At 70.0% G+C, this 57501-nt stretch carries 47 protein-coding genes (1 of these 47 only partly in view); 21 read left to right on the forward strand and 26 right to left on the reverse strand.

Annotated features, from left to right (window positions below):
- Window positions 1-226: 226 nt before the first annotated feature.
- The 3 genes from HG543_RS08815 to fusA all read right to left on the reverse strand — a co-directional run bounded on the left by HG543_RS08815 (window position 227) and on the right by fusA (window position 5889).
- Window positions 227-1615 (reverse strand): fibrinogen-like YCDxxxxGGGW domain-containing protein, encoded by a 1389-nt coding sequence (locus HG543_RS08815; protein WP_169344250.1) that lies wholly within the window; start codon window positions 1613-1615, stop codon window positions 227-229.
- 145 nt (window positions 1616-1760) lie between these two features.
- The gene (locus tag HG543_RS08820; RefSeq protein ID WP_169344251.1) at window positions 1761-3692 is read right to left on the reverse strand and encodes an ATP-binding cassette domain-containing protein; all 1932 of its coding nucleotides are present in this window, start codon (window positions 3690-3692) and stop codon (window positions 1761-1763) included.
- A gap of 82 nt (window positions 3693-3774) precedes the next feature.
- Window positions 3775-5889, reverse strand: coding sequence for an elongation factor G (fusA, locus tag HG543_RS08825; RefSeq protein ID WP_169344252.1), 2115 nt, complete (start codon window positions 5887-5889; stop codon window positions 3775-3777).
- 209 nt (window positions 5890-6098) lie between these two features.
- On the opposite strand from fusA, the gene HG543_RS08830 reads away from it, so the two are divergent.
- Window positions 6099-6461, forward strand: a complete 363-nt coding sequence (locus HG543_RS08830) for a nuclear transport factor 2 family protein (RefSeq protein ID WP_169344253.1) — start codon at window positions 6099-6101, stop codon at window positions 6459-6461.
- Window positions 6462-6515: 54 nt separating this feature from the next.
- A complete protein-coding gene (gene encD, locus HG543_RS08835; protein WP_343073304.1) occupies window positions 6516-6869 on the forward strand; it encodes an encapsulin nanocompartment cargo ferric reductase EncD in 354 nt (117 codons plus the stop codon).
- Window positions 6870-6872: 3 nt separating this feature from the next.
- Here encD and sthA read toward each other — a convergent pair whose 3' ends face one another.
- Both sthA and HG543_RS08845 read right to left on the reverse strand, forming a co-directional pair.
- Entirely contained in the window at window positions 6873-8279 is a 1407-nt protein-coding gene (gene sthA / locus HG543_RS08840) for a Si-specific NAD(P)(+) transhydrogenase (RefSeq protein WP_169344254.1), read from the reverse strand.
- Between the two features lie 37 nt (window positions 8280-8316).
- Entirely contained in the window at window positions 8317-10116 is a 1800-nt protein-coding gene (locus tag HG543_RS08845; RefSeq protein ID WP_169344255.1) for a prolyl oligopeptidase family serine peptidase, read from the reverse strand.
- Window positions 10117-10307: 191 nt separating this feature from the next.
- Between HG543_RS08845 and HG543_RS08850 the strand changes: the two genes are divergently transcribed.
- Together HG543_RS08850 and HG543_RS08855 are read left to right on the forward strand one after the other, a co-directional pair.
- Complete coding sequence (locus HG543_RS08850; protein ID WP_169344256.1) at window positions 10308-11738, forward strand: AAA family ATPase; 1431 nt, start codon at window positions 10308-10310, stop codon at window positions 11736-11738.
- Complete coding sequence (locus tag HG543_RS08855) at window positions 11735-12553, forward strand: HNH endonuclease family protein (protein ID WP_169344257.1); 819 nt, start codon at window positions 11735-11737, stop codon at window positions 12551-12553. The genes HG543_RS08850 and HG543_RS08855 overlap by 4 nt, the downstream gene beginning before the upstream one ends.
- Before the next feature lie 86 nt (window positions 12554-12639).
- Here HG543_RS08855 and HG543_RS08860 read toward each other — a convergent pair whose 3' ends face one another.
- From HG543_RS08860 to HG543_RS08875, 4 genes are all read right to left on the reverse strand, one after another.
- Window positions 12640-13437, reverse strand: coding sequence for a pseudouridine synthase (locus HG543_RS08860; RefSeq protein WP_169344258.1), 798 nt, complete (start codon window positions 13435-13437; stop codon window positions 12640-12642).
- A 20-nt stretch (window positions 13438-13457) separates the two neighbouring features.
- Complete coding sequence (locus tag HG543_RS08865) at window positions 13458-14387, reverse strand: response regulator (protein ID WP_169344259.1); 930 nt, start codon at window positions 14385-14387, stop codon at window positions 13458-13460.
- Window positions 14384-16015, reverse strand: a complete 1632-nt coding sequence (locus HG543_RS08870) for a sensor histidine kinase (RefSeq protein WP_169344260.1) — start codon at window positions 16013-16015, stop codon at window positions 14384-14386. The genes HG543_RS08865 and HG543_RS08870 overlap by 4 nt, the downstream gene beginning before the upstream one ends.
- A 157-nt stretch (window positions 16016-16172) precedes the next feature.
- Window positions 16173-16394: a hypothetical protein gene (locus HG543_RS08875; protein ID WP_246356862.1), complete on the reverse strand. Its 222-nt coding sequence runs from the start codon at window positions 16392-16394 to the stop codon at window positions 16173-16175.
- A 147-nt stretch (window positions 16395-16541) separates the two neighbouring features.
- Here HG543_RS08875 and HG543_RS08880 point away from each other — a divergent pair, with 147 nt between their 5' ends.
- On the forward strand, window positions 16542-17534 hold the full coding sequence (locus HG543_RS08880; RefSeq protein WP_169344261.1) for a DUF1028 domain-containing protein: 993 nt from the start codon (window positions 16542-16544) through the stop codon (window positions 17532-17534).
- 129 nt (window positions 17535-17663) lie between these two features.
- A complete protein-coding gene (locus tag HG543_RS08885; protein ID WP_169344262.1) occupies window positions 17664-17918 on the forward strand; it encodes a hypothetical protein in 255 nt (84 codons plus the stop codon).
- On the opposite strand, the gene HG543_RS08890 is transcribed toward HG543_RS08885, so the two are convergent.
- Complete coding sequence (locus HG543_RS08890; RefSeq protein WP_169344263.1) at window positions 17915-18637, reverse strand: RNA methyltransferase; 723 nt, start codon at window positions 18635-18637, stop codon at window positions 17915-17917. The two genes, HG543_RS08885 and HG543_RS08890, sit on opposite strands and share 4 nt — an antisense overlap.
- 262 nt (window positions 18638-18899) lie before the next feature.
- On the opposite strand from HG543_RS08890, the gene HG543_RS08895 reads away from it, so the two are divergent.
- A complete protein-coding gene (locus HG543_RS08895; RefSeq protein WP_169344264.1) occupies window positions 18900-24659 on the forward strand; it encodes an alpha-2-macroglobulin family protein in 5760 nt (1919 codons plus the stop codon).
- Here the strand turns inward: HG543_RS08895 and HG543_RS08900 are convergent.
- Entirely contained in the window at window positions 24656-25339 is a 684-nt protein-coding gene (locus HG543_RS08900; protein WP_169344265.1) for a phospholipase D-like domain-containing protein, read from the reverse strand. The genes HG543_RS08895 and HG543_RS08900 overlap by 4 nt on opposite strands.
- A gap of 277 nt (window positions 25340-25616) precedes the next feature.
- On the opposite strand from HG543_RS08900, the gene pbpC reads away from it, so the two are divergent.
- Entirely contained in the window at window positions 25617-27986 is a 2370-nt protein-coding gene (gene pbpC / locus HG543_RS08905) for a penicillin-binding protein 1C (protein WP_169344266.1), read from the forward strand.
- Window position 27987: 1 nt separating this feature from the next.
- Here the strand turns inward: pbpC and HG543_RS08910 are convergent, their stop codons facing one another.
- The 5 genes from HG543_RS08910 to HG543_RS08930 are packed head-to-tail and all read right to left on the reverse strand — an operon-like array spanning window position 27988 to window position 32322.
- Window positions 27988-28407, reverse strand: a complete 420-nt coding sequence (locus tag HG543_RS08910; protein ID WP_169344267.1) for a thiol-disulfide oxidoreductase DCC family protein — start codon at window positions 28405-28407, stop codon at window positions 27988-27990.
- Between the two features lie 59 nt (window positions 28408-28466).
- Entirely contained in the window at window positions 28467-28973 is a 507-nt protein-coding gene (locus tag HG543_RS08915; protein ID WP_343073306.1) for an Imm8 family immunity protein, read from the reverse strand.
- On the reverse strand, window positions 28891-29868 hold the full coding sequence (locus HG543_RS08920) for an NAD(P)/FAD-dependent oxidoreductase (protein ID WP_169344268.1): 978 nt from the start codon (window positions 29866-29868) through the stop codon (window positions 28891-28893). Before HG543_RS08920 ends, HG543_RS08915 begins: the two co-directional genes overlap by 83 nt.
- Window positions 29869-29906: 38 nt before the next feature.
- Entirely contained in the window at window positions 29907-30452 is a 546-nt protein-coding gene (locus HG543_RS08925; protein WP_169344269.1) for a GNAT family N-acetyltransferase, read from the reverse strand.
- Between the two features lie 43 nt (window positions 30453-30495).
- Window positions 30496-32322, reverse strand: coding sequence for a CotH kinase family protein (locus HG543_RS08930; RefSeq protein WP_169344270.1), 1827 nt, complete (start codon window positions 32320-32322; stop codon window positions 30496-30498).
- Between the two features lie 313 nt (window positions 32323-32635).
- Between HG543_RS08930 and HG543_RS08935 the strand changes: the two genes are divergently transcribed.
- Window positions 32636-33103 (forward strand): hypothetical protein, encoded by a 468-nt coding sequence (locus tag HG543_RS08935; protein ID WP_169344271.1) that lies wholly within the window; start codon window positions 32636-32638, stop codon window positions 33101-33103.
- 96 nt (window positions 33104-33199) lie between these two features.
- Here the strand turns inward: HG543_RS08935 and HG543_RS08940 are convergent, their stop codons facing one another.
- Window positions 33200-36700, reverse strand: coding sequence for a PD40 domain-containing protein (locus tag HG543_RS08940; RefSeq protein WP_169344298.1), 3501 nt, complete (start codon window positions 36698-36700; stop codon window positions 33200-33202).
- Window positions 36701-36948: 248 nt separating this feature from the next.
- Here HG543_RS08940 and HG543_RS08945 point away from each other — a divergent pair, with 248 nt between their 5' ends.
- Together HG543_RS08945 and HG543_RS08950 are read left to right on the forward strand one after the other, a co-directional pair.
- Window positions 36949-38406 carry an LVIVD repeat-containing protein gene (locus tag HG543_RS08945; protein ID WP_246356863.1) on the forward strand — a complete coding sequence of 486 codons (1458 nt, stop codon included), beginning with the start codon at window positions 36949-36951 and terminating at the stop codon, window positions 38404-38406.
- A gap of 11 nt (window positions 38407-38417) precedes the next feature.
- Window positions 38418-39512, forward strand: coding sequence for an EAL domain-containing protein (locus HG543_RS08950; RefSeq protein ID WP_169344273.1), 1095 nt, complete (start codon window positions 38418-38420; stop codon window positions 39510-39512).
- Here HG543_RS08950 and HG543_RS08955 read toward each other — a convergent pair.
- From HG543_RS08955 to HG543_RS08995, 9 genes are all read right to left on the reverse strand, one after another.
- Window positions 39502-40680, reverse strand: coding sequence for a hypothetical protein (locus HG543_RS08955; RefSeq protein WP_169344274.1), 1179 nt, complete (start codon window positions 40678-40680; stop codon window positions 39502-39504). The genes HG543_RS08950 and HG543_RS08955 overlap by 11 nt on opposite strands.
- 145 nt (window positions 40681-40825) lie before the next feature.
- Complete coding sequence (locus HG543_RS08960; protein ID WP_169344275.1) at window positions 40826-42169, reverse strand: flavin monoamine oxidase family protein; 1344 nt, start codon at window positions 42167-42169, stop codon at window positions 40826-40828.
- A gap of 113 nt (window positions 42170-42282) precedes the next feature.
- On the reverse strand, window positions 42283-43902 hold the full coding sequence (locus HG543_RS08965) for a hypothetical protein (protein WP_169344276.1): 1620 nt from the start codon (window positions 43900-43902) through the stop codon (window positions 42283-42285).
- The gene (locus tag HG543_RS08970; protein WP_169344277.1) at window positions 43899-44681 is read right to left on the reverse strand and encodes an outer membrane lipoprotein-sorting protein; all 783 of its coding nucleotides are present in this window, start codon (window positions 44679-44681) and stop codon (window positions 43899-43901) included. The genes HG543_RS08965 and HG543_RS08970 overlap by 4 nt, the downstream gene beginning before the upstream one ends.
- 8 nt (window positions 44682-44689) lie before the next feature.
- Window positions 44690-45991: an ABC transporter permease gene (locus HG543_RS08975; RefSeq protein ID WP_169344278.1), complete on the reverse strand. Its 1302-nt coding sequence runs from the start codon at window positions 45989-45991 to the stop codon at window positions 44690-44692.
- 4 nt (window positions 45992-45995) lie between these two features.
- On the reverse strand, window positions 45996-48107 hold the full coding sequence (locus HG543_RS08980) for an ABC transporter permease (RefSeq protein WP_169344279.1): 2112 nt from the start codon (window positions 48105-48107) through the stop codon (window positions 45996-45998).
- A 1-nt stretch (window position 48108) separates the two neighbouring features.
- Window positions 48109-48849, reverse strand: a complete 741-nt coding sequence (locus HG543_RS08985) for an ABC transporter ATP-binding protein (RefSeq protein WP_169344280.1) — start codon at window positions 48847-48849, stop codon at window positions 48109-48111.
- Window positions 48846-49343: a GbsR/MarR family transcriptional regulator gene (locus tag HG543_RS08990; RefSeq protein WP_169344281.1), complete on the reverse strand. Its 498-nt coding sequence runs from the start codon at window positions 49341-49343 to the stop codon at window positions 48846-48848. The genes HG543_RS08985 and HG543_RS08990 overlap by 4 nt, the downstream gene beginning before the upstream one ends.
- A 230-nt stretch (window positions 49344-49573) precedes the next feature.
- A complete protein-coding gene (locus tag HG543_RS08995) occupies window positions 49574-50215 on the reverse strand; it encodes an RNA-binding protein (protein ID WP_169344282.1) in 642 nt (213 codons plus the stop codon).
- Between the two features lie 258 nt (window positions 50216-50473).
- Here HG543_RS08995 and HG543_RS09000 point away from each other — a divergent pair, with 258 nt between their 5' ends.
- The 10 genes from HG543_RS09000 to sctN form a co-directional block, all read left to right on the forward strand.
- Window positions 50474-50755: a hypothetical protein gene (locus HG543_RS09000; protein ID WP_169344283.1), complete on the forward strand. Its 282-nt coding sequence runs from the start codon at window positions 50474-50476 to the stop codon at window positions 50753-50755.
- A 138-nt stretch (window positions 50756-50893) separates the two neighbouring features.
- Entirely contained in the window at window positions 50894-51457 is a 564-nt protein-coding gene (locus HG543_RS09005) for a hypothetical protein (RefSeq protein ID WP_169344284.1), read from the forward strand.
- A gap of 82 nt (window positions 51458-51539) precedes the next feature.
- Entirely contained in the window at window positions 51540-51971 is a 432-nt protein-coding gene (locus HG543_RS09010) for a tetratricopeptide repeat protein (RefSeq protein WP_169344285.1), read from the forward strand.
- Window positions 51972-51984: 13 nt separating this feature from the next.
- Window positions 51985-52380 (forward strand): hypothetical protein, encoded by a 396-nt coding sequence (locus HG543_RS09015; protein ID WP_169344286.1) that lies wholly within the window; start codon window positions 51985-51987, stop codon window positions 52378-52380.
- 7 nt (window positions 52381-52387) lie between these two features.
- Window positions 52388-53224: a sigma-70 family RNA polymerase sigma factor gene (locus HG543_RS09020; protein WP_169344287.1), complete on the forward strand. Its 837-nt coding sequence runs from the start codon at window positions 52388-52390 to the stop codon at window positions 53222-53224.
- A complete protein-coding gene (locus HG543_RS09025) occupies window positions 53142-53657 on the forward strand; it encodes an EscF/YscF/HrpA family type III secretion system needle major subunit (protein ID WP_246356864.1) in 516 nt (171 codons plus the stop codon). The genes HG543_RS09020 and HG543_RS09025 overlap by 83 nt, the downstream gene beginning before the upstream one ends.
- A gap of 104 nt (window positions 53658-53761) precedes the next feature.
- On the forward strand, window positions 53762-54580 hold the full coding sequence (locus tag HG543_RS09030) for a type III secretion protein (protein WP_169344288.1): 819 nt from the start codon (window positions 53762-53764) through the stop codon (window positions 54578-54580).
- A 71-nt stretch (window positions 54581-54651) separates the two neighbouring features.
- Window positions 54652-56490, forward strand: coding sequence for a hypothetical protein (locus HG543_RS09035; protein WP_169344289.1), 1839 nt, complete (start codon window positions 54652-54654; stop codon window positions 56488-56490).
- 24 nt (window positions 56491-56514) lie between these two features.
- Window positions 56515-57201: a FliH/SctL family protein gene (locus HG543_RS09040; protein ID WP_169344290.1), complete on the forward strand. Its 687-nt coding sequence runs from the start codon at window positions 56515-56517 to the stop codon at window positions 57199-57201.
- A 22-nt stretch (window positions 57202-57223) separates the two neighbouring features.
- A protein-coding gene (gene sctN, locus HG543_RS09045; RefSeq protein ID WP_169344291.1) for a type III secretion system ATPase SctN crosses the window boundary here: on the forward strand, window positions 57224-57501 show its 5' portion. 1039 nt of this gene lie beyond the right edge of the window; only the first 278 of its 1317 coding nucleotides appear in the window; it begins with the start codon at window positions 57224-57226; the stop codon falls past the right edge of the window.

The following is a 57501-nucleotide window of genomic DNA, read 5'->3' on the forward strand; positions in this document are numbered from 1 at the left end:
CGTGGGGGCTGACGCGGGTGGTGGAGGGCATGGTGCACGGGGTGAGCGCGTTGGACCCGCTGGCCTTCTGTGCCGCGCCGCTGCTGCTGCTGGCCGTGGGCCTGGTGGCCACGTGGGTCCCCGCGCTGCGCGCCTCGCGCGTGGACCCCATCATCGCCCTCAAGTACGACTGAGCGCGCCCGGGCCCGGCCCACGTCTCCGCCACGTGGGCCGGCGCCGGCCCTGTTCAGCGGATGGCGAAGCCCCAGGTGTACGGCACACCCCGGTACTGGCACATGCTGCCGTTGCTCCACGCCCACGTGTAGTCGAGCCGCCCTCCGGCGCAGTACTCGCCCGCGTAGTCCGCGAGGTGCCCGCGGGCCGTGGGCTGCCAGTCGCTGTCACACGCCGACCCAACCGACGTGCCGCCGTTGTAGCTGTAGTTGACGCAGCCCATCATGATTTGCGAGCTGGCGGGCCCATACGTGCCCTGCTTGAAGGCCGTGCCGGCGGTGCCAATCGACATGTTGGTGCTGGTGTGGTTCCAGGTCGATGCCGGGTAGGTCGCGCTGAAGCCTTCGCCGTACGTGCGGTTGAAGACGCGAATCTGGGTGTACTGCACGCAGGCGAGGCTCCTGGACCAGTTGTCGCTCCCCACGGTGCCGCGGTTGGCGAGGCCCAGGCTCGTCTTGGCCGAGGCGGGCTGCCAGCCGGCCACCGTCCATCCGCCGCCCTCGGACGTCATGTCGCAGTAGTGCTGGCTCGCCCCGGTACCGCACGGGTCCAGGGTGTAGAGGCCGCTGCCCAGCGACGGGCAGAACTGCTGCAACTGACGGCAGGACTGGGGCGCCGCGGAGGGGGCCTCGGGGCAGGGCTTCGCGGGAATGGAAGGCCCGCTCGAGTCCGTCCCCGTCGAGGGGGTGCTGCTCAAGGTGAAGATGATGTCGTTGAAGTCGTCGTTCGTCTGCTCGTGCATGCGGTCGGAGTCCTCGAACGACAGGACGCGACGCTGCTCGCCCAGGTGGAACAGGGAGACGATGTGCCTGCGCTTCGACGCGTTCGACTCCGGATTGAGCGCGTCGAGGGTGTAGTAGGTGGGCCGGCTGAAGTCGACCTCGGTCCAGTTCCAGCCATTGGACACCAGGAAGAACCCGATGCGCGTCCCGGCGGGGAACTGGCCCAGGTACATCCGGTCTCCCGTCTGGAGGCCCCCGCCCGAGCCCCAGGCCGAGGCATTCTCGAAGATGACGTGCTTCTCGATGGCGGCGGTGCTCGTCGGCGGACTGCCATCCGGGTAGGTGAAGTAGCCGAGGGTGTTCAGGAAGGTGGCGCCCTCGGAGATGAAGGTGACCCAGACCTCCGACGTCGCCGTCACCAGGACATTGGGGTCGAACGTGGGGGCCACGAAGTCCGGGTGATGGAGGGGCACGGACTGGTCCTCGGGCAGCGCGTTGGCGATGTCCTGGAGGAACGCCGCCGGAAGCACCTCGGGCGTGTCCACGCTCACCGCGCCGCGGTGGCGGCCCAGCGCACCCGTCTCTTGGGGTGTTTCCGCCTGCTGCTCACAGCCCGCGGCAGTGAGCAGACAAAGAGAAGCCAGAACCCTGGTCAGGGGAGGGCACGGCAATGCAGTCATGGGCAGTCTCCGCAAGGGAATGCTCCGGTCGGGAGCAGCCGGATTGGATGAGAATCCGGTGGACCGCGTCAATGTCGTGCCGTCTGCCTTTACCTGGTGTCAGTATTTACTCGGTTGCACCAGCAGCCCGGTTCACGCGGCGTGACTACGCCGCGCCGCCCGCCGCCAGGTCCTGCAGCTCCTGCCAGCGCGCGTACAGCCGGTCCACCTCGGCGGCGGTGGCCTCCAGCTCCTTGTTGACCTCCGCCACCTTGGGGCCGTTGCTGTACACGGCCGGGTCGGCGAGCTGGGCCTCCAGCGCCGCCTTCTTCGTCTCGGCCGCCTCAATCGCGGCCTCCATGCCGTCCAGCTCGCGCTGCTCCTTGTAGGAGAGCTTGCCCGGCTTGCGCGCCGCCTTGGGGGCGGGGGGCGGCTCCTCCTTCTTCGGCGCCGGCTTCGCGGCCGGAGCCGCCGAGGCCGACTGCGCCTCCGCCTGCTCCTTCAGCCGCCGGTACATGGCGTAGTTGCCCTCGTACCGGGTGACGCGGCCGTTGCCCTCGAAGGTGAGGATGCTGGTGGCCACCTTGTCGAGGAAGTACCGGTCGTGCGTGACGAGCAGCGTGCTGCCGCCGAAGTCCAGCAGCAGCCGCTCCAGGATGTTGAGGGTGACGATGTCGAGGTCGTTCGTGGGCTCGTCCAGCACCAGCACGTTGGCGCCCTCCAGGAACAGGCGCGCCAGCAGCAGCCGGTTGCGCTCGCCACCCGACAGCGCCTTCACCTTCATGCGCTGCATGGGCACCGGGAAGAGCAGGTCGTCCAGGTAGTCGCGCATGGCGACCTTGTTGTCGCCCAGCATGACCCAGTCCTCGCCCTGCGAGGCCGCGTCGTACACCGTGGACTCCAGGTCCAGCTGCGCGCGCTGCTGGTCGTAGTAGGCGACCTTGGTGTTCTTCCCGATGACGAGCTTGCCGCCGTCCGGCGGCGTCTCGCCCAGCAGCACGCGCAGGAACGTCGTCTTGCCCACGCCGTTGGGGCCGACGAGGCCCACGCGCTCGCCGCGCTGGAGCCGGAACTCCACGTTGTCGAGCACCTTCCGCTCGCCGAAGGACTTCTGCAGCCCCTCCGCCTCGATGACGGTGTGGCCCAGCCGGGGCGCCGCCGCCACGCGCAGGTCCGCCACCTTGGGCCGCTGGAAGCCCTTCTCCGCCATCAGCTTCTGCGCCCGGTCGATTCGCGCCTTGCTCTTGGTGCGGCGCGCCTCCGGGCCGCGGCGCAGCCACGCCACTTCCTGCGCAATCCAGCGCTCGCGCTTGTGCTGCGCCAGCTCGGCGTTCTCCTGGGCCACGAGCTTCTGCTCCAGGTACGCCTGGTAGTTGCCGGGGTAGGACGTCACGCCCTCACCGGGCTGGATTTCGACGATGCGGTCCACCAGCCCGTCCAGGAAGTAGCGGTCGTGCGTGACGAGCAGCAGCGCCCCCGGCAGCTTGTCCAGCTCCTCCTCCAGCCAGTCCACCGTGTCCGCGTCCAGGTGGTTGGTGGGCTCGTCCAACAGCAGCAGGTCCGGCCGCGTCAGCAGCGCCCGGGCGATGGCCACGCGCTTGCGCAGGCCGCCGGACAGCTGCGCCACCGGCCGGTCCCAGTCCTTCACGCCCAGCCTGTCCAGCAGCGTCTTGGCGTGGTGCTCGGTGTCCCAGCCGCCCATCTGCTCGATGCGGTCGCTCAGCGCGGCCATCTGCTCCATCAGCTTGCCCTGCGCATCCGGGGGGGCGGACTCCAGCCGCTTCGCCAGCTCGGCCTGCGCGGCGAGCGCCTCCTTCAGCGGAGCCTGGGAGACGGACAGCTCCGAGGCCACCGTGGCGCCCTCGGGGAACTCCGGCTCCTGGGGCAGGTAGGTGACGCGGGCGCCGCGGCGCAGCTGCAATTCGCCCGTGTCCGCCCGGGCGGCGCCGGCGAGAATCTTCATCAGCGAGGACTTGCCAGAGCCGTTGACGCCCACCAGGCCCACGCGCTCGCCCTCTTCGATGGTGAAGGTGAGGCCCTGGAAGACGGTCCGGCTGCCGAAGCTGAGCTGGACGTTGGCGGCACGAAGCAGCGTCACGGTGGACTCCCGAAAAGGCGAAAGGCGCCCCTCACTGAAGAGGAGCGCCTTCCTTACCGCCAGAGTGCGGCGGATGCGTGGACTACTTGCGGGCCGCCTGCTCCGCGGCCTGCTTCTCCTTGTACGCGGCCATCAGGGCCTCGGACTCGTTGCGCGGCACCGGCGAGTACTTCGCGAACTCCATCGTGTACTCACCCTTGCCCTGGGTCGCGGAGCGCAGGTCCGTGGAGTAGCCGAACATGGTGTTCAGCGGCACCTCGGCCACCGCCGTCACGTAGCCCTCGGCGGTCTCCGTGTTGAGGATGGTGCCACGGCGCTGGTTGAGCTGACCCACCACCGAGCCCTGGAACTCCTCGGGCGCCTGGACCTCCACCTTCATGATGGGCTCGAGGATGACCGGCTTGGCGGCGGCGTAGCCCTCGCGGAAGCCCATGATGGCGGCCGTCTTGAACGCCATTTCGGACGAGTCCACCGCGTGGAAGGCGCCGTCGTTGATGACCACGCGCACACCCACCACGGGGAAGCCGATGAGGCTGCCCTTCTTCACGGCCTCCTGGAAGCCCTTGTCGCACGCCGGGATGAACTCGCGGGGGATGGAGCCGCCCACGATGTCGTCCACGAACTCGTACTGCTGCACCGCGTCCGAGGGCAGCGGCTCGAGGTAGCCGCACACGCGCGCGAACTGACCGGAACCACCGGTCTGCTTCTTGTGCGTGTAGGCGAACTCGCCCTTCTGGCTGATGGTCTCGCGGTACGCCACCTGCGGCTTACCGGCCACCACCTCGCAGTTGTACTCGCGCTTCATGCGCTCGATGTAGATCTCCAGGTGCAGCTCACCCATGCCGCGGATGATGGTCTGCCCGGACTCCTCGTCACGCTGCACGCGGAAGGTGGGGTCCTCCTTCGTGAAGCGGTTGAGGGCCTTGGAGAAGTTGGCCAGCGCGGAGCGGTCCTTCGGGGCCACCGCGAGCGCGATGACGGCGTCCGGCACGTGCATGGACGTCATCGTGTAGCTCACGGTGCCGTCGGTGAACGTGTCGCCGGAGGCGCACTCGATGCCGAACAGCGCGACGATGTCGCCGGCGGTGGCATCGTTGATGTCGTGCATGTCGCTGGCGTGCATGCGCACGATGCGCGGAACCTTGACCTTCTTCTGGTTCGACTGGTTGACGATGAAGTCACCCTTCGCCACGCGCCCCTGGTAGATGCGCATGTAGGTCAGCTGACCGTAGCGACCGTCCTCCAGCTTGAACGCCAGGCCCACGAAGGGCTTGTTCGCGTCGGACTCGAGGATGACCTTCGCCTCGTTGTTCTTCTGGTCCAGCGCCTCGTTCACCGCCTCCTTGGGGTTCGGGAGGAAGTTGCAGACGGCGTTGAGGAGCAGCTGCACGCCCTTGTTCTTGTAGGCGGAGCCGCACATGACCGGCGTCATCTTCAGGGCGATGGTGGCCCGGCGGACGGCGGCGAGGATGACCTCGTTGGAGATGGCGGCGTCGGACAGGAACAGCTCGCCCAGCTCGTCGTCCACCTCGGCGACCAGCTCGATCATCTGCTGGCGGCGCGTCTTGGCGTCGTCGAGCATGTCGGCGGGAATCTCCTCCTCGCGGACCTTCTCGCCGTTCTCACCGTCGAAGTAGTACGCCTTCATCTTGATGAGGTCGACCAGGCCCTTGAAGCGGTCCTCGGCGCCGATGGGCAGCTGCAGCTTCACCGGGTGGTGGTTCAGCTTCTCCTTCAGCTGGGCCGCCACGCGGTCATAGTTCGCGCCGGCGCGGTCCATCTTGTTGACGAACGCGATGCGCGGAACGCGGTAGCGCTTCATCTGCCGGTCCACGGTGATGGACTGGGACTGGACGCCGGACACCGAGCAGAGAACCAGGATGGCGCCGTCGAGGACGCGCAGGGAGCGCTCCACCTCGATGGTGAAGTCCACGTGTCCCGGGGTGTCGATGAGGTTGATGTTGTGGTCGCCCCACATCGCGTACGTGGCGGCGGACTGGATGGTGATGCCCTTCTCACGCTCCAGGTCCATGGAGTCCATGACCGCGCCCACGCCGTCCTTGCCGCGGACCTCGTGGATCTCGTGGATCTTGCCCGTGTAGAAGAGGATGCGCTCGGAGAGCGTCGTCTTGCCCGAGTCGATATGGGCGGAGATACCGATGTTACGAATCTTCTCGATGGGTGCGTTGGCGGCCACGATCCGGTCCTTCTTGATTGAAAAGTGCCTGAGGGAACAGAGCAGGCGGGGCCCTTACTTCCCACGGGACTGAGTTTCCAGCCAAATCCGCATGACGGTGGGCCTACTTCTCCCACCTCCGCCCACAGGGGCTGTCATACCTTTTATATAGATGAGCCCCGGCCGCCGCTGGAAAGCCGCCGGACTCCCGATTTCGAGGTCTCCTAACCATGAGCGCGAACGAAAACTTCTCCCTGGCCCGAGCCTGGCTGGCCGCTTTCAACGCCCACGACGTGGACGCCCTGGTGGCGCTCTACGCGGAGGACTGCACCCACACGTCGCCCAAGATCAGGGTTCTGCACCCGGAGACGGGCGGGCAGCTGGTTGGCCGGCCGGCGCTGGCGAAGTGGTGGCGGGAGGCCATCGCCCGGCTGCCCGGGCTGCGCTACGAGGAGACGGCCCTGACGGCGGACGACTCGCGTGTCTTCATGGAGTACCTGCGCCATGCGCCCGGCGAGGCGCCGATGCCGGTAGCGGAGGTTCTGGACATTCGCGGGGGGCGGATTGTCGCCTCGCGCGTGTACCACGGCTGAGATGGGCTAGGGTGGCACCGTCCCGCGTGGTGCCCCAGCAGGAGGAGGACGGACGTGGCGAAGACGCGCAGCTCTCCCGGTGGTGGCGGTGATGGTGGTGGTGGTGGTGCCTTCGACAGGGACTTCGGCTACCTGATGCCGTTCCTCGACAAGGTGGCGGCGGCCGCGGCCGGGCTCCAGGACCCGGCGGCCCGCGAGGAGCTGTCGCGGCTGGTGGCGGACGAGAAGGTCCGCTGGCAGCGCATCCGGGAGCTCCTGGGCGGCGCCGCGGCGCGCGCGGCGCCCTCGGCCCCGCAGCCGGCGGTGGGTGGAGCGCCGGCCCTGGCGCGGGCCTCGGCGGACAACATCCACCGCGTGGCGCCGACGTCGGCGGGCCTCACGGTGGGAAGCCTCAAGAGCTCGCGCTGAGCGTCACACCGTGCACTGCTTGAGCTGGTCCAACGCGTTGATGGCGGCCATCTTGTAGGCCTCCGACAGCGTGGGGTAGTTGAAGCACGTCTCCACGAAGAGCTGCGTGGTGGCGCCGGTGAGCAGCGCCGTGAGGCCCACGTGCACCAGCTCCGAGGCCTGCTCGCCGAGGACGTGGACGCCGAGCAGCTTGAGGCTCTCCCGGTGGAAGAGGAGCTTCAGCAGGCCGTGCGTGTCGCCAATGATTTGACCGCGCGGGTTGCTGGCGAAGGAAGCGCGGCCGACCACGTAGGGCACCTGCTGCTTGCGCAGGGCCTCCTCCGTCTCGCCGGCCATGGACACCTCGGGGATGGTGTAGATGCCGTACGGCAGCACCGTGGCCAGGGTGCGCGTGTTGCCCAGGCCGAAGGCGTGCTCCACGGCGATGCGCGCCTGCTCCATGGAGGTGGAAGCCAGCGCGGGGAAGCCGACGACGTCGCCCACCGCGTAGACGTGGGGCACCGCCGTCTGGAAGGTGGGGTCCACCTCCACCTGACCGCGCGAGCCCACCTTCACGCCGAGCGCCTCCAGCCCCAGGCCCTTCGTGTTGGCCGAGCGGCCCGAGGCCACCAGCACCTGGTCCGTGTCCAGCGTCTCGCCCGAGGAGAGCGTCAGCCGCACGGGCGCGTCCGGGGCGGAGGGCACGTCCACCTTCTCCACCGTCAGGCCGAAGCGCAGCCGGATGCCGAGCGCCTCCATGCGCTGGCCGAGCAGCGCGGACATCTCGTCGTCGAGGAAGGGCAACAGCTCCGGCTTCACCTCCACCAGCGTCACGGGGATGCCGAGCGCGGCGAACATGCAGGCGTACTCGCAGCCGATGACGCCGCCGCCCACCACCACCAGCGAGCGCGGCAGCTGGCCGATGTCCAGCACCTCGTCCGAGTCGTGCACGCGCGGGTCGCCGAAGGGGTACAGCGGCGGGCGATAGGGCGACGAGCCGGTGGCCACGAGGATGAAGTCGCCGGTGAGCCGGCGCTCCGGCGCGCTCTCGCTCTTCACCACCACCGTGTGCGCGTCCGCGAGCGAGCCGGTGCCCCGGACGATTTCCACGCCGTGGTGGGCGAGGTTGCGGAGGATGCGCTCGCGCTCGATGTTCTTCACGCGGCGCTCGCGGTAGAGGAAGTCGGAGACGGTGGCCTCGTGGCGCAGCGTGGTCTCCACGCTGTAGAGGCCGCGGGCCTTGAGGCCGGACAGGTGGAGCGCCGTCTCGCGCAGCGTCTTGGAGGGAATGGTGCCGGTGTTGGCCGCCGTGCCGCCGGGCACGGACTCGCGCTCCACCACCACCACGCGCTTGCCCGCCATCGCCGCCCGTACCGCGCCCCACTCTCCGGCGGGGCCGGAGCCAATCACCACCAGGTCGAAGTCCGCCATGCGGGGCACGCTACGCGAGCCCGCGCGGGCTTTGAAGTCACTCGAAGAGGTGTTGCTCGAAGAAGGACTCCGTCTGTCGCATCGTTTCGCGCGTGCGCTCCACGTCGTCCACCGCGTCGAAGGCGTGGTGGCCTTCCGGCAATTCCACCAGGGTGAGGGGCGCGCGCCGGCCCTTGGCTTCCTTCACGAAGGCGTCCAGCGCGGCGTTCAGTTCCGGCATGTCGCGGCCCGCACGGACCACCATGAGGGGCGGCAGCTTCTTCGCGTCCGCCGCGCGCAGGGCCTCGGCGGGCCGGGTGCCCTTCGGGAGCGCGGGCGCGTCCAGCATCGGGTACCAGGCCGCCACGCACTTGAGGCCGGGCACGGGCTGCTTCTTCAGCGCGGGCGCGAGCCCCCACAGGCCGCCGCCGGAGAGGACGAGCAGGCACACCTTGTCCATGTCCAGGCGGTGGGTGGCGGACTCGCGACGGAGGAAGTCGAGCGCCGCCTCCACGCGCTGTTGCATGTCGGGCACGCCCGCGAACCACTGCTCGCGGGCGGGGCCGGTGGCGGGCGAGCCCAGCTCCGGCACGGCCACGGCGAAGTCCTGCGCGAGCCAGCGGGCTTGGCCGGAGAAGGGCGCCCAGTCGCGGATGAAGGGCGCCTGGGCCGGGTGCAGCATGCCGTGGACCAGCACGATGACGGGGACGGACTCACGAGCGGCCTCGTCGGGCAGGTAGAGGTCGAGCTTGTACTCGCGCTCGCCGGCCCGCGTGTACGTGAGGCCCCGGCGCACCTGCACCTCGTTCATGCCGGGGACGGTGAGGACGGGCCGGAGCTTCGCCCACTCGGGCGCGGGCGGCGCCTTCGGGTCCGCGGGCGGGGGGCTGGAAATCATCGGCGGCGTGGGGAAGGGCACCTCGGCGAAGCCCAGGTGCGTGCGCAGCCATTGCACCCGGTCCCTGCTCGCGGCCTCGTTCAGCTCGTGGCCGCCCTCGTAGAACTTGAAGAGCTTGGGTTCGCCGGCCGCGTCGATGTAGGCGCGGGCCTGGGCGTACGTCACCCACTCGTCGGAGCGGCCGTACTGGAAGAAGAGGGCGGTGGGGGCGGCGTTGCGGACGCCCACCACGCCGTCGATGTTCTCCATGTTCCGCACGAGCGCGTCGAAGTCCTTCTGGGCGGTGCGCTCCTGGAGCTTCTTCGGATTGGGGGCCTGCGACTCACGGAGGAACCGGGAGAACTCGCCGATGCCGGCCATCAGCACCACGGCGCGCAGGCGGGGCTCGGCGCCGACGAGCGCGCCGCCCACGGTGGCGCCGAGGCTGTGGCCCACGAAGCCCAGGCGCTGGCCGTCCACCTCGGGGCGCGAGGTGAGCAGGTCCACGCCTCGCCGCAGGTCCATGATGAGCTGTACGAAGGTGTCATGGGAGGCGAGGGTGGAGACGGAGCGGGTCCACGGCGCGGGGCGCACGTGGGGCGCGTCCACCAGCAGGGACACCACGCCCGCGTGGGCGAGGGCGAGCGCCTCGTCGAGGAACTCCGTCTTGGTACCCTGGCCCCAGTGCTGGAAGAGGACGGCGGGGAAGGGGCCTTTGCCCGGGGGCGTGACGAGGAGCGCGGGCACGGGGCCGCCCTTGGGGCTGGCGTAGGTCAGCTCCGTGACGGTGATGTCGCCGCGCTTCCGCGTGTTCACCGTCTTCACGTCCAGGGGGGCCTTCGCGCCGTACGCCGTCACCCGGCGCAGCTCGGTGAGCTTCGCGTCCGTGGGAGTGGGAGCGGCGGGCTCGGCGGCGAGGGCGGGAAGGGCGAGGACGAGCGCGAGCAGCAGGGAGGACAGCGGAGGGCGAAGCCGTGTCATGGGGACGCCTCGGTCTGGGGACGCTTCGGAAGCGGGCGGACCGGAAGTGAACTCCGCATCGTCCCCCCTATTCCGCACGCTCCCGGGGAGTCCAGTTCGAACAGGCACAAGGTCGGCTCGTGGCATCCTTTCGGGGCCCGAGGGCACCGGGTAAGGTGGCGCCTCCCACTCTCCGTGGATGACATGACCCAATGTACCTGCGCCGTTTGAAGGTCCGTAACCTCAAGCTGCTGCGTGATGTCGAAATCTCGTTCGAGCGAAATGGAGAGGTGCGGCCCTGGACTGTCTTCGTCGCGGAGAATGGCCTGTGCAAGACCGCGCTGCTCCAGGCCATTGCCATGGCAGCAAGCGGCCCGACCCTGGCCAGCGAACTGGCGGATGTCGCCTCGCTGCCGGACCGGAGGCATCCGGAGGAGGAGACCCTTATCGCCGCTGAGTTCAGCCTGGGGCGTGAGAACCATCGGCTGCGCCAGTACCCGGGGTTCGACAAGCGCCCGATTCGCCCCCCCACGGTCGATTGCGAGCTGACCACGCAGCATGGCTGGCGAGAGTTCAAGGGATGGTCGAGCTACGGCGACAAGGACCGCCAGTGGCCTTCTGATATGGCTGCCGACCCCCTCCGGGAGGCACGCCGGGAGCAGCTCCCTTACTGGTTTGTCGCGGGTTATGGCGTCGACCGTTCCCTACCGCCTCCTGGGGGAACGCGAAGAACGGACCTCTTTTCAGACCCCATCAAACAGCGCCTGGAGAACCTTTTCGACCAGCGCAAGCTGACCGCCACCGGCTTCTCGGACTTCCTGGAGACGGACCTTGCTCACGCGTACAACCACGCGCTGATCAAGGTCCTCCTCGCGGACAAGCTCCTTCCCCGCATCACGGAAGTGCGGATGCGGCACCCCAGTCAGAAGGTCAGGTCCGTGCAGGAGATCAGAGAGAGTCACCTCTTCCACTTCGAGCAGGGAGGGGCGAGCGTGCCCATCCCTACTACCTGGCTCTCTCGTGGCTACCAGAGCACGATTGCGTGGCTTGCCGACCTCATCGGGCAGTTTCTGCTGGAGGCGGGCACCGAGGTCGACCCCAGGCGGATGGAAGGGCTGGTGCTGATTGACGAGCTGGACCTCCACCTTCATCCCACCTGGCAGGCCGCGCTCATTCCCGCGCTCAAGCATGTGTTCCCCAAGCTCCAGTTCATTGGAACCACCCACTCCGCGATGTTGCTGCCGGGATTGGTTCAGGACGAAGTCCTGCTGCTCAAGCAGGATGAGGAAGGCAACGTCGTCGTGGAGCCGGCTCCCGCGTCCCCCGCGTTGATGACAGGGAGCGAAATCTTCGAATCCTTCTTTGGCATCCACCACCTGTACCCCGACAAATTGGGACAGGATCTCCAGCGCTTCGGCTATCTCGCCAGCAATCCCTACCGCTCGGATGACGAGGAGCGCGAGATGGGCGTGGTGCTGAACCGCTTGAAGAAAGAGGGAGTCGAGCCGGGCTGGACTCCCGTCGCCCGGCAGAAGCCCACGGTAGCAAAGCCCCGTCCCAGCTCGAAGCGCCGGGTGACGCCAGGGCAGAGAGCCGCTCCGAAGCGTGTGCGCGCAGGCAGAACCGGTAGGAAGAAGCGATGATTCGGCTCCAGCGGGGACGGGCGACTCCCAAACTCGCGGCTTGTCGCCGGAAAGGACTGGCGACGTTGCGCGCCGCGCTTCGCGCGAATCCCGGCGAACCTCTCGAGATTCCGAAGACATACAACGTGGCGAAGGAGGACCTATGGCGCGCACAGCACGGGAAGTGCTGTTACTGCGAGCTACTGGAACAGCCGGGACACAATGACGTCGAGCACTTCCGACCCAAGTCACGGGCGGACAGACGCCCCGGCTCCTCGCACACGCCCGGCTACTGGTGGCTCACCTGGACCTGGAAGAACCTGCTCTTTGCATGCGCGAACTGCAACCGTGACCACAAGAAAGACCAGTTCCCCCTGGAGCACGGCTGCAGGGTGCTGAAGCAGGGACAACAACCTCCCGGTAGAGAACGGCCGCTGCTCCTGGACCCCTTCAGGGACGACCCGATTCGCCACATCCATTTCCGGCCGGTCTTCCACCACAAGGAGGAACACTGGTGGCCCTTCCCCCGGGCGGGCAGTCCGCGCGGTGAGACGACCATTCGGGTCCTGCGGCTTGATCGCTCACCGCTGCTCGACTTCTACAAGGGCCACGTGAGGCAGTACGTTCGTCCCGAGCTCAAACGGCTCAGGAGGGCCATGCGCGGCGGGAACCGTCAGCAGGTGGCGCGGACCTGGCGCGAGTTGACGAGCGAGTTGCTCGACGTTCGGCGACCCCTTACGGCGCTCTCGTACGACGCGCTGGATCATCTCGTTCCGTTGGACGAGCGAAAGCACTGGAGGCTCGTGTTGCCTCCGCCTCTCCCGCCCCGACGTTGAGTCGGGTGCCCTGCCGGAGGATTCTCCTCGTCCCGGCAGCGGAGTTCATCGGGAGTCCACCCAGGGAGTGGGTCTTCGGCATCTTCTCAGGTCGCGGCCCCGCGGCCCTGGTAGCGCAGTCCGTCGCGGACCTCCTCGTCGGAGAGGAGGCGGAAGGTGCCCTCGGGGATGTCCAGCTCGATGCCGCCCACGGCCTCGCGGTGGAGCGCGCGCACGGGCAGGCCGACGGCGCCGAGCATCCGCTTCACCTGGTGATGGCGGCCCTCGGTGAGCGTCACCTCGACGGTGTGCTCGTCGCGAACCACGACCTTGGCGGGGCGCGCGGGGCCATCGTCCAGCGTCATGCCCTTGCGCAGGGGCTCCACGCGCGCGTCGTCCGCGGTGCTGAACACCGTGGCCACGTAGCGCTTGGGCAGGCGCGTGTCCGGGGACGTGGCGTGGGAGACGAGCTTGTCGTCATTGGTGAAGAGCAGGAGGCCCGTGGAGTCCACGTCGAGGCGGCCCACGGCGTGCCACGAGTAGCCGGCGAGCTCCGGGGGGAGCTGGGGCAGGAGCACCTCGAAAACGGTGCCGGTGCGGTGCTGGCGCTCGGTGGAGGTCAGCACGCCCGCGGGCTTGTGGAAGGCGAGCACGCGGGTGGCCGGCGCGCCCACGGGGACGACCTTGCCGTCCACCTTCACGACGGCGCCCGGCGGCACCGGGGCGAGCGGCATCTTCGCCACGCGGCCGTTGATGCTCACGCGGCCGGCGCGGATGGCGGTCTCCGCCTCTTCCTGGGGAAAGACGCCCGCGCGGGAGAGAGCGCGCGACAGCCAGTCCGGCTTCTCCTTGCCCTCCCAGCGCTTGTGCTGCGGTGTCTTCGGCTTCTCGGGCTTGCGGGACATGGCGGTGGGCTCTTGGGTTTTCAGGTGTCTCGCGTGCTGGCCATGAGCGCGCGGGCGTGGAGGTCCTTCAGCTTCGCGTTGCGGTCGCGGCTGTCGACCAATTCCCCGAGCTGGTTCGCATCGAGCGTGACGATGAGCGCGTCATCCTCTCGCGCGGTCGTGAGCCGTGTCTGGAAGCCCTGCGTGAAGCCCGCGATGCCGATGAAGAACCCCAGGCGGCAGCGGCCGAAGCGGCGCTTGATGTCGAGCCGGAAGGAGTCCAGCTCGGTGGGGCCCACGGGCTTCGACCAGTTCTTGCACTCGCCCAGGAAGTACTGGGACTGTGCCTGTTGCCAGAAGGGGTCGGTGGACTCGTTCGGGATGAGGATGTCGATCTGCTCGTCGAGGCTCTTGCGGTTCGTCTGGGTCCGCTCGAAGCCGTGAATGGACTTGAAGAGGAGGGCGACCAGGTCTTCGAGTTGCTGGCCCTTCTTGTGCGGGTCCCGCTCCGTCTTCACGCCGTTCCACAGCTCGCGGATGGCCTCCTCGCGCTTGCCGTTGGCCAGCGCCGCCATGCGCCGCTCGCGTGCCGCTTCGAGCGCGTTGCGTACCTTGATCTTGAGGATGGCCTCCAGGTACGCGTTCTTCTCCAGGTAGTCGTACGCGCCGCTGGTGAAGGCGCGCTCGACGGACTCCGCGTCCGCCACGCCGGTGACGAGGATGATCTTTGCTCCGGGGGCCCGGGTCTGGATGTCGCGCATGAGGTCCAGGCCGGTGTCGGGCCCGAATCGGCCCTGGAGCTTGCGGTCCAGCAGGACCAGGTCCCACCCCGGCTCATCCAGTTTCTGGAGCGCGGACTTGCCGTCCTCGACCGTGACGACGGTATAGCCCTCGGTGCCGAGAATGGTGCGGTAGGTGTCGAGGAACTCGGGTGAGTCGTCGACGATGAGGATTCTTCCGGACGGCTTCATGAGCGCTCCACGCCGGTGACCGGGATGCGGATGGTGAAGCGTGCACCACCTAGAGGCGAGGCGTCACAGGCGACCAGCCCCCGCATCTCCTTTTCGAACACCTCCCGCACGAGCGCAAGGCCGAGTCCGCTGCCTCCGGGCCGGAGGGAGATACCTTCATCGAAGATGGCTCTTCGCATGGCCTCTGGTACTCCCGGCCCGTTGTCCTCGACGGTGACACGCACAGCTCGGGACGCGTCGACGGCCTCTGCTCGGATGCGGATGAGGGGCTCCTGCTGTGGGACGGACTGGGCGGCGTTTCGCAGGACGTTGGCGAGCGCCATCACCACACGCGCCCGGTGGCCGGATACAGGTGGTAGGACGTCGGGCAGCGAGGTGCTGATGCGATGGCCGGCTTCCTGCTCGATGCTGGCGAGCGCGTCCTGGATGACGGTCAGGAGGTCGAAGGACTCGGGCGGCGTCGCGGCGAGCTTCGAGAGCTGGACGAGCTGCTCGATGAACCGGAAGGTCGCGTCGATGCCCCGGTCGATGCGCTCCCGGCGGCGGGTGAGGGCCTCGCTGGGTGGTTCCAGCAGTACTTCCCGGTACAGCGCGCCCAGCGCCGTCTTGACGGGGACCAGCGTATTGCGGATTTCGTGCGCGACCATGCGGGCCTGGCGGGCAGTGGCCTCAGCTGCGGTACTCGCGCGGACACCGTCTGCATCGGGACTCTGCGGATGGGTAAGCGCTTCCCCAGCGGTGAGCGTGAGATCTGCGAGCAGGGAGTTCGCCAGGATGGACATCGGCGTCTCCACCTCTTTTTCGACCTCGGCCAGGAGTGACAGACCTAAAGGCGTGGTGTCGATATAAATTCTGCCTGTTCCCTGCTCGTCGGTGATGGAGATGAGGCCCAATGCGCCCAGTCGCTTGAGGGTGCTCCAGTGATACGGGAGGACGTCCTTCTCATCCAGCACGTCGAATACTTGATGAGGCGTCCGTATCAGGTCGCGGGCAGTATCGCGGCTGACCCTCCATTCATCGTGGGGCCCAGTGGATTGCGCTGTCTCGATGTTGAGCAGCCACCTGATGGCATCGCGCCCGGTGAGTTCCAGAAAGACGCGCCCCACTGAGGTCAACGTCACGGACGCACCTCCCGTGCGCGTCGCACGCACTGCGGAGGTATAGGCCTCCAGCGTGGCAAGATTGATGGTTTCGCCGGGCTGGAAGACATCGTGGAAGGCAATCATCGACAGCCGATCCAGCTCGAATGTGCGGGTCTGGGTGATGAGGCTGTCCTGGAGTCCGAGCCGACGCGCTATGGCGACTTCTATCCACTCCCTCAACTCCCTGGCGTTGGCATTCTTGCCGAAGCTCTGTCGCAGGAGCGCACTCATTCTCCTGGCGAAACGGACGACAGCATCGTCTTCCTGCCAGCGAGTCAGGAGGACCTGGATGTCGGGCTTGGAGTGGACGCCACCGGCAGACACCTGTCCGGCTACTTCAAACGTGTTTTCCAGGCGCTCAAGCAGATGGATGAGCTGGGTCCGAACAATGGCCGGTTCGACATCCGTAGAAGGTGCGACGGTACCGGAGGCCGAGGTCTCTCCCAGTTCCCGGAGATAATCGCGCAGGTTGTCGAGAAAGGACATCTGTCACCGGCAGGCTGTGGAGGGCGCCACAATAGGCCCCGCTCCACAGGCGGCCAACAGTCGAGCGCGCCGATGCCAGACGTACGGGAGGGCGCCCACCCTCGGGTTGCATCGACGCCGGGACGCTTGGGGGCTGCACCCAGCCGGAGGACGAGGACTACTTGCGCGGAGGCGCGTTCGGGTCCTCGCCCTCGGCGGAGCCGGGCGTCTTGCCGGGCTCGCCCTGGGGCATGCGGCGCTCCTCGTCCATCCCCCCGCCCTCAGCCGTCTTCGGCGTGCGCTTCGGCTCGTTCTGCGACTCCGACGGGGCCTGACGCTCCGCTCCGCGGCCGGGCTCCTCGCCGCCGACTTCCATCGACTCATAGGGCATGTGGTCCATGCGCGTGCTCTCCTCGTGAAAGGTTCCGCCAGACTCTGGCTACCCGGGGAAGGTAGGGACGCACTCTCCACATGACGCCTTGGGCCTTGCGGCCGCGTGCCTGCTCGCTCACCCTCCAGGCCCCCCTCGTTGGGAGGTCTCCTTCACATGTCGCGTCTTGCCGCCTGTCTCGCTCTGCTCGCGCTCCCCGCACTGGCCGCCGAGCCCGCCGCGGTTCCCCGTCGTCCGGTGCACACCTACTCCATCGTCGCCAGGGACCCGGCCACGGGGGAACTGGGCGTGGCCGTGCAGTCCCACTGGTTCTCCGTGGGCTCCACCGTCCCCTGGGCCGAGGCCGGCGTGGGTGCCGTCGCCACCCAGTCCTTCGTGGACCCGTCGTACGGAAGGCTGGGCCTCGAGTTGATGCGCGCGGGCCGCGCCGCCCCGGATGCGCTCAAGGGCCTGCTCGCCGCGGACTCCGCCCCCGGCGTGCGGCAGGTGGCCATGATTGACGCCCAGGGCCGCGTGTCCGCCCACACGGGCGAGAACTGCATCACCGCCGCCGGCCACATCGTCGGCGAGGGCTTCTCCGTCCAGGCCAACATGATGGAGCGCGACACCGTGTGGCCCGCCATGGCCAAGGCCTTCCGCGAGACGAAGGGCGACCTCGCCGAACGCATGCTCGCCGCGCTCGAGGCGGCCGAGGCGCAGGGCGGCGACATCCGCGGCAAGCAGTCCGCGGCGCTCATCGTCGTGGCCGCGAAGCCCTCCGGCCGCCCCTGGCAGGACCGCCGGTTCGACCTGCGCGTGGACGACGCCCCCGAGCCCCTCAAGGAGCTGCGCCGGCTCGTCACCCTCCAGCGCGCCTACAACTTCATGAACGAGGGCGACCTCGCCATCGAGCGCAAGGACACGGAAGGCGCGCTCAAGGCGTACTCGGCGGCGGAGAAGCTCGCGCCGGGCAACGCGGAGATGGTGTTCTGGCACGCCATCTCGCTGGTGGGCGTGGGCCGCGTGGACGAGGCGCTGCCGCTCCTCCAACGCGTGTACAAGGCGGACCCTCGCTGGCGCGAGCTGCTCACCCGGCTGCCCAAGGCGGGCCTGCTCCCGGATGACCCGAAGCTGCTGTCCCGCCTGACGGGCGCGAAGCCCGCGAAGTAATGCAACACGGTTGAGGGAGGCCGGGCGGGCGTGCGGTCCTCGCCCGGCTTCGTTCCGGGGTCGTCCGAGGGTGCAGTGCGCTTGTGGACATCTCCCCGGATGCCGACGTTCTGCGGGGAGAGGATGACCATGCGCACGACCCTGGCCCCGTTGCTCCCGTTGCTCGCCCCCGTCATCGCCTTCGCCCAGGCGCCCCAGCAGGGCCCCATCACCCAGGGCCCATCTCCCAGCCCGCTGTTCTGGTACTGGGTGGTTCTGCTCGCGGTGGCGGCCCTGGTCTTCGCGTGGGCTGCGGTGCGAATTTCCCGTAAGCGCCGCGGGCCACCGACCGGCCCGGGGACGGGCACTTCGGGTCGCGGGCCCCGGACGCCGCGCACCGTCTAATCGCGCGTCAGCTTCTTGCGCACGGTGTGGAGCGCGGCCAGCCACAGCCGCGCCTCCTTCCGCGTCAGCCGTGAGCGGCGCAGCGGCGCGAACAAGTCCCGCAGCGCCGTGCGTCCCGGCTGCTCATCCACGAGGAAGCCTCCGGCGCCCAGCATCGTGTCGAGCGCGGACTCCACCTGCGCCAATTCCGCGTCCGTGGCCGCGGCGGGCAGGGGCCCCGGTGGAGGCGCGCTGGCCGCGAGCGTCGCCACGCGCACCTCGTAGGCGTACAGCAACACGGCCTGCGCCAGGTTGATGGAGGGCTGCTCCGGCGCGGTGGGCACCGCGGACAAATCATGGCAGCGCTCCACCTCCGCGTTGGTGAGCCCGCTGCGCTCGTCTCCGAAGACCAGCGCCACCGTCCCCTGCGGCGCGCGGGCGACCAATTCCTCGCCCACGGCGCGCGGCGGCAGCCGGCGCTTGCCCTCCACCTTCCGCGAGCTGGTGCCCACCACCCAGACACAGTCGGCCACCGCGGCCTCCAGCGTGTCCGCGCGCCGGGCGGCGTCCAGCACGTCCTCGGCGTGCACGGCGAGCCTTCGCGCCGGGCCGAGGTCCTCCACCTCCGGCGTCACCCACACCCAGTCGGACAGACCGCAGTTCTTCAGCGCCCGGGCCGCGGCACCGAGGTTCTCCGCGTTGCGCGGGCGCATGAGGACGAAACGAACGGGCAACACCATGCGCCGCGCACCTTAGCGCCTTCCCGCTTCATCTCCTCGCCCGTTGACCCTGGGCCCCGCGCCTCCTATAGCCTGCCGTCATCGCCGTCTGCTCGGGGAGCCCGGGGCCACCTGGGGTGTGGCCTGCCGGACACCCTGTGGGCCCGGTGACGCACGGGGGACGCGTCCGGGCCGCGGGTACACAACCACGGTCCTCCCTCACGCGGCGGGCGCAACCCCGGCACGCCGCATGAAGTACAGCTGGCACCTTCTCGGAGGAATCATGGGTTCGCGGTCCGTCATCACGCAGAGAGCGCCCCGCGCCAGTCGCGCGCGCTGGCTCCTCGCGGCACTGTGGCTGGGCGCCACGCTCTCGAGTTGCAAGAAGGAGGAGCCGAAGCCCGCGACGCCTCCCGCGACGTCGGAGCCGGCCACCGCCACGCCCACCCCCGTCACGGGAACGGAGACGGGCACCGACGCGGGAACGGGCACGGCCTTCGCGCCGCCCACGCCCGAGTCCCTCACGCCCGTCATCCGCGAGCTGGCCACCGAGGAGTCCCTCCCCGAGGCCATCGTCATCGAGTTCCAGCGCCCGGTGATGCCCAATGACGGCGAGGTGAAGAAGGGCACCGTCGTCACCGTCTCCCCTCGCGTCGCCGGCAACCTGTCCTGGCGCTCGCCGTCCACGCTCGCCTTCACGCCGACGGCCGAGGGCTTCGACTTCGAGACGAAGTACACCGTCACCCTGGAGTCGCTGGAGACGGACGGCGGCGTGGTGAGGCCGCCCTCGGAAGGGGCCTGGTCGCACCGCTTCACCACCTCGGGCTTCCGCTTCGTGCGCCTCGCGCCCAAGCAGCTCGACCTGCTCAAGGGCCGTGTGGAGGTGGACGTCGCCTTCTCCGGCCCGGTGGACCTCAACGCCGTGCGCGGCAGGGGCTCCTTCCAGGTGGAGGGCCAGCCCATCTCCGACGTGAAGTGGCGCACCGTCCCCAACGCGCGCGACGTCCTCACCGCGCAGCTCGCCCACCCGCGCCTCAAGCCCGGCGCCACCGTGCGCTTCGCCCTCCAGGAGGGGCTGGCCGCCGCGGGCCGCGCGAAGGCCACGGCCCCCGCCGCCGACGCATCCTTCCAGCTGAGCGCCGGCAAGCGCCTGGACATCACCCACGTCGCCCTGCGCGAGGGCGCCACCGGCCACTACCTGGAGGTGAGCTGCCGCGACGTGGCGGCCGACGCCCCCGCCAGCCCGCGCGAGTCCGGGGAGTACGACGAGTACTACTGGGACGACCGCAACAAGGGCTGCACCCTGGACGACAGCGTGGCGGTGGACGCCATCCACCTGACGCCCCCCGTGAAGGTCTCCATCGCGCCGTCTCGCCGCGGCTTCCGCATCTTCGGTGACTTCAAGCGCGGGCCGGCCACGCTGCGCATCGACGCGGGCATGCCCTCGGTGGGTGGGGGCACGCTGCTGTCGCCGTACGTGCACGCTTTCTCCGTGCCCGCGCGCCAGCCGCAGGTCTCCTTCGCCAGCGCCGGCCGGTACCTGCCGCGCAGCGCGTGGCGCAACCTGCCCCTGCAGCACCTCAACCTGGACTCGGTGGAGCTCACCGTTCGCCACGTGCCGCCGGAGAACCTCGTCTTCTGGATGAGCGACGACCGCAGCGAGACGGTCGACGAGCGCACCTCCAACGTGGTGGCGAAGCGCGTGCTGCCGCTGAAGTCCACGCCGGACACGCTCACCACGACGTATGTCGATGTCGCCAGCCTCGTGCCCGCCTCCACCAAGGGCCTCGTGGAGCTGTCCGCGCAGAAGGGCAACTGGCGCGCCGCCACGCGCATCCTGCTCACCAACCTGAGCCTCGTGGCCAAGCGCGGCGGGCCGGAGCGCGGCTCCAAGGACCGCGGCGAGGTGTGGGTCTGGGCGTTGGGCATCGAGAACACCGAGCCCCTGTCCGGCGTGGAGGTGACGCTGGTGAAGAAGAGCGGGCAGGCCGTGGCCCGCTGCACCACGGTGGGCACGGACGGCTGCCAGCTGAAGGTTCCCCCCGCGGACGTGGATGCGAGCGAGCCCTTCGCCCTCATCGCCCGCGACGGCGAGGAGCTGACGTACCTCAAGTACAGCGAGCTGAAGACGGAGATCGCCAACTCGGACGTGCAGGGCGAGCCGTACCGCGCGGAGAAGCCCTATCGTGCCTCCATCTGGTCGGACCGCGGCGTGTACCGCCCCGGAGACACCGCCCACGTCGCCGCGGTGCTGCGCGGGCAGGACGACAAGGCGCCGCCCGCGGGCATGCCGGTGGAGCTGGTGGTGATGGACCCGCGCGAGCGCGAGCTGCGCAAGGTGACGCTGAAGACGAACGAGGCGGGCGCGGTGGCGCTGGACGTGCCCTTCGAGGCCTTCCAGGACACGGGCAGCTACCGCGTGACGCTGCGGGTGGCGGACCGCGACGTGACCACCTACAGCCTCAGCGTGGAGGAGTTCGTCCCCGAGCGCATGAAGGTGACGGCGCGCGCGCAGCAGGAGGGCACGCTGCAGGGCGAGGAGGTGCCCGTGGCGGTGGAGGCGGCCTACCTCTTTGGCGGCTCGGCCGAGGGCAGCCCGGTGGAGCTGACGTGCCGGCTGGTGCCCGCCGAGTTCAAGCCGAAGGAGAACGCGCAGTACGCCTACGGAGTGTGGCGTCAGGACGGCAAGGAACCCCGCCCCCTCACGCTGGGACAGGTGAAGGGCACGCTGGACGAGAAGGGCCAGGCACTGCTGCGCTGCCCCGCGCAAGCGTCCACGGGCGCCTTCCGGGGCGCGGCGAAGCTGACCGCGCTGGCGAGCGTCTTCGAGGCCGGCAGCGGCCGCTCCACCCTGGGGGACACCACCGCGCTGGTGCACCCGGAGCCCTTCTACGTGGGCCTCCAGTCCAACACGCGCAAGGTGAAGGCCGGCAAGCCCTTCACGGTGACGGGCGTGGTGGTGGACTGGGACGGAAAGCTCATCGCGGGCGGCGGCAAGGCCCCGAAGTCCGTGGACGTCGAGTACGTGCGCCTGGAGGAGGAGTACGGCGCCTACTACGACGAGTCCGAGGGCTATGAGCGCTACCAGCGCTACCTCCGTCCCATGCGCGAGGGGCGCACCACGGCGGCGGTGAAGGATGGCCGCTTCTCCGTGGAGGTGACGCCGGGCGGAGACGCCGCCGGCTACCTCGTGCGCGTGCGTGCGGGCAACGCGCAGACCGACCTCGAGCTGGAGGGCGAGGGCCGCTACTACTGGTGGGGTGAGGACTCGCGCGTGGACCAGACGCCGCGTCCGCTGAAGCCCACGTCGCTGAACGTGGCGCTGCCGGAGAAGGCGCGCGTGGGACAAGCCCTCACCGCGAAGCTGCGGGTGCCGTACCGGGGCCGCGTGTTGCTCACCGCGGAGACGGACCGCGTGCTCGCCGCCGAGTGGAAGGCGGTGGAGCCCGGCGAGGTGACGTGGAGCTTCACGCCGTCGGGCTTCGCGCCCAACGTGTACGTGAGCGCCTTCCTGGTGAAGGACCCGCACCTGGAGTCGGCCGAGGCCTTCATGCCGGACCGTGCCTTCGGCGTGGCCAGCGTGCCGCTGGAGCCGGTGGACTACACGCAGGCCGTGACGATGAACGTGCCCAAGGAGGTCCGCTCCAACGACACCCTCACGGTGGACCTGGAGCTGGGCGCGCTGGAGGGGCCCACCTTCGCCACGGTGGCGGTGGTGGACGAGGGCATCCTCTCTCTCACGCGATTCCAGAGTCCCGACCCGCTGAAGCAGCTCTTCACCAAGCGCGCGCTGGGCGTGGACACGTACGAGACCATCGGCTGGACGCTGCTGGTGCCGCCGGGCGGCAACTCGCGCTCCACGGGTGGTGACGGCGAGGGTAGCGCCGCCGGCCGCGTGCAGCCCGTGAAGCCCGTGGCGCTGTGGAGCGGACTGGTGCCGGTGCCGGCCAACGGCAAGCTGCGCGTGCCCTTCAAGCTGCCGCAGTACCGTGGCGCGGTGCGGGTGATGGCGGTGACGGCGGGTCCCCAGCGCGTCGGCCGCGCCAGCGCGCAGGTGCTCGTGAGAGACCCGCTGGTGCTCCAGGCCACGCTGCCGCGCTTCCTCACGCAGAACGACGAAATCCAGGTGCCCGTCTTCGTCACCAACCTGTCCGGCAAGGCGCAGGACGTGAAGGTGTCGCTGGCCACCGAGTCGCTCCCGGTGCCGGGGCTGGCGCCGGCCGCGACGCCGGGCTCGCCCGTGCAGCTGCTGGGCAAGAGCGAGGGCCGCGTCCGGCTGGAGGACGGCAAGTCCACCACCTTCGTCTTCCAGGCGAAGGCGGTGCAGGCGGTGGGCGCGGCGCGGATGACGGTGACGGTGGAGGGCGGCGGCTACACCTCGAAGGAGTCGCTGGACGTGCCGCTGTCACCCGCCGGCCCGCGTGAGCGGCGCGTGCAGCGGATTGAGCTGGCGCAGGGCGTGACGGACGTCTCGAAGTACCTCCAGGGCTGGGTGCCCACCACGGAGCGTTCCACGCTGTGGGTGACGGCCAACCCGTATGCGCAGTCGCTCCAGCACCTCTCGTACCTCGTGCAGTACCCGTACGGCTGCGTCGAGCAGACGACGTCCTCCACCCGGCCGCTGCTGTTCGTGTCGGAGCTGCTGGACGACGTGGACCCCACGCTCACGAAGGGCAGGCCGGTGAGCGACCTGGTGCTGGCGGGCATCAACCGCGTCCTCTCCATGCAGACGCCGTCGGGCGGCTTCGCCTACTGGCCGGGCCAGACGGACCCGGTGGACTGGGGCACAGCCTACGCCACGCACCTGCTGCTGGACGCGCAGAAGCTCAAGTACCCCGTGCCGCAGGACCGGCTGGACGACGCCCTCACCTGGATGGGCAACGAGCTGAACAACCAGGAGGGCCGCACGAACCAGCACGGCGGTTACAGCGCGAGTTCCGAGGCGTACATGCACTACGTGCTGGCGCTGGGTGGCAAGGGGCGCAAGGCGCGCGTGCAGAAGATGGTGGACGCGCTGGCCGAGCGCGCGAAGAAGGGCGCGTTGTCGGGCGAGGACCGCGAGCAGGACTACATGCTCAAGGCCGCGCTGTGGCTGGCGGGGGACCGCCGCTACGAGAAGGAGCTGCGCAACCCGGACCTGTCGCCCATCACCGACGAGCGGAAGAACAACTGGTCCTTCTACTCGGACCGGCGGCGCCGGGGCTTCATGCTGAGCACCTTCCAGGACTTGTTCGGCAACGCCCCCGAGGGCGAGCCGCTGGCGAACATGGTGGCCGAGGCGCTCCAGGCACAGTCGAGCGGCTGGTACACGACGCAGGAGCTGGTCTGGGGCATCACCGGCCTGGGCAAGCGGCTGCAGGGCGCGGCCTCGAACTTCGCGCCGCCGGTGCTGACGGCGGACGGCAAGGTGGTGGCGCCCACGCAGGAGAAGGACGCGCGTGGCTCGGACCGCACGTGGGCGCTGGCCCGCGCCAGCGAGCGCAAGGGGCTCCAGGTGGAGGTGAAGTCCAAGGACGAGGGCAAGCTGTACCTCATCCTCAGCAGCGAGGGCGTGCGCTCGGACGGGCAGGTGCGCACGGGTGGCCAGGGGCTGCGCCTGACGCGCACGTGGCGGAAGCTGGACGGAACGCCGCTGGATGTCCGAGGCAATCCGCTGACGCTGGCGGACCTCGTCTACGTGGAGCTGGAGGTCACCAACACCACCGCCGAGCGCGTGCAGAACCTCGCCCTGGTGGACCGGCTGCCGGCGGGCTGGGAAATCGAGAACGCGCGGCTGGGCCGCGGGGGCAGCACGTCCTGGGTGGAGGCCGACGCGCTGTGGACGCCGGACTACGTCAACATCCGCGATGACCGCATGGAGGTCTTCGGCAGCCTCAACGCGCGCGAGTCGAAGAAGGTCGTCTACGCGGTGCGCGCGGTGACGGCGGGGGCCTTCACGATGCCCTCGGCCGAGGTGGAAGCCATGTATGACCCGCGCCTGTGGGCTCGGGAGGGGGGCGGCACGGTGCAGGTGTCCGGCCCCTGGAAGGACAACCTGCTCTAGGCGAGCGTGTCCCAGAGCGCGTCGAACGCGCGGCTGAAGGGCTGTACCAGCCGCGCGTCGTCGGACACGAGGACGTTCTCGTGGTTGTGCTCGGCCGCGGAGCGCGTCCAGTTGTAACTCCCGGTAATCAGCCGCAGCCGGTCGAACACCGCGAACTTGTGATGCATATGGGCCTCGCTCCTGTCCAGCCGCACCGGCACTCCGGCGTCGCTCAGCCGCTCCAGGTCGGAGCCCGCGTCCAGCGACTTCTCGTCGTCGCTCACGATGCGAAGGCGCACGCCCCGGCGGTGCGCGTCCAGGAGCGCGCGGCTGATGCGGTCATCCGTCACCGTGAACACGCACACGTCGATGGAGCCGCGCGCGCCCTGTATCTGGCTGACGATGGCGTTGAGGGGGCCGTCCCCGGGTGTGAAGTGCGCCTCGATGCGCGCGGACTCAACCGTCTTCGGGGCGTGCAGGGCCTCCACCATCTCCTCCAGCCAGCCAATGACTTCGCGCGAGCGCGGCTCCTTCACGGAGGCGCGCGCCAGGGCGAAGGCGCGCGAGCGGAAGAGGGTGAGCAGGGCCTCGCCCGCTCGCCGCTCCACGAGCACGGCCTGGAGCGCCTGCCGCTCGGTCGGCGTCAGTCTCCGGTCGCCGATGATGGAGGAGAGGATGGCGTCGACCTCGTCGGTGTTCATGGCGGCGGGACTCCCCGGGTGGATGTGCGTAGCATAAAGGCAACTCGTGCCGGCCGCGCGGCGTGTCCCGGTTTGTCTCGCGAAGTGTCCCGGGGAGGCGGCTCGTGTGTCGCATTCCCTGGAGACGGGTCCTCATCTCGGAGCGTCCCTGCCATGAGCCGCGTGTGTCGCAAGGGTCCGGACGCCGGCTCTCATCTCGCTGGGGTGTCCCTGTCATGAGCCGCGCGTGTCGCATCCTCCGAAGGTTGCTCCTCGTCTCGCAGGGAGCGTCCCGGTCATGAGCCGCGCGCGTCGCATCCTCCGGAGGCTGGCCCTTGTCGCCGTGGGCCTGCTCGTCCTCATGGGCGTAGGGCTCGCGGCGGCGTGGTGGGTGCCGCTTCCCGCCCGGCTGTCCGCGCCGGCCTCGGTGGTGGTGGAGTACCGGGACGGCACGCCGGCCCACGTCTTCCTCGCGCCGGACGAGCGGTGGCGCATCCCCACGTCGCCGGAGCGTGTGGACCCCGCCTACCTGCGCGCGCTGCTGGCCCTGGAGGACAAGCGCTTCTTCCACCACCCGGGCGTGGATCCGCTCGCCGTGGCGCGAGCCGCCGTGCGAAACGTGATGCGGGGCCGCCGCGTGTCGGGCGCGTCCACGCTCACCATGCAGCTCGTTCGCGTGCTGGAGCCGCGGCCCCGCACCTTCATGTCGAAGCTCATCGAGTCCTTCCGCGCGATGCAGCTCGAGCTGCGCCTGTCCAAGCAGGAGGTGCTCGCGGCCTACCTCCAGTTCGTGCCCTACGGGCGCAACGTGGAGGGCGTGGAGGCGGCGTCGCTCGCGTACTTCGGGCACACGGCTTCGCACCTCAGCCCCGCGGAAATCTCCACGCTGCTGGCCGTGCCGCAGAACCCCAACCGTCGCTTCCCCTCGCCGGAGAACGCGGCACGGCTGAAGGCCGCGCGGGACGGCGTGGCGCGGCGGCTCCTGGACGGTGACGCCCTGCCACGAGGTCCGGCGGAGGCCACGGTGTCGCCGGAGGTGGTGCTGGCCGAGGTGCGCGCCACGCCCGTGCCCGCCGCGCTCACGCCCTTTCCCCGCGAGGCACCGCACGCGGCGGTGTGGCTGCGCACGCAACACCCGGCGCTGGCGCGGCTTCGCACCACGCTGGACGCGGGCACGCAGCGCCTCGTGGAGCGGCTGATGCGCGACGCGGTGGGCGGGCTGGCCTCTCGCGGCATCCACAACGGCACGGCGGTGGTGGTGGGCCGGGACAGCGCGGCGGTGCTCGCGCTGGTGGGCAACTTCGACTTCTTCGACGCGGAGCACGGCGGGCAGATTGCCGGCTTCGCCACGCCGCGCTCTCCGGGCTCGGCGCTCAAGCCGCTGCTCTACGCCATGGGCATCGACCTGGGCATGGTGGGACCGGAGCAGCTCGTGGCGGACGTGCCCATGACGTACGGCGGCTATGCGCCCCGCAACTTCGACGGCCGCTTCCAGGGGCTCGTGCGGCTGGAGTACGCGCTGTCGCAGTCGCTCAACATGCCCTTCGTGCGGCTTCTGGAGCGCGTGGGTGTGGAGCGCTTCCTGGGCACGCTGCGCGCGGCGGGCGTCACCAGCCTCGTGAGCGACCCGGGCTACTACGGCCTCTCCGCGTCCGTGGGCGGCATCGAGGTGACGCCACTGGAGCTGGCTGGCGTGTACCTGGCGCTCGCGGAGGATGGCCGCGCGTCGACGCTCCGGTTGCTGGAGGACGGCGGACAGGTGGGCGAGCCGGTGGCGGTGCTGTCCCCGGGCGCGGCGTGGCTGACACGCAAGGCGCTGGCGTTGAGGGACCGGCCAGACTTCCCGGAGCGGCGGCGGCTGACGGGGATGCCCGCGCGGGTGCACTGGAAGACGGGCACGAGCTTCGGCCACCGCGACGCGTGGGCCGCGGGCTCGGGGCCGAGACACACGGCGGTGGTGTGGCTGGGCAACTTCGACCACTCGCCCAGCGTGCACCTCGTGGGCGCGGACGCGGCCGGGCCGCTGCTGTTCGACATCCTGGAGGGCGTGGGGCCGCGCGGGCTCGCGCATGCGGAGGAGGACTCGCCCCCGGAGGACCTGATGCGCGTGGAGGTGTGCGCGTACTCGGGGCACCTGCCCACGGACGCGTGCGAGCAGCGCAAGTCGGTCTTCGCCCGGCGCTCGGCGGTGCCCACGCGGCGCTGCCCGTATCACCAGCGTGTGGAGGTGGACGTGGCCACGGGGCTGACGGTGGGGCCCACGTGCCGGGCGGGGCGGAAGACGGAGTCGCGCGTGTACCTGACGTGGCCCGCCACCATCCGCCGCTGGCTGGAGGAGCAGCACCGCCGCTTGCCGGAGCCCCCGGCCGCCGCGCCCGGCTGCGAGCCCGGCGGCGAGCGCGATGCGCCGACGATTGTCTCTCCGGCGGAAGGGCAGGTCGCCATGCTGATTCCCGGCGTGCCCGCGGAGCAGCAGGAGGTGCCGCTGGAGGCGGAGGCCTCACACGAGCGCGCGCTGACGTGGTTCGTGGACGGGGCCCTGCTGGGCACGGCGCGCGCGGATGAGCGCGTGTGGTGGACGCCGACGGTGGGGGCCCACGAAATCCTCGTCACCGATGACCGGGGCCTCACCGCGAAGCGCACGCTGGTGGTGCGCGAGCGGCGGTGACTCAGAGGAACCGCGCGCGCAATTCCGGCGTGGGCATGCGGCACGCGTCCGCCTTGCCGAACCAGCGGTAGCGGTTGCGCGCGATGAAGCGGTAGACGGCGTCGCGGATGGGCGTGGGGACGACGATGAAGGCGTAGAACAGCTTCCACGCGCCGGGCAGCTTGCGGGCCACGCGCAGGGCCGCACTGGAGCGCTCGTACACGCGCCCGTCCTCCACGAGGATGAAGCTCTGGGGGTCGGCCTCCGGCACGCGGCCCAGGGGAGCGAGCAGCGAGGCGGCCTGGGCGGACTGGAGTGCCGCGAAGCGGAAGCGCGCCGAGGGGTCCCGGTCGATGATGAAGTTCACCGCCCCATTACAGAGATTGCAGACGCCGTCGAAGAGCACCACCGCGGTGGACTCCCCCTGCTTCGACTCGCTCATGACCTGCCTCCCGCCAGGACTCTAGTAACAGTACGGAGCGAGTGCCGCCAACGGGCGCATCACTTCACGTAATCGAACTCCCAATGGAAGTGCTCGCGGAGCTTGCGGACGCATTCCTCCCAGGTGGGGGCCTCGCAGGAGGCCACGGTGGCTTCGAGCCAGCGCCAGAGGAGGTCGTAGTCATACCGGCGCAGGACCACCAGCTTCCGGTTCGCCAGGATGACGCCGTCCGTGTCTTCCAGCGTCGCGAGCCCGGCCGGTGTCGCCACCATGATGGTGAATTCGTCCGAGCTTTTGAGCCGACCCTTCGCCCCTTTTCCCTGGGTCTTGACCCCGATGCTGACGGCCACGTGGGTGACGACCTCGTCGGGATTGTCCGGCACCCACGTCCTGAAGGGATGGTGCGTACCGTCTGTGACGTGATGGATGGCGGGTTTCAGGGCGTTCTCCAGGGGCAGGGCCTCCCCTGGGACGCGAGGCGGCTCAGGCGCCTGACAGCCGCCGCGCCAGCGCCACGCCGCTGAGGAAGGCCCCTTCCACGCGAGGGCCGCCACACCAGTCCCCACAGGCGCCGATGCCCAGCGCCGCGTCGAACAACGTCGACTCCTCCAGGGCGGGGGAGGGCAGGGCGTAGCGCCAGCGGTGGGCCACGGTCTCCACCGGACGGATGTCCCGCCCGATGGCTTCCGCGAACGCCTCCACCCACCGCGCCGTCACGTCCTCTGGCGCGCGCTCCAGGTACTCGCGGCTGGCTTCCGGCGAGCCATGCAGCACCCAGCGCTCTCCCGCCGCGCGCCCCGGCTTGCTCGCGTCGCGCGCAATCCAGGACAGAGGCGAGCCGTGCACGAAGGCGCCGTCCAACTCCAGCGGCACGGGCTCCGCGAAGCGGGCCATCACGGACTGGCACGGCTCCATCCTCACCGTCGCCGCGCGCGCCGCCAGCTCCGGCGCTCCGGCCAGCAGCGGCACCGCCTGCGGCGCGGGCACCGCCACCACCACCCGGTCGAACACGCCGAGCCCCTCGCCCGCGTCCGACGTGAGCCGCCACGCCGGGCCCTCGCGCTCCACCCGCTCCACCCGGATGCCACTCCGCACGTCGAGCCCCTGCGCGAGCTGCTTCACCCCCGAGCCCATCGCCGGCACGCCCACGTAGCGCACCTGCTCGCGCTCGGAGCGCGTCACCCGGCCCCGCTCCAGCGTGCCGATGACGCCGTGCCACTCCGCGGCCAGGCCCGCGTCCATCCAGGCGCGCACCTGTGCCTGGAAGAGCGGGTCCCTCGCCGTGAAGTACTGGGCGCCATGGTCGAAGGTGTCACCCGCCTCGGTCCTGCGAGTGGCCATGCGCCCGCCGGGGCCCCGGCTCTTCTCGAACACCTGGACCGGGAAGCCGGCCGAGTGGAGGGCCCGGGCGGCGGCCACGCCAGACAGGCCCGCTCCGATGACCGCGATGCGGAGTTCCATGCCCCCCACCTAATCGCGGCCCGCTCGTGCCGCACGCCTCAACCGCTCCAGGACGTCCGTGAGCAACTGAAGCGCTCCACGTCGTTGCCGTAGTGGAATGCGCGGCCCTCGTGCGCCATGCCCAGCTTCCGCAGCACGGCCTGGGACGCGACGTTCTCCAGGTTGGCGATGCCGATGATGCGCTCCAGCTCCAGCTCCTCGAAGCCCCAGCGCAGCAGCTCACGGCCCACCTCGGTGGCGAGCCCCCGTCCCCAGTACGGCGTGTCGAACAGGTAGGCGATCTCCACGAGGCCCGTGTCCTCCAGGTAGCACAGGCCCGCGCGCCCCATGACGACGGCCGGTGCCTCTCGGAGCGTGACGGCGAACAACCCGAAGCCGTGCGTCTCCCAGTGCCCCATCATCTTCGCCACGTGGGCCACCGTCTCCTCGTGGCTGCGGGGCCGGCCCGTCAGGTGGCGCATCACCTCCGGCTTCGCGTACAGGGCGGCGAAGCCGTCGGTGTGCTCGGGTGTGACTCGGTGGAGCTTCAACCGCTCGGTGTCGAGCGTGGGGCGGGCGGGACGCGAGGCCGAGACGCGGAGCATGGCCCCGCAGTCTACCCGGCCCCGCGCCGCCCGGGGCACGGCCTCAGTTCACTTCCCAGCCCTTCGTCCCGCGCACGTACCGCTTGCCCGAGGGCAGCTCGCCGTAGAAGAGCAGGTCCTTCACGCCCACCACGGACACGCCGTCGAAGAGGCCCAGCTCTCCCTTCTGGGGCAGCTGGATGCCCAGCGCCGCGAAGTCGAGGCGCACCCGCTCGCCCGGGGCCACCGTCAGCTCCGGCAGCACCGCGCCCACGGGGTTGGCCACCTGCGTCGGCGCGTGGCTGCTCTGCGCCAGGCTCACCCGCAGGTTGGTGGTCAGCACCATGCCCTTGAGCGAGACGGCCTTCGACGTCCGGTTGCCCACCTCCACCCAGCCCTCGCGCGGGTCGAATGCCTCGAACACCAGCGCCGGCTTCTTCTGCTGCTCGAGCCGCTCCAGCTCCTTCAGGATGAAGGCGCGGCGCTCCTTCACGTACCGCTTCAGGTAGGCGCGGCCCGCGACGAACCGCTCGTAGCTCATGTACGGGTCATCGCGCATGTACGGGTCGACGAGCGCGTGCAGCTTGTCGATGTACGCGTCCATCACCTTGCTCGTGAACAGCTCGTCCATCGCCTTGTCCAGCCGCGCCTCCAGCCGCTCGCGCAGCTCGGGGTTCATCACCACGCGGGTGCCCAGGTTGGAGAACACCGGCAGGTAGCCCGGGTAGGGCCCCGTCTCGAGCTTGCGCAGGTTGTACATCTTCTCCACCCACGCGTCGGTCAGCGTGAAGTTGAACAGCGGGTGGATCATGTTGCCGCTGTAGGTCTCCATGTCCTTCACGGTGATCTGGTGCCACCAGCGCGCGTCCACGTTGTTCAAGTCCCAGGGCACGTAGGACCACTTCGCCATCGCCCGGTCGTAGATGAAGTAGCTCTCCGAGTCCTCCACGTAGTTGTTGGACATGAGCACGTCCAACACCATGGAGCGCAGGTAGTGCTCCAGCTGGAGGTTCTTCTCCAGCGCGCTCACGAACTGCGGCTCGGGCGTGTGGTTGATGATGCCCATCATCTCCCAGAGCTTGTCGTCCGGCTGCGTCTCGTTGGTCTTCTTCATCCACTTGCCCTGGTAGGGCACCTTCCACGTCTTGAACTCGCAGTCCTTCCAGCCGCAGCGGTAGATGGTCGCGTCGTCGTCCGCGAAGTCGTGGGCCTTGAGGAAGGACTTGTTCACCTGCTCGATGTCGAGGAACACGCCCTGGTAGGCGCCGTTCACCTTGAGCCGGATGAACTTCGCCGTCGGCGCGGGCACGCGCATGGCCTCCAGCAGGTCATAGGAGAGCTTCTCCGCCAGCATCGTCGCGTCCGCGTACTCGGCCACGAGGTTGAGCGAGGTGCGCCCCTGGAAGCGGACCTTGTCCTCGAAGCTCACGTTCCAGCTCTTCTTCGGGAAGTGCCGCGCCGAGGCGCCACGCAGCCGCACCTTCACCCGGTACGTCACGCCGTCCGCCTTGAAGAGCGCGTCCTGCTCGGGCGTGTACACGTCCTTCAGGAACTGCTGCAGCGTCGCCTCGGGCATGCTCAGCTCGTACTCCTCCACCGAGCTCTGCGCGGGCGGCAGCACGAACGGCCGCTGCGGCTCCAGCACCGGAGGCGGCGGCGGTGGCGGAGGAGGATTCGGAGGCGGCTGTGGCTGTGGCTGTGGCTGTGGCTGCGGGTCGGGCGGCGGGCCCGGAGGAGGATTCGGAGGCGGCACCTCCCCGTCGGGCGGAGTCACCTGCGGAGATTCGGTGCCCGGATGAGCGGGCGGCTCGACGGACGGGCCTTCCGTCCCGGGTCCACAGGCCGTCATGCACAGCAGGGAAAGGCAAAGCAGAAGTCGTGCGTGATTCATCGCACGGCCAGTGAGCAAGGGACATGCCCCCTCGACCGAGGGGCCCCGTGGGAGGCGAGGGAAGGCCGGGCGCCGTGGATCTACTCCCGCGGTTGCCCCATGTGGGAAAGGGATTGCCCACTCCGGGGATGCCTGCTTGCCATGCATGGGTGGCTCGGGAGAGCGCGGCGGGCGCATCGCCTGGCCGCCCTGGACGGAGCAGGCGGACGGGCAGGGGGCCCCGGACGTCTTCCCGGAGCGCGGTGCACGGCCTGAAGCGTCATTCCTAGCTTCACCGGGAAGCAGGGAGCGCCGCGTCAGGGGAGACAGCCGCATGGAGACCTGGAACCAGACGTCCACGGACGCCGTCCGCAGCCATACGCCGCTGCTGGTGAACCGCCGCATCGACGAGCACGTGGAGGCCTGCGTGCGGCACATGGCCGAGCAGGGTGACCGGGCGGAGATGAGCCGCTACCTCGAGCGGCTGGAGCGCGAGTGGGACATGAGCCGCGCCCTCACCGTGGGCGCCTCCGTGGCGTCCGGGCTCGGCCTGCTGCTGGGCAGGCGGGCGGGCACGTGGCGGGTGCTCAGCGCGGTGGCCACCGGGCTGCTGCTGCAACAGGGGTTGTTCGGCTTCGGGCCGCTGTCCGGGCTGCTGCGGCTGATGGGCGTGCGCACGCGCCGCGAAATCGACCTGGAGAAGTTCGCCATCAAGGCGCTGCGCGGAGACTTCGAGCGCATCCCCAATGACGGGGGACCGCTGGCGAAGGCCAACGCCGCCCTCGTCGCCGCGCAGTCCTGAAAATGAAAGAGGCCCCGCCCCCGGGAAGCGGGCGGGACCTCGTCATGCTTCAGCTCCGGGGCGGGAACCTTCGGGTGGCCCGCCCCCGGCGTGTCCTCAGTGCCGTGGCCCGGTGTAGCCGCCCGCGACGGCCGGTATCAGCGCCGGCGACTGGGGCGCGGGCTGGGTGACCTTCTTGGTGTTGCCCTGGTCGAAGAAGCCGTTGAGGCCGGCGATGCCCAGCGAGAAGTTCGTCACCCAGCCCGGGTCCGGCTTGCCGGCCGCCGCGCCGATGTCGAGCGGCCGTGCGAAGTGCAGCCGCATCAGCAGGGGCCCCAGCGCGACGTTGAAGCCGATGGCGGCGTCCAGCACGCGGTGGTCCCACAGGTCCTGCCAGCCCTCGCCCACACCGCCCACGTCCAGGCCCGCCACCGCCTCCAGGTCGCTCAGGAAGGCCACCCGGACGATGTCGTTGAGCGGCAGCTGCAACTCCAGCGTGGAGTAGCCGTAGTGGCGGCCCAGCAGCCACTGCTCGTCGCCGAAGTTCACGCCGCGCAGCGTGTCGAACGAGGACAGGAAGTAGGAGCGCGCGTACCGCCCGCCCAGCGTGGTGCCCGCGCCGCCGCGCAGGAAGATGTTGGTCCGGCCGTAGATGGGGAAGTAGCGCTCGGCGTCCAGGCGGATGTTGCTGTACGTCTCGCCGTGGAACGGCTGCACGCCCACCGTCGTCTCCAGCAGCGCGGCGCTGCCCGCCAGCGGGCCGGTGGCGTAGTGGTACTTCAGGCTGTCGTAGCCCACCTGCCCGCTGAGCTCCGTCTGGAAGCGCACGGACCCGTTGCGCGCCTGCCATACGGACAGCAGCTCCGCGGCGGCCTCGTTGCGCTCCGGGAAGGCCAGGTAGAACTCGTAGAAGTCGTCCAGGAAGTACTTCGTTCCACCCAGGCTGAGGTCGCCCTGCAGGTAGAAGAAGGTGCTCAGCGGGTAGCGCAGGCTGCCGAGCACGCCGAAGAACCGCTCACCCGACGTGAAGAACGTGTTCGAGCCCACCGCCGAGTCCGCGAAGGTCTGGTCCACGCGGAAGCGCAGCGACTGGAAGAGGCCGCCGCCCCACGTCGTCCGGCTCTGGTCGTTGATGTACAGCAGGTAGCCGTCCGTCAGGTCGAAGCTGCCGTACACCGCGAGGGTGAGCAGGAACTGGTGGTCGCGCATGCGGTCGGTGGCCGCCGCGAACAGCTGGCCCACGAAGCCGCCGCCGCCCGCGCCCGCGAAGCCGAAGATGGGGCCGAACTCCAGGTTCTGCCGCGCGAAGGGCTGGTACGCCTGCGCGTCCGTCAAGGGCCGCACCGCCAGCGGGCCGGGCGGCTCGGGCGCGGGCTCCACCGGCACGTCCACCGCCAGCATGCGCGGCGGCCGCAATATCGCGGGCCTGCGCTCGCCGGACATGTGGAACAACAGCCACAGGCCACCCTCGGGACCGGGGCCCGGCTCGAAGACACCCGTCGTCAGGTCCGTGCGCCGCACGATGCGGCCGTCCGTCATCAGCTCGTGCAGGTCCGAGGAGCTGTTGTTGAAGGCCGTGAAGAACACCCGGCCGTCCGGCAGCGCGGTGGGGTCCGCGTGGTCCCGGTCCTCGCTGGTGATGCGCTCCACCTGCTGGGGCGCGTCCACCCGCACCCGGAAGAGGTTGTACTTGCGGTGCGACGTGGCGTCCGACGTGAAGATGATGCCGGACGGGCCCCACGTGACGTGCCGCTCGGCGAACACGTCGTCGGTGAGCCGCAGGGGCTTGGCGTCCGGGCCCGCCTGGGTGTCAATCGCGTACACGTCGCGCAGGCCCGCGTCGTTGATGCCGATGAAGGCCACCCACCGGCCGTCCGGCGAGAAGGCCGGCGAGTACGCCGCCAGCAGGTCGTGCTTGTCGATGCGGTACGCCACCCGGCCGCCCAGCTCCAACCTCACCGTGGTGCCCACCTCCCGGTCGATGCCGGTGCGGATGGGGTTGCGGCGCACCAGCACGTCCGCCGCGCGCTTCTCCACCGTGTGCTGGTAGTCCTGGATGTAGATGACGTCGCGCCCGATGATTTCCGCGATGAAGGCCAGCTTGTTGCCCGTCAGCGCGAAGCTGCGCCCGGAGATGGGGTGCAGCGACTCCACGCCCGGCACGCCGTCGCCCACCACCTTCACCGTCTTCTCCGGCGCCCTCGGGTCCATCATGTACAGCCGGCTCTCGCCCGTCTCGGGGACGATGGTGCGCAGCGCCAGCACGTGCCCGTCCGGCGAGCTGGCCATGGCCGTGACGTAGCCGGGCCCCTTGTCCAGGAGGTCCATCACCGGCGCCGCCTGCTCCGAGCCCAGGTACGTCTTGAAGGCCCGGCGCTTCAGCCAGTTCTCGAACCGCGCGGCGATGCGCTTTGGATCATCTCCCGTCAGCCGCTGCAAGAGCTCCTCGAACTTCAGCGACGGGGAGTCGCGCGAGCCGCCCACCAGCCGGGGCGACTCCTCCAGCACGCGCTGGAGGAAGCCCTTGCCGTACTCCTCCTCCAGGAAGGCCACGCGCACCTGGCCCACCTTGTAGATCCACAGGTAGCCGTACGGCCCGGGCGAGAAGAAGTCGAGGAACGCATAGCCCCGGTACAGGTCCGGGTTCACCAGCAGGTCCCTCACCAGCATCTCCGCCTCGGGGTCCATGCCGCGCTTGGCGTAGAACTCGGCCAGGCCTTCGATGAACCACAGCGGAATGGCCTGCAGCGGGTCTCCGAACACCTTCGCCTGCTCGGCCACGGTGCGCGTCTTCTGGATGGTGAACTGGTGCGCCAGCTCGTGCGTGCTGATCTCCTCGAAGAGCCGGTGGTCGCCCAGGTACGGCAGCGTCAGCTTCAGGTCCTCGCCCGTGCTGGTGAGGCCCAGCGTGCCCTCGGACACCTGGAAGAGGTTGGTCTGCAGGAACTCCTGGTAGCTGCTGTAGAGGATGTACGGGAAGGTCTGCGTGGGGACGTACTGGAACTGGTCCACGAGGTAGCGGTACGCCTCCTCGATGAGGGGCGCGGCCCGCTCGGCCACCACGCGCTCGCGCTCATAGAAGTAGAAGCGCACGCCGCCCGTCTTCGCGCCGAGCGTCTTCGCGTACGTGTAGTTGAAGCCGCCGTCGGGGCCGCCCTGGCCCAGCGTCGCCTGCGCGCCGCCGTCCGGCATGCCCCCGTCCGAGATGCCCGTGACGACCAGCGTGCCGCCATCCCCGGCCGCCTCGGTGCCCGCCGTCGCGGGGCCCGGGGGGGGCACGCCGCCATCCGTCGCCTCCGTCACCAGCGGCGGGGGCGTGGCGGTGGGCGGCAGCCCTACCTGGGCCTCCGGGTCGGAGGGACCCTGGGTGGTCTCCTGGGGTGGCCCCGAGGGGGGCTCGCGTGGATCGCTCGTCTCGGAGTCCGTGGTGGGCGCGCTCGGGTTGGCGCCTCCCTGGGTGCCGGGCGGCTGGTCGTGCGCGGTGCGCTCCGCGGGCGCGGCCAGGCCCTCGGCCGCGGGGCCCACGAGGATGTCCACGTGCCGCCACTCGAACTCGTAGCTGTTCACCGGTGATTTTCCGGGGCGTCGCGGCACCACATAGAACTGCGCGAGTGCCATCCCGGGCACGAGCAGGGCCAGGATGGCGACTGCGATGGGGCGGAGGGTCACAGGGGGTCACCTCTTCGGGTGGGGAGCAGGCGGAGTGGCGGCAACCTGAGAGGCTCCCTCTCAGGGGCTCGGGTATACAAGGGCCTGATTCATTTCTTTCCGTTTACTTGCGCGACGGTGAGCGTCCCAACCGGCGCCGGCCCTGGAGGGCATGGGGGCTTCGTCTGGTGCTGGCGCCCGATGATATGGATGGGGGCATGAGACGCCTTCTTGCACTCTCCTCCACCCTGTTCCTCACCCTGGGCTGCGGCAAGGACGATGACTCCACGCCGAAAGCCGAGTGTCAGCTTGAAGCCATCGACCTGTCATCCTGTCAGCGTTCCACGCTGGCCGACCTGCAGAAGGAGGGGGTCTGGCACCTCAACGTTCTGCTGGAAGACAAGACCGGGACCGCCACCTCCCTGCGTCTGGCGAGCGACGCGAGCGGCTCGAAGCTGCTCGGGCTCGACGTGAAGGACCAGCAGGTCTCCGCGGACACCTTCTTCCTGGCCTCCGAGGCGGACAGCTCGGATGGGACGAAGATGCGCTTCGTCGCCGCGGGGTGTACGGCCAAGAGCCCCACGCAGCTGTCCGGCATCTTCCGGCGCTGCCGGAACGGGGCCACGGACCTGGAGGGCACCTTCGAGGCCACGCGCGTGACGCGCCGGGCCGGCGAGGAGGAGGCCTCGAAGCTGGAGCTCGTCGCGGAGCTGGCGCTGCCGCGCGGCAGCGCCACGGAGATGGCCGTGGCCAACGGCCGGGCCTACGTCACCGCCGGCAGTGAGGGCCTCTTCATCTACGACGTGAGCACGCCCACGCAGCCCCGGAAGGTGGGGGAGCTGAGGCCCGCCAGCGACGTCTTCAAGGACGTGCTGGTGCATGGCCAGACGCTCTACGTGGCCACGCAGAACAACGGCATCGCGGTGTTCGACCTGACCAACCCGGACGAGCCCGCGCGCGTGCGCTCCATTCCGGAGAAGCCGGTGGAGGTCAACGGGCTGGCCATCGACGGCAACCGGCTCTTCGCGGCGGCGCCGTCCCCGTACGCGGAGGTGCTCGTCTTCGACATCACCTCGCCCACCGCGCCGACGCTCCAGACGCGCTACTACGTCTCGGGCACCACCCCCGAGTTGGGGGACCGTCCCATGGACGTCGCGGCGATGGACAACCGGCTGTACGTCAGCCACTGGACCTACGGGCTGACGGTGTTGGAGCTGAAGCCGACGGCGACGACGCTGTCGCTCGAGTACCTGGGCCGTTACGGCACCCGCACCTCGCGCACCGCGGCGGTGGGCGTGGTGGGCAGCCGGACGCTGGCCTTCGACGCGGGCGAGGACTGGGGCGCGCACCTGACCGTGCTGAACGTGACGAACCCCAAGGTCAGCGTGGATCAGGTCGGCGAGTTCCGCCTGCGGCCGGAGGTGTCCATCCGCTCGGTGACGCTGGTGGGCACGAAGCTGTACGTGAGCTACTACCAGGACGGCCTGCGCGTGCTGGACGTGTCCGTGCCCGGCGAGCCCCGGCAGGTGGCCTACTACAACACGTGGCGTGAGTCCGACGTGGGCCGCGGTGTCACCTTCTTCGACGGGCTGAACACGGTCCGCGTGCCGGGAGACGGCTACATCTACGCGACGGAGACGGCGCGCGGGCTGATGATCTTCCGCGAGACGGAGTAGGGGACACCTCCATGACCGACACCACGACGCGGCTGTGCGGCCGGTGCCAGGAGCTGCCGGCGAAGCTGGAGGGCGCGGGACGGCTGTTCCTGTGGTGCCCCCTGGGGCACAGCTTCGGCAAGCTGGTGGCCTTCCTGCGGGAGACGGGGCGCGAGTATCAGGTGCGCCCCGAGGCACAGTGCGTCGTGGTGTGGGTGGCGGACGGGGATTTGGGGAAGCTGGCGGTGAGCGCGGTGGGCGCGCTGACGCAGGAGGAGGTGCGGGGCACGCGCGCGCTCTTCCTGGCCGGTGAAGCGGAGCCGGGGCTGGCGGACTACCCGCGCGTGGGCTCGCTGCAGCAGTTCTCGACGATGGCGCAGGCGGGGTGGCTGGTGGACATGCTGGGCGAGCAGCGGCTCACCTCGCACTTCCAGCCCATCGTCCATGCGCAGGACACGCGGCGCATCTTCGCCCACGAGGCGCTCCTGCGCGGCCGCGAGCGGGACGGCACCCTGGTGTCCCCGGGGCGGATGATGCAGACGGCGCGCGACGCGGACCTGCTGTTCCAGCTGGACTTGGCGGCGCGCACCACGGCCATCCGCGAGGCGGTGCGGCACGAGCTGCGCACGCACCTGTTCATCAACTTCACGCCCACGGCCATCTACGACCCGGCGTACTGCCTGCGCTCGACGGTGTCGGCCATCAGCGACGCGGGGATTCCGCCGCAGAGCGTGGTGTTCGAAATCATCGAGTCGGACCGGGCGGCGGACGCGTACCACCTGAAGGGCATCATCAACTTCTACCGGCAGGCGGGCTTCAAGGTGGCGCTGGATGACCTGGGCGCGGGGTACTCGTCGCTGAACCTCATCCACCAGCTGCGGCCGGACATCATCAAGCTGGACATGGAGCTGGTGAGGGACGTGCACGTGGACCCGTACAAGGGGTCCATCGTGCAGAAGCTGCTGGAGATTGCGCGGCAGCTCGGCATCCAGACGGTGGCGGAGGGCATCGAGACGCCCGAGGAGCTGCGCTGGGTGCGGGCGCACGGGGTGGACTACGTGCAGGGCTACCTCATCTCGCGTCCGCAGGGCGCGCCGGCGGAGGCGACACCGTACTTCACGGGTTGAGGAGGACGTTGCCGGTGCCCTCGCGTTGGAGGCTGGCCTCGCGGGCGGCGCTCAGCTCGTAGCCGGCGTCCTGGAGGGCGCGGCGGGCGCCGTAGATGTCGCGGTTGTCGGCGGCTTCCAGGGCGTTGTTGATGAGGGCTCGGGCGCGCTCGGCGTGGACGACGACGGAGCCCTGGCCGTACTGGGCGGCGCTGGCGCGCACGTCGGCGAAGGCGCGGTCGGCGAGGCTGAGCGCGTTGCCCACGTCGAGCTCGCCGCTTTCGAGGGCCTGGTCCGCGGCGAGCATCCACTGGCCGGCGGTCTGGATTTGGGCGAGGCGCCGCTGGCGGGCCCGCTCCACATCGACGGAGCGCTGACCGAAGGTGTCGAGCTGCTGCTGCACGGCCTGGTTGTTCCGGTCGAGCGTCTCGTCGCGCTCGCGGAGCTCGGTCTCGAGCTGCTGCACGCGCTCGCGGAGCTGGGCCAGTTCCTGCTGGGTGGGGGAGGGCTGCGCGGCGCCGGCCGCGCTCGCTCCGCCTCCGGTGCCAGCCGTGCCGGTGGTGCCGGCGCCGCCGGTGCCCGTGGAAGGCGCCGTGCCGGGCGCTCCCGTGTCACCCGGTGTCGAGCCGGCGCCAGTCCCTGGTGCCGTCCCCGTCGCGCCCGTTCCTCCGCTCGCGTCCTGCCCGGCCGGAGCGGGGGTGCCCGCCGTACCCGCGCCGCCGGTGGCCTCCTGACCCGTCGTACCCGTGGCGGCTCCGGGCTGTGCGCCCGGGGTCGGGGGCGCCGTGCCCCCTCCGGCGGAGCCGGGCTGGGTCCCCGTCGGTCCGCTCGGCACGCCGGGCGGCGGGGTCTGGGACTCAGGGCCGGGGGCCGTCTCGGCGGGAGTGGGGCTGCCGCTGCCACCCATGGCCGCGTCTTCCCCGTCCAACGCCTCCATCGGCGGAGAGGGAACCGGCTGATACACCTGCGATGCCTCTTCCTGGGCGACCTGTCCCGAGGGGACGGGCGCCGACCCATCCGGAAGGGCAGGCCCCACGATGGTAGGGGAGGCGCCCTGGTCGAGCGGCTGCTGGACGATGTACCCGGGGGGAGGCCGCGAGCCTTCCGCAGTCCTGGCGGCCTCCTCATAGGCTTCTTCCAGCGCCTCCGCGGCAGGGTCCCGGGTGGACGGGTCCTCCGGGGGCGTCACATCCGACGTCTGTCCAAGGCTCAGGCCAGCAATGAGAGCAATCCACAGGCGGCGCATACCTGGAAGGTGTCCACCAGAGGATGTCCCATCATCGTCCCAGGAGGCACTCCGAGCCCCGGGCCGCTCGGACGGCAGCCGGGCGCCCTCAGCGTGACGAGCCCCCATCGGGAATGGAACGTCCATTCGCCAGCACCTCGCGCGCCGCGCGCTCCCCCGTCGCGATGGCGCCGTGCACCGTGCCTTCCTCGCCCTCGGTGTTCGTCGCCTCGCCCGCGAAGAACAGGGTGCCTTCCACGCTGGCGCCCAGTGCCTCCACGGCCTCCATCGCGCCCGCGGGAATCACGGCGTAGCCGCCCCGGGTGAACGGCTCGCGCTGCCAGTCCTGCACGCGCCAGTCCTCGAGCAGCTCATGCAGTGCCTGTCGAGGCAGCCGGAAGATGCGCGCGAGCGTCTCCACGGCGCGCTCCAGTACCTCCGTTTCCGGCAGCCCGGACAGCGCCTCCGCGCCCTGCCCACCGGCCCAGCCCACGAGGTGCCGGGACTCGTGCGGCGACAGCGTCCACCACGTAGGCACTGGCAGGGACGGAGCGTGGAAGTAGCCGAACCGCGCGGTGTCCTCGCGCTCGCTCCAGAAGGCGGTGCGGAAGCGCAGCAGCACCTTCACCAGCGGGCCCATCTCCAGCCGGCCCCATGCGCGCTCCTTCTCCGGCAGCCGGGGAAGGAAGCGCACCGCGCCGGGCTCCGGAGGACGGGCGCGCAGCACGCCCACGGGCAGCGTCACCACGGCCTGCTTCGCGCGCACCTGTCCCAGGGATACGCCCTGCCTGCCCCGGACGCGCACGCGCACCTCGCCGGGTGCCCAGCGAATCTCCTCCGCCACCGTGTTGAGCAGCAGCGCTCCGGGGCGCTCCAGCAGTGGCGCCGCCAGCGCGCGCAAGACGCGGTCATAGCCTTCCATGACCCGTGAAGGCGTGATGCCTCCCAGCGTCTCCGCGGCTTCTTCCATACGGGCGATGGCCATCGTGCTCGCGGTGTCCGGGTTGGCCGCGTAGAAGCCCTCCACGTAGGAGCGGGCCATGGCCACCTGGAGCTGCGACCAGCGCTCGGCCCGAGCGCGCTCCTGAATCAGCTCGGCCACGGGCCGGTCCGGCGGCTTCGCGGAGGCGAGCGCCTCCATGAAGCGGAAGGCCTCCTCGCCGTCCCCGAAGCGCCCCTTCCAGGACAGCGCATGGATGTCATTGCACTCGCGCACCGTGAGGCGAGCCCGCCGGACGAGCTTCTTCAGCGAGTCCGGCTTGCCGTGGACGAACTCCGCCCCCAATTCCAGCGGCACGTCGGTGACGGGGTCGTGGAGGGTGGCCACCCTGCCGCCGATGCGCTCCCGGGCTTCCAGCACGATGACGCGCAGACCCGCGCGGAGAAGCGGAGCGGCGGCGGCGAGCCCGGCGGCCCCCGCCCCCAGGATGACGACGTCCGAGGTGAGGTTCATGGCCTCACCTGTAGTCACGCGCGCGGCGAGGCACAGCGCTGGATGCGGACGCCGTCACGCGCGAGACAGTCGAAACGCGAAGGGCCGAGCGGGGAACCCATCCCCCGCCCGCTTCAGAGCGCGATGCGCAGGCCCGCCCCCACCTCGAACGTGGGCGCGGCCACGGAGAAGCCCGGGATGTCCTGCCCGTTGACGGTGACATCCGGGATGGTGAAGCCGAGCCGGAACTCACCGCCCTTGCGGCCGTAGTGCACGGCCCCGTACGCCTCCACCGTGAGGTAGGTGAGCGCCCGGTGCGTCATGTTGAGCCGGCTCACGAAGCTCCGGTCGGACAGGTTGCCCAGCGTGAAGAGGTTGAAGGACGTGCGCTCCCACGAGCCCGGCTGATTCAGGAACAGGTACGCGGCGCCGTAGTGCCGGCCCAGGTACAGCGGCTGGAAGGCATTCTGGCTGAGCAGGTACGGGTAGCCGATGGAGCTCGTGTACCCCGTCGAGTTGTAGAAGTACTCCAAGCCCACGACGGCCAGGTCGTTCTCGCCGTACGCGAAGCTGTAGTTCGCGCCCGCCGTCACCTGGGGCGTGAGGCCGTCGGGGATGTACGACTCCACCTGGCCGCCATTCAGGAAGATGTCCTGCGGCGTGGTGCCCTCGGGCAGCCGGTACAGGGGCTGGTCCGTGCCCTCCTTGATGCCCACCTCGCCGTAGACGTCGATGGGGCCGAGCCCCGAGGACAGGTCCAGGCCGAAGCGGGGCTTGCGGCCTCGCTGGGCCACGGCGCTGGCGCCCACCTCCGCCGGCCCCAGCACCACCTCGGCGCGCAGTGCACCACCGATGCCGCTGAGCCGGTTCACCAGGTCACTCCCACCGGGCCGCGTGGGGGCGCCGCTGGGGTCGATGACCGCGCCCGCGTCGGTGCCCAGGTCGTCCATCACGGCGATGCCGTAGAAGTTCCACCCCCGCGCCTCCCACGGCACGTGCACCTTCAGCATGGACACGCCGGTGCGCAGGTCCACGAAGGCCAGCGGGTTGCGCCGCTGGGGTGACAGGAAGTCGGTGGGGTTCCAGATCTGCCCCGTGCCCCACTTCACGTGCTGCTTGCCCACGGTGAGGAACACCGTGCGCTCGATGTCGAAGCGCAGCCACGCCTGGTCCAGGAGCACGCGCGGATTGGCCGGTGCGCCCTCCGCCTGCTGGGAGGAGAGGGTCGGGTCGTAGCTCAGCCGTCCCACCACGTAGCCCCGCAGCCGGTCCGTGGGGCGTGCGTCGAAGAAGCCGTCCACCAGCGTGGGCGCGGAGAACGACGTGTTGCCGAAGGACACGCCCTCGTTCGCCGCCACCGCGCCGCGCAGGTAGAACTGCCCCCCAATCTTCAGCGGGTCGTCCACCGCCTCGTCCGAGTCGAACGCGCTGCGCGTCGCCGGGCCGGACAGCGCCTCCGTGTCCCGGTCGCTCGCTTCAGCGGACGAGGGCTGCCGCGTCGAAGAGTCGCTGGACGCGCCCGATTCACCGCCAAAGAGGGCGTCCTCGCTCGGGCGGTCCGAGGACGTCGGGTCCTCCGCGTCGGGCGGAGGCGTGGCCTCGGCGGGCTTCTCGGGCTCGCCGCCGAAGAGCGCGTTCTCGTCCGGCCGGTCTCCCGAGGAGGACTGCGAGGTCCCCGAGGACTGGCCGAGCGCGGGCGCGCCGACGAGGGCCGCGGACAGCGCCGCGGCCAGGGTGAGGGTGCGCGAGTTCATCGGCTCTTGCTCTCGAGCCACGCCTTGGTGAAGAGGTTGGCCTCCAGCGGGCGCAGGTCGATGGACTTGATGAGGACGGTGGTGGAGTTCGCCTTCTCCACCTCGTCGTAGATGCGAATCTCCTCGGGGTACCAGACGTCGGCGCCCTTGGACTCGCTGAAGAGCTTCTTCCAGCGCGGGTACAGCGCGGTGCGCATCTTCCGGCCGGACAGCGCGTACTCCTCGCGCTTGAGGACGTTGGCCGTCTCCTTGTCCACCCAGAGCTTGACGACGGGGTAGGCCACGTCCACGCCCGACTTCGCCTTGAGCGTCAGCATGTTCGCCGTGTACTTGCCCAGCTTCGCCTCGCCGTCGAAGGACGGGTCGTACTCCTCGGCCAGGCGGGACTCGTCGAAGTCGGCGCGGCGGCTGTCGGTGCCGGCGATGCGCTCGCGCTCCGTGCGCCGCTCCCACTTGCCCACGTTGGGGTCATAGCTCCAGAGGTTCTTGTCCAGCCGCAGGTAGCCCTTGCCGGCCTCCGCCTTCGGGCGGCTGAAGAGAATCATCAGCTTGTCGTCCGCGTCGCGCCGGTAGACGAACGCCTCGCGCACGGTGTCCGTCTTGTCCTTCTCCTTCTGCTCCAGATAGACGAGCGCCTTGTAGTCGCCGCCGTTGCGCTGCCGGTCGTCGATGGTCGCCAGCAGCTTCACCATCTCCGCCGTCTCCATCGCGAGCGCGGCCGGAGCGGACAGCAGCGCCGCGGCGAGCACCGCGGCGGACAGCACGTTCTTGAGAGTCATGGTGCGAATCACCCGATGTGGTGCATCGCCGTCACCGGCTTCATCCGGGCGGCGAGGAAGGAGGGAATCAGCGAGATGGCCGTGGTGCAGGCGGTGATGAACAGCATGGCGCCCACCACGGAGCCGGCGTTGACGGCCAGGTTCAGCTTCTCCGACATGATGAACACCGCCACCACCTCCGGGACGGAGATGTCCGCGGCGTTGATGCCCAGGCACACCGCCAGCCCGATGACGGCGCCCGCCAGCGTGCCGAGGAAGCCCAGCGTCAGCGCCTCGAAGACGAACATCGCCAGCACCCGCGTGCGCTGCATGCCGATGGCGCGCAGCGTGCCAATCTCCCGCGTGCGCTCCCGGATGGCGATCCACAGCGTGTTCATGATGCCCACGCAGATGATGACCAGCAGCACGAAGATGAGGACGCCGGTGAGGCCGTTGAGCGCGGTGAGCGTCCAGTTGATGAACGAGATTTCGTCCTCCCAGTTGGTGATGTCGAGCTTCTGGCCCGTCCACCCCTCGCGGTTGACCACCTCGAACTTCATCCAGAACGCGCGCGGGTCGTTGTCCATCAGCTCGTGGCCGGCCGCCGCCAGCGTCTGGCGCAGCCGCGCCTGCACCGCGGGCACCTGGGCCACGTCCTTGAGGTACAGGTAGATGGCGCCCGTGGTGTCGTCCTTGAGCTGGTAGAGCGAGCGCAGGGTGGAGTTGGGGACGAAGATGTTGAAGTCGCTCATCAGCCCCACGTTGGCGGCGATGGCGGCCACCCGGACGTCCACCGTGTTGTTGGTGCCGCGCAGGGTGGGCGCCGAGAGCGTCACGGTGTCACCCACCTTGACCTCCAGCCGCTTCGCCTGCTTCTCGAAGAGGAGCACCGTGTCGCGCTCCTTCAAGCCGTCCAACGAGCCCTCCTTGATTTGGAGCACCTTGCGGATGCCGGGCTCGGCCTCCACGTCGATGCCGCCCAGGCCCACCTGCGAGGAGCCCACCTCGCTGACGACCTTCACCCAGCCACGGCCGCGCTGGACGATGTAGTCCAATTCCGGCACGTCCTTGCGGACCTGCTCGATGACCTTCGGGTAGCCCGTCACCACCGGCGCGGACTGGCCGGCGGTGACCTTGTAGAAGCCGCCCACGTTGACGTGGCCGGTGGCCAGCGTGGTGGCCGAGCGCAGCATGGTGTCCTTCATCCCGGTGGACAGCCCCATCAGGACGACCAGCAGCGCGGTGACTCCGGCAATGGCCCCGCCGAGCAGCAGCGTGCGGCGGCGGTGCGTGCCGAGGTTGCGGAATGCGATGAGTAGGAGCTGGAGCATGGGCTTACTCGTCCGTCTGCATCGCCTTGAGGGGCGACACCCGCGTCGCGAGGAACGCCGGGTAGAGGGTGGAAATGGAGGACACCACGAGCACGATGACGAAGGCCGCGATGAGGTTGCCCGCGCTCAGGCTGGGGTACAGCCGCGGTCCGGAGAAGAAGAAGTACAGCGCCTCGTTGCCCGCGGGGATGCCCGCGCTGCCCAGGGCCGCCATGATGCCGCTGCCCACCAGCGCGCCACCGGCGCCGAAGACGAAGCCCAGCAGCAGCGTCTCCACCAGCACCATGCCCAGCACGAAGGAGCGCTGCGCGCCGATGGCCCGCATGGTGCCCACCTCGCGCACCCGCTGCAGCGTGGCCATCATCATCGCGTTGTTGATGATGACCAGCGCCACCACGAAGATGATGAACACGGCGAAGTAGAGCACCAGCTTCGCCATCAGCACGAACTGGCCGATGATGCCCGCCGCCTGCTGCCAGGACACCACCCGCAGCTTCAGCCCCGCGTCCTTCGCGGACTGCTGCAGCTCGGCCATCGTCCGCGGGAGCTGCTCCGGGTCCTTCAGCATCACCGCCGCGCTGAGCACCACGCCCTGCTCGATTTCGTCCTGCGAGTAGATGCGCTTCGCCAGGTCGTCCCGGCGCAGCGAGTCCAGCGCCCCGGTGAAGGCGTCCTTCTCGTCGATGACGCCCGGGGTGGCCTCGGCCACCAGCGAGTTGCCGCTGTCCTCGCCGAAGAGCGCGTCCTCCGCGTTCTCGCGCGCCACCGCCTGCACGCCGCTCTGCTTCTGCAGGTCGGCGATTTCCGCCTTCTTGTCCGCGCTGAGGTAGCCGTACAAATCCCGGAAGGACATCAGGTCCATCAGGTTGAGGGCGCCGGCCAGGGCGGACTTCTCCAGGCCCTTGAACTGGTAGGTGCCGTAGACCTTCACGTTGACGCTCTGCACGTAGCCGCTGCGCGTGAAGGCGGTGATGGTGAGGCTGTCACCCAGGCGCAGCCGGTACAGCTCCAGGAGCGGCGCCAGCTCCGAGTAGAACTGCGCGTAGCGGGTGTCGAAGTTGGCGTCGTCCGTGGCGAGGAAGGTGGACAGGAGCTTCTCCAGCTTCGGCTCCTGGGTGCCCAGCACCTTCTGGAGGCGCTCCACCGCCAGGCGCGTCTTGATGGGGTCCAGCTGGAAGAGCAGCTCGCGCGTCTGCGTCTGGTTCTCCTTCACCCAGCGCTCCAGCTGCGGGTCGGTGGCGATGGTCTTCTTGTTGACGTCGCGCTCCTGCTTGATGAGGTCCAGCCGCCGCGCCGTCTTCAGCTTGAGGTACTCCTCGTAGAAGAACTTGGACAGCAGCATGCCGCGCTGCCCGGCGGGCACCGGCTGACCGTCCACGACCTCCATGCGGTCGAAGGTGCGCTGGAAGGCGTCCAGGTCCGTGCCCGCGTAGCGCAGGTAGAGCATGTCCCCGTCCGGAATCTGCGGGGCGATGCGGTTCTCCAGGAACTCGAGCGAGTCGAACGGGTCCTGCTCGAAGGTGTTCCAGAACGCCTCGGAGCGGGCGCGGACGAGGGACTCCTTCTCCTCGGGCGTGCGGGCGGACTCGCTCAAGAGGGCCTGGCTGCGGACGAGGTCCTCCTCCATGAGCGCCACCATCTGCCGCACGTGGGACTTGAGGCTGTCGATGTTCTCTCGCAGGCCCGGTGTCTCGCCGCCCTCCGCGCGCTTCTTGTAGAGGTCTCTCAGGCGGGCCAGCGTCAGGTCCACCGTGTTGCCGGAGGTGATGAGCGCGCCGTTGGTGCCCATGGGCACCACCGTCTTCACGTTGGGGTGCTTCTCCAGCACGGGCTTGATGCGGCTGAAGTCATCCACCGCCGCCAGGTCCGGCTCGCCGCCCATGTTGCCGAACAGGCCCAGCTCGTCCTTGGAGTCGTCCGAGTAGACCTGGATGTGCCCCGCCACGCTGCCGATGATGCTGCGGCTCATGGCGCTGTCCATGCTGTCCAGCAGCGCGCCGCCCACCACCACCAGCAGGGTGCCGAAGAAGATGATGCCGCCGATGAGCAGGTTGATCTTGCTGGTGAACAGGTTGCGGAACGCCACCTGCATCAGCAGACGGAAATGGCCTCCCATGTCAGTGGCCTCCCACGGCCATGGCCCGCTGCGCCTCGGAGGCACTGAGGCGGTCCAGGATCTTCCCGTCGGCCAGGCGCCACACCGCGTTGGCGTGGTTCATCACCTTGGCGTCATGGGTGGAGAAGATGAAGGTGGTGCCCTCCTTCTGGTTGAGCTCCTTCATCAGGTCGATGATGTGCTGGCCTGTGACGGAGTCGAGGTTGGCGGTGGGCTCGTCCGCCAGCACCAGCTGGGGCCGGGTGACGAGCGCGCGCGCCACCGCCACGCGCTGGCGCTGGCCACCGGACAGCTCGTTGGGCCGGTGCTTCGCGTGGCCCGCCAGGCCCACCTGCTCCAACAGCTGCATCACCCGCTCGCGGCGCTGGGCCTTGTCCAGCTTGCGCTGGAGCAGCAGCGGGAACTCCACGTTCTGGAAGACGGTGAGCACCGACACCAGGTTGAAGCTCTGGAAGATGAAGCCGATGGTGTGCAGGCGCAGGTTGGTGAGCTGGCGCTCGCTGAGCTGCTTGGTGTCCTGCCCGGCCACGCTCACCACGCCGGTGGTGGCGGTGTCCACGCAGCCGATGAGGTTGAGCAGCGTCGTCTTGCCGCTGCCGGACGGCCCGGCGATGGAGATGAATTCCCCGGGATGCACCTGGAGGTCCACGCCGCGAAGCGCGGGGACGACGACCTTGCCCAGGTTGTAGTCCTTGGTCACGTTCGTGATGGAGACGATGGGAGCCTTCGCTGCGGGGTTCATGCGGTGCGTCCTTTCGAAGCCTTGGAAGCGCGCGAGGGGCGGGCGGCGCGAGCGGCGCGCCACCGCTCGGCGATGCCGGCCATCTCGGCCAGGTAGAACTCACAGAACTCGGCGGCCTCGCGCAGGTGCGCCTTGTCCGCGAGCCGCGGCGAGGCGAGGGCGCCGCGGCACACGCGCACGAAGGCCTTCATCGCCTCCTCGGCCGTGCTCAGCCGGCTCTCCCAGCCCTCGGAGCTGATGATGTAGTAGTGCTGGCGGTCACCGGGCACGCTCACCGGCTCCACCAGCCCCATGGACATGCAGGCGCGGATGTTGGTGGACACCGAGGCGGCGCTCACCTTGAGCAGCTCGGCGATGCGCTTGAGGGACAGCGGCTCGTCCGCCAGCATCAGCAGCGCGTGGATGCGCCCTCCGATGCGCGTGCCGCCCTGTCGCTCGAAGTGCAGGGCCATCGCCTCGATGAAGCGATGCTCCGCGTCGCCCAGCTCCGTCATGCCCGGCCTCCCCATGTCCCCACCAGGGCCTCGCGTGTCGCGGACCTCCCGGTGAGCGTGCCGGCATGTAGTCCGTTCAGTTCATTCAGTCAAGACTGAACGAACTGAACACAGCGGATGACGGTGTGACGCGGCCTCCAGGCGAAAGGCGAGGGGCCCGCGGCCGCGAAAGTGGCCGTGGACCCCGTGGGTGCCCCGTGGTGGGGGCGTCGCGCCGTCACCTCGTCACATCAAGGCGAGGGGTTGGAGCTGGTGTCCGGGTTCATGGTGCCGGTGTCACCGGAGCCGCCGGTGCCGTGGTCGTCCATGCTGCCCGAGCCGCCGGTGCCGGTATCCAGGCCCTTGTCCTCCTCGAGGCCGGTGCCCTGGCCCTCGTTGATGGAGGAGTCGGGCGACATCACGTCACCGGAGCCGCCGGTGCCCGACATGGAGATGCTCTTGGCGACGTTCTTCGTCTCCTGCACCTCGTAGCTGGCGCGGATCTCCATGCCCGGCTGCAGGTCCTTGGCGCGCTTGACGTTCGGGTCGCCGAACGTGGTGCTCTTGTCCACGGACAGCGGCACCACCGCGCCCATGTGGTCCACGTAGACCATCTTGCTGTCGGCCTTCACCACCTTGCCCGTCAGCTCCTTCTGGCCCGCGGTGGCCTGGCCGCTCATGCTGGAGCCGGAGCCGCCCATGGCCGGGTCGCTCTGTGTGGAGCCGGAGCCACCCATGGCCGGGTCGCTCTGGGTGCTGGTGCTACCCGCCTCGCCCGCGCCGCCCTGCGCCGAGGAGGGGTCCTGCTGGGGCTTGTTCTTGTCATCCCCCGCGAAAGCGGCGCCAGAGCCGAGCAGCGCGATGGTCGCGAAAACTCCAACCAGCTTCTTCATGGGATTCTCCTGTGTGAGTGCGCGGAGGGCGTGCGGAGCCGCTCCGTTGCGAAAAAGCTAGGTGCGCTCGTGGAAGCGGACAGGGCTGGGCGGGCAATCCGTGGGAGTGCCCGTTCCCTCCTCGGCCGGTAGGACGTGGAGTGCGGTCCCCGATGGAAGACGCGGGTGGCTTGAAGGGGGTGGGGCTTTTCCCCTACCGTCATGCGTCCAGTGTCCACCGGCCGTCCGGCCGCTGGCCCGACAGGAGACCTCGCCGCAATGCCCCCGTCCGCCAAGCCGTCCCCGTCCGCCCCGGCCCAGGAGCTGCCCGCGCCCTCCTATCCCGCCGTCGAGTCCCTGCTCGAGGCGACCCCGGCCGACGAGGTGCGCGCCCTCTTCGCCCCGGTGAAGGAGGGGCTCGCCGAGCTCAAGGGCCCCAAGGTGGAGCAGGGCAAGAAGGCCCAGGCCGCCATCAGCCGCGCCGAGGAGCTGCTGGCGCTGCTGGTGGAGACCCGCGAGCGGCTGCTCGCCGAGGCCAAGGCGCCCAAGGGTCGGAAATAATTGGGGTTTTTCGGCCGGCTCCGCTTTTTTGAGTGGATCAGGCAACCCGGGGCCCCATCGGCCGATAATCAGGGAGAGAGCATCCGGAACATTGGGGATCTCTGACCTTTTCGCTGGCAGCAGCGCCTGGAGGAAGCAATGGCGAAGATCGACAACATGATGGGCCCGACGACGCGTCTCTCGACGAACGTGACGACCGCGCGGCAGACGCCGAACACGGGCTTCGGGGCCCGGCTGCAGAACGGGCTGAACAACGCGGCGGGCGCGGTGGGCGCGGGCGTGGGCGCGGTGGCGGGCATGATTCCGGGCGGGCAGATCGTCTCCGCGGCGGTCTCCTCCATGCACACCTTCTCCAGCACCAGCGGCTCCGGCATGGCCGGCGCGCCGTACGCGGGTGTCATGGGCACCGCGGTGGCGCCGATGGGCGGCGGCTCGGTGGGCAGCATGGTGTCGGGCGCGGGCACGATGGGCACGCCGTCGGTGGGCACGCCGGGCGCGCCGTCGGTGGGCGTGGGCGCCAACGCCAGCGCGACGGACACCGTCAACGGCAGCTTCTCGCTGAACAAGATGGCCGAGGAGAACAGCAAGCTCCTCAACCTGCAGGCGGCCATCCAGCAGGAGTCGCAGACCTTCACCGCGATTTCCAACGTGATGAAGTCGCGGCACGATTGCATCAAGAACTCCATCGGCAACGTCCGCTAGAGCAGGGCGGATACCAGGCCGGCGGAGAGGGAAGCGGCGCCGCTTTCCTCTCCGGCGGACGCGGAAAGGAAGAGCGAAGTCCATGGCGGAGACCTCGGAGATCTCGAACAGCCTCGTCCCCCTCGGGCGCCAGCAGGCCATGGTGCTGCTGGAGACCGGCTACCTGTGGCTGGACATGGGCCACTTCGACAAGGCCAAGGAGGTCTTCACCGGGGCCGCGGCGCTGATGCCCAAGAGCGAGGTGCCGCAGCTGGGGCTGGGCGCGGTGGAGTTCGCGCAGGGCCGCCACGACAAGGCGCTGCAGGCCTACCGCTCCGCGCAGCGGCTGGCCCCGCAGTCCGCGCTGCCCCGCGCCCACGCGGGCGAGGCGCTGCTCTTCATGGGCAAGGTGGTCGAGGCCCTCAAGGAGCTGAAGGCCGCGGTGGACCTGGAGCCCGACAGTGACGGGGCCCGGCTGGCCCAGGCGCTCTTGCAGGCGAAGGAGGCGGGTGTCCTGCCTCCGGCGAAGAAGTAGGGAGGAGAAGGCGATGGCTGTCGGTGGCGTCGGACGTGGGGGTGGCAAGGGTCGCGCGGGTGGCGCGAAGGGTGCGTCTGGCTCCGCGCCGGCCGCCGGTTCCAGCTTTGGCGGAAAGGTGGACAAGGCGGAGTCTCTCGTCGGGCCCTCGGGCATGGTAGGCTCCAGCAACGTCCAGGGCCCCCAGGCCGCGGATCCGGTCGCCGCCCAGGCGGTGGCCATTGCCCGGCAGCTGAAGAACGGGGGCTTCAAGAGCAAGGAAGAGGCGACCAAGGCGCTGGTCGCCGAAATCCTGAAGGAGAAGCTCCGCATGAAGTCTGCCAACCTCACGAGCAAGATCTCCGATGCGCTGATGGATGATCCTCGGCTGAACCAGGTTCTCGAGCGGCTTTGGTCTAAGGCCGAGTGAGCGGCGCTTGGCTCTGGGCGACGACAGGAAGGTCATCCTCGAGAAGTACGGCCCCTACGTGCGGTCGCTGGCGGCGACCGTGCGCAAGCAGTTCAACGCCCAGCTGGAGCTGGACGAGCTGGTGGCGTACGGACAAATCGGTCTGCTGGAGGCCGCGGAGCGGTTCGACCCGAAGGTCGGGGCCAACTTCCTCACCTTCGCGCACTACCGCATCAAGGGCGCCATCTTCGACGGGTTGAGGAAGATGGGGGTGCTGCGGGGCTCGGATGCCCGCACCGCCTACGCGGGCGAGCGGGCGGCGGCGTACCTGGGCAACCTCTCCGACCGCGATTCGGGGACAAGCAACCGGGGCAGCTCCTTCGACGATGATGTCAATGACATCTCGGACGCGGTGGCGGGGCTGGCCATGGTGTTCGCCACCAGCATGGAGGGGGCGGACGCACAGGGCTACACCGACGAGTCGCTGCCGGTGGACGTCCGGATGGAGCTGGAGCAGCTGAAGACGCGGGTGCGGGCGGCGATAGAGAAGCTCCCGGAGAAGGAGAAGAAGCTCCTTCAGGGGTACTACTTCCAGGGAAGGACCCTGGAAGAGGCGGGGGCGGAGATTGGGCAGTCGAAGAGCTGGGCGTCGCGGCTTCATGCACGCGCCATCGACCGGCTCAAGGAACTCTTGAACGAGGAGGAGGCACTGCCTCCGCCTCCGACGGATGCAAGGAGGGTCTCACATGGCGGGTCCGATGACCGGAGTCTCCGCGGCGCAGGTGGCGCAGCAAAAGCTCCAGGAGCAGGGCGCCCAGCAGACGAACAAGCAGGGCTCCTCGAAGTTCGACGGAGTTCTCGCTGACAAGGCCCAGGGTGCGGGCCAGGTGGACGCCACCCAGGGCGTGAACAAGGCCCAGGCCGCCCAGCGCACGGAGGCCGTGCGCCAGGTGGAGACCGTCAACAAGACGGAGAAGGCCGCCCTCAACAAGGTGAGCGCCGCGGGCCAGGAGCCGCTGACGGCCAAGGGCGCCGAGCCCGTGGCCTCCAAGGCGGAGACGGCCAAGTCCAGCAAGGCCGGCGACATGATGACGCAGGTGATTGGCGACCTGGAGAAGGGCCAGGGCAACCTGGAGAAGATCATCGCCCAGGCCTCCAGCGGCAAGCAGTTCTCCAACGCGGAGCTGCTGTCGCTCCAGGCGTCCATGTACCAGTACACCCAGCAGCTCGACCTGACGAGCAAGGTGGTGGAGAAGGCCACCACCGGTCTCAAGGACGTCGTCAAGACGCAGGTCTGAGGCTCCCACCGCACCCCGGTGGCGCCGGTGAAGGGCGGTCCCTCCCTCGGGGGAGGGGGCGCCCTTCCGCGTTTTCCGGGGGCCTAGTAAGCTCCTGTCCGCCCATGATTCGCCGACCGTACGCGTTTGTCGCCCCGCTTCTCGCCCTCGTCCTCATGACGGGCTGCCACATCGAGCTGCAGCACGAGCTGAGCGAGGCGGATGCCAATGAAATCTACGTCCTGCTGAGCAAGAACGGCATCAACGCGAAGAAGGAGAAGGAGGAGGGCGGCAACGAGGTGCGGTTCATGATCACCGTGCCCAAGGCGGACGCCGCCCAGGCCGCGGAGCTGCTCAAGCGCAACTCGCTGCCGCGCCCGGTGGAGAAGGGCCTGGCCCACTTCGCCAAGGGGAGCATGGTGCCCACCGCCACCGAGGAGCGCGCCATGCTGCTCAAGGCGATGGGCGGCGAGGTGTCCAACGCGCTCAATCAGATCGACGGCGTGCTGGAGGCGCGCGCCATCGTGATGATTCCGGAGAACAACGACCTGACGCAGCCGGAGAACAAGCCGATGCCGTCCGCGTCGGTGTTCCTCAAGTACCGGCCGCTGGAGGGCAACAAGGCGCCCATCTCCGAGGAGATGGTGAAGCGCTTCGCCGCCACGGCGGTGCCGGAGCTGAAGCCGGAGGCGGTGACGGTGCTGATGACGCAGGCGATGCTGCCCACGGCGGAGACGGACGCGGAGAGCCGGCTGCAGGACGTGCTGGGGCTGCGGATGACGGCGGCCAGCGCCGGTCAGTTCAAGGTGATGCTCGGCGGCGCTTTCGCGCTGGTGCTGGTGATGATGGGCCTGACGGCCTGGACGTTCATGCGCGGTGGCTCCAGCTCCGCCCCGGCCGCTCGCGCCGGGGGCCGCTCCCGCGCCCGCCCTCCGGAGGCCTGAAGCCGTTGCCCCTCGCGGTGGGGCTTCTTCCTCTTCCCAGCGCGGGCTTCCGTGAGCCCGCGAGGTGACGTTTGGACTCGTTCTTCACCTCGCTCAACAAGCGCCAGAGCATGATGCTCCTGACGGCCGTCACCTTCGGCGGTCAGGACAGCCTCGCGGCCCTGGAGCACCTCCCGGACGAGGAGGGGGCGCTGCTGCGTCACCGCGCGCAGGAAATCCTCCAGATTCCGCGCGAGAAGCGCATTCCCGCGGTGGTGCAGGAAATCAAGCGCCTGCTGAAGGACCGGCGCGGGCAGCTGTGGAGCGCGGAGCCGGAGCGGCTGGCGACGCTGCTGCAGCGCGAGCGCGGGGCGCTGGTGGAGGTGGTGCTGCGCGCGCTGCCGGGCACGCTGGCGGACGCGGTGCGCGGCCACCTGCCGCCGTCGCGCGTGAAGCTGGCGCGCGAGGTGCGGCCGCAGGTGCTGGACATCGTCCGGTGGAAGCTGGAGGAGGCGCTGGCGCGCGAGGCCGGGCAGCAGGCCGCGGGCTTCAAGTTCTCCGACGTGCTCAACCTCCAGCAGCGCGAGCTGCTCACCGTCTGTGACAGGCTGGGCGCGCGCGTGCTGGGGCCGGCCATGGCGGGCCTGCCGGACGCGGAGCGCGACGCGCTCGTCGAGCCGCTGCCGCCGGACCTGCGGCTGCTGGCCACCAAGGCGGTGGCGGCCAACGCCCCGCGCAAGCTGTCCGAGGACGACGCGCGCGCGGCGCTGACGGTGCACGAGGGGCTGACGAACCTGGGGACCGCCATCCGGAGCGCGGGTGTGCAGCGGCTGGCGCGCGCGTGCGTGGCGCAGTCGCCGGAGTTCGCCGCGCGCATGCTGGAGAAGTACCGGGGCGAGTTCGGCGGCCTGCTGGCGAAGTGGGTCCGCGAGGAGCGCATCCGCCCCACCGCCCGCGGCGACGGTGGCCGCACGGACATCGTCATGGACCTGGAGCGCCTGGCCACGCGCGGCCTCATCGAGCGCCCCGTGCGCCTGGCGTCCCAGCCGCCGCCGCGCCAGTCCGCGGTGCTCCCGCCGCCGCCCGGGGCGCGCAAGCCGGCCGCCGTTGCGCCCTCCCGGGCCGCGTCCTCCGCCCAGGTGCCTCGCGCGTCCTCGCAGGCCCCGGCCGTGGCCGGGCGGGCCCCCCGGGGCTCCATGCAGGCGCCAGGGCTCACCGGCCAGCGGCCGGCCGCCGGCGGCGCCCGGCGCGACGTCATGGCCGAGCGCGCGGCCCGGAACGCGGGGGCGATGTCCAGCCGCGCGCCCGCGGTGAGGCCCGCCGCCGACCCGGGCGGCTCCGCCGTGCACCGGGTGCCGCCCCGCCGTGAGTCCTCCAGTTCCAACCCCGCCGGAGGTGCCCGCCGCGAGCCCGGAGGCCCCGAGCCCCGGCCGGCGCGCGCCCAGAGGGGCGACCCGGACGGCGCGCGCATCGGCCCGCCTCCCTCGCGCCTGGGCCAGCGCGGCGCCCCGCGCCAGGATCCGGACACGCACCCGGAGCCCGGAGCCCGGGAGCGCTCCCGCATCGCCCCGGCCGAGCCGGGCCGGGGGCAGCGCCCCGCCGAGGAGCCCCCGCGCGCCTCCCGGATGCGGCCCCGCGCCGAGCCGGGCGAGGAGTCCGGAGCGTCTCGCGTGGAGGACCCGGAGGGCTCGCGCGTCTTCCGCTCACGGGCCTCGCCGGCCGCGCGTGGGGGAGGGCGGAGCGCGCCGGAGGAAGCGGCGCCCGAGAGGCCTCCCCGGGTGCTGGCCGGGCGGGCAACCACGTCTCCCGGTGACGTTCCCCGGACGGAGGGCACGGCGGTGCAGCGCCGTCCCCGGCCGACGTCGGGAATCGACCGTCCCGTGGTGCCCCCGGGCTCCGGTGGGCGTGGACCCAAGGGCGGAACGCGATAGCATCCGGGGCCCAAGGAGCACCCCATGGCTATCGGCAAGGTGATCAAAGGCGACGGGAGCGTGGAGCCGGGTGTCGCGGCGGAGCGGCCCGCGCTGCGGCCCCCGGGCCGCGTTGGCGGCGGTGGCGTGATGAACGCCGAGGTCTTCGAGGCCCGGCAGTCGGCCCAGGGCATCCTCGAGGCGGCGCAGCGCGAGAAGGAGCGCATCCTCGCCGAGGCCCAGCGCGAGCGCGAGAAGCTGCAGGCGGAGGCGCGGGAGCAGGGCCGCCAGGAGGGCCTCGCGCAGGCCACGGAGATCATCCTCCGCGCGAAGATGCAGGCGGGGGAGATGCTCGGCAACCACGAGCGGGACGTCATCGAGCTGTCCCTGCGCATGGCGGAGAAGATCATCGGCCGGAGCCTGGAGAAGGACCCGGACCTGATGGTGGAGCTGTGCGCGTCCGCCATCGAGAACCTGCGCAGCGCCCGGTCCATGGTGCTGCGGGTGCACCCGAAGACGGCGGCGGTGCTGCGCGCCAAGAAGCCCGTGCTCATGGAGCTCATCGGCCGCGCGGTGGACCTGGCCATCCGCGAGGACCCGGAGGTGGCGCCGGTGGGCTGCATCGTCCAGACGGAGTTCGGCACGGTGGACGCGCAGCTGCCCACCCAGCTCGAGATGCTCCAGAACATCCTCCTTCCGGACCCCAACGGCCGGAAGGAAGGGCCGGCCTGAGTCGAGAGGGGAGAGAACGTCCATGGCCGTCGACCTGGCGCGGTACTACGACCTCATCAAGGAAGCGCAGCTGGTGCGCGTGCGCGGCCGCGTCACCGAGCTGACGGGCCTCATCATCAAGGCGAGCGTGCCCAACGTGCGCGTGGGCGAGCTCGTCTACATCAAGAGCCGCAACCGCTCCTCCGTGAAGGCCGAGGTGGTGGGCTTCCAGGGCGATGACGTCATGCTCATGCCCCTGGGCGAGCTGGTCGGCATCGGTCCGGACAGCGAGGTCATCCCCGCGGGCAAGCCGCTGACCAT

It is taken from the genome of Pyxidicoccus fallax, assembly GCF_012933655.1.
GTDB classification, from domain to species: Bacteria; Myxococcota; Myxococcia; order Myxococcales; family Myxococcaceae; genus Myxococcus; species Myxococcus fallax.

Coding starts and splice junctions, on each gene's coding strand:
- HG543_RS08980 (WP_169344279.1), bottom strand. CDS start 48,107: ATGGGAGGCCATTTCCGTCTGCTGATGCAGGTGGCGTTCCGCAACCTG.
- HG543_RS08870 (WP_169344260.1), bottom strand. CDS start 16,015: ATGTCCTTTCTCGACAACCTGCGCGATTATCTCCGGGAACTGGGAGAG.
- HG543_RS08985 (WP_169344280.1), bottom strand. CDS start 48,849: ATGAACCCCGCAGCGAAGGCTCCCATCGTCTCCATCACGAACGTGACC.
- HG543_RS08830 (WP_169344253.1), top strand. CDS start 6,099: ATGAGCGCGAACGAAAACTTCTCCCTGGCCCGAGCCTGGCTGGCCGCT.
- HG543_RS09015 (WP_169344286.1), top strand. CDS start 51,985: ATGGCTGTCGGTGGCGTCGGACGTGGGGGTGGCAAGGGTCGCGCGGGT.
- HG543_RS08975 (WP_169344278.1), bottom strand. CDS start 45,991: ATGCTCCAGCTCCTACTCATCGCATTCCGCAACCTCGGCACGCACCGC.
- HG543_RS09000 (WP_169344283.1), top strand. CDS start 50,474: ATGCCCCCGTCCGCCAAGCCGTCCCCGTCCGCCCCGGCCCAGGAGCTG.
- HG543_RS09030 (WP_169344288.1), top strand. CDS start 53,762: ATGATTCGCCGACCGTACGCGTTTGTCGCCCCGCTTCTCGCCCTCGTC.
- HG543_RS08925 (WP_169344269.1), bottom strand. CDS start 30,452: ATGCTCCGCGTCTCGGCCTCGCGTCCCGCCCGCCCCACGCTCGACACC.
- HG543_RS08815 (WP_169344250.1), bottom strand. CDS start 1,615: ATGACTGCATTGCCGTGCCCTCCCCTGACCAGGGTTCTGGCTTCTCTT.
- HG543_RS08995 (WP_169344282.1), bottom strand. CDS start 50,215: ATGAAGAAGCTGGTTGGAGTTTTCGCGACCATCGCGCTGCTCGGCTCT.
- HG543_RS08895 (WP_169344264.1), top strand. CDS start 18,900: ATGGGTTCGCGGTCCGTCATCACGCAGAGAGCGCCCCGCGCCAGTCGC.
- HG543_RS08960 (WP_169344275.1), bottom strand. CDS start 42,169: ATGAACCTCACCTCGGACGTCGTCATCCTGGGGGCGGGGGCCGCCGGG.
- HG543_RS08850 (WP_169344256.1), top strand. CDS start 10,308: ATGTACCTGCGCCGTTTGAAGGTCCGTAACCTCAAGCTGCTGCGTGAT.
- HG543_RS09005 (WP_169344284.1), top strand. CDS start 50,894: ATGGCGAAGATCGACAACATGATGGGCCCGACGACGCGTCTCTCGACG.
- HG543_RS08845 (WP_169344255.1), bottom strand. CDS start 10,116: ATGACACGGCTTCGCCCTCCGCTGTCCTCCCTGCTGCTCGCGCTCGTC.
- HG543_RS08885 (WP_169344262.1), top strand. CDS start 17,664: ATGCGCACGACCCTGGCCCCGTTGCTCCCGTTGCTCGCCCCCGTCATC.
- HG543_RS08940 (WP_169344298.1), bottom strand. CDS start 36,700: ATGGCACTCGCGCAGTTCTATGTGGTGCCGCGACGCCCCGGAAAATCA.
- HG543_RS08970 (WP_169344277.1), bottom strand. CDS start 44,681: ATGACTCTCAAGAACGTGCTGTCCGCCGCGGTGCTCGCCGCGGCGCTG.
- HG543_RS08865 (WP_169344259.1), bottom strand. CDS start 14,387: ATGAAGCCGTCCGGAAGAATCCTCATCGTCGACGACTCACCCGAGTTC.
- HG543_RS08890 (WP_169344263.1), bottom strand. CDS start 18,637: ATGGTGTTGCCCGTTCGTTTCGTCCTCATGCGCCCGCGCAACGCGGAG.
- HG543_RS08880 (WP_169344261.1), top strand. CDS start 16,542: ATGTCGCGTCTTGCCGCCTGTCTCGCTCTGCTCGCGCTCCCCGCACTG.
- pbpC (WP_169344266.1), top strand. CDS start 25,617: ATGAGCCGCGCGCGTCGCATCCTCCGGAGGCTGGCCCTTGTCGCCGTG.
- HG543_RS08930 (WP_169344270.1), bottom strand. CDS start 32,322: ATGAATCACGCACGACTTCTGCTTTGCCTTTCCCTGCTGTGCATGACG.
- HG543_RS08860 (WP_169344258.1), bottom strand. CDS start 13,437: ATGTCCCGCAAGCCCGAGAAGCCGAAGACACCGCAGCACAAGCGCTGG.
- HG543_RS08965 (WP_169344276.1), bottom strand. CDS start 43,902: ATGAACTCGCGCACCCTCACCCTGGCCGCGGCGCTGTCCGCGGCCCTC.
- HG543_RS08875 (WP_246356862.1), bottom strand. CDS start 16,394: ATGGACCACATGCCCTATGAGTCGATGGAAGTCGGCGGCGAGGAGCCC.
- HG543_RS08950 (WP_169344273.1), top strand. CDS start 38,418: ATGACCGACACCACGACGCGGCTGTGCGGCCGGTGCCAGGAGCTGCCG.
- HG543_RS08900 (WP_169344265.1), bottom strand. CDS start 25,339: ATGAACACCGACGAGGTCGACGCCATCCTCTCCTCCATCATCGGCGAC.
- HG543_RS09040 (WP_169344290.1), top strand. CDS start 56,515: ATGGCTATCGGCAAGGTGATCAAAGGCGACGGGAGCGTGGAGCCGGGT.
- HG543_RS08935 (WP_169344271.1), top strand. CDS start 32,636: ATGGAGACCTGGAACCAGACGTCCACGGACGCCGTCCGCAGCCATACG.
- HG543_RS08920 (WP_169344268.1), bottom strand. CDS start 29,868: ATGGAACTCCGCATCGCGGTCATCGGAGCGGGCCTGTCTGGCGTGGCC.
- HG543_RS08945 (WP_246356863.1), top strand. CDS start 36,949: ATGAGACGCCTTCTTGCACTCTCCTCCACCCTGTTCCTCACCCTGGGC.
- HG543_RS09010 (WP_169344285.1), top strand. CDS start 51,540: ATGGCGGAGACCTCGGAGATCTCGAACAGCCTCGTCCCCCTCGGGCGC.
- HG543_RS08855 (WP_169344257.1), top strand. CDS start 11,735: ATGATTCGGCTCCAGCGGGGACGGGCGACTCCCAAACTCGCGGCTTGT.
- HG543_RS08910 (WP_169344267.1), bottom strand. CDS start 28,407: ATGAGCGAGTCGAAGCAGGGGGAGTCCACCGCGGTGGTGCTCTTCGAC.
- HG543_RS08990 (WP_169344281.1), bottom strand. CDS start 49,343: ATGACGGAGCTGGGCGACGCGGAGCATCGCTTCATCGAGGCGATGGCC.
- sthA (WP_169344254.1), bottom strand. CDS start 8,279: ATGGCGGACTTCGACCTGGTGGTGATTGGCTCCGGCCCCGCCGGAGAG.